This is a genomic window from Parvimonas sp. D9 (assembly GCF_035282565.1).
Lineage (GTDB): Bacteria > Bacillota > Clostridia > Tissierellales > Peptoniphilaceae > Parvimonas > Parvimonas micra.
The window spans coordinates 403,701-461,371 of sequence record NZ_JAYKBM010000001.1; the positions used below are offsets into that span (position 1 = coordinate 403,701).

49 protein-coding genes (2 of these 49 cut by a window edge) are annotated in these 57,671 nt (G+C 27.1%); 7 read left to right on the forward strand and 42 right to left on the reverse strand.

Going from position 1 to position 57,671, the window contains the following annotated elements:
- From VJI94_RS01965 to VJI94_RS02035, 15 genes are all read right to left on the reverse strand, one after another.
- Positions 1-836, reverse strand: the 5' portion of a protein-coding gene (locus tag VJI94_RS01965) for a ribose-phosphate diphosphokinase (RefSeq protein ID WP_248109571.1). 127 nt of this gene lie to the left of the window's left edge; 836 of the gene's 963 nt are visible here — the first part of the coding sequence; the start codon lies at positions 834-836; the stop codon falls past the left edge of the window.
- 24 nt (positions 837-860) lie between these two features.
- Positions 861-2,237 (reverse strand): bifunctional UDP-N-acetylglucosamine diphosphorylase/glucosamine-1-phosphate N-acetyltransferase GlmU, encoded by a 1,377-nt coding sequence (gene glmU, locus VJI94_RS01970; RefSeq protein WP_324008113.1) that lies wholly within the window; start codon positions 2,235-2,237, stop codon positions 861-863.
- Between the two features lie 277 nt (positions 2,238-2,514).
- Positions 2,515-3,090: an MptD family putative ECF transporter S component gene (locus tag VJI94_RS01975; protein ID WP_324008114.1), complete on the reverse strand. Its 576-nt coding sequence runs from the start codon at positions 3,088-3,090 to the stop codon at positions 2,515-2,517.
- Positions 3,080-4,507, reverse strand: a complete 1,428-nt coding sequence (locus VJI94_RS01980) for an ABC transporter ATP-binding protein (RefSeq protein WP_324008115.1) — start codon at positions 4,505-4,507, stop codon at positions 3,080-3,082. Before VJI94_RS01980 ends, VJI94_RS01975 begins: the two co-directional genes overlap by 11 nt.
- A complete protein-coding gene (locus tag VJI94_RS01985) occupies positions 4,485-5,177 on the reverse strand; it encodes an energy-coupling factor transporter transmembrane component T (RefSeq protein ID WP_324008116.1) in 693 nt (230 codons plus the stop codon). The genes VJI94_RS01980 and VJI94_RS01985 overlap by 23 nt, the downstream gene beginning before the upstream one ends.
- A gap of 179 nt (positions 5,178-5,356) precedes the next feature.
- The gene (locus tag VJI94_RS01990) at positions 5,357-7,075 is read right to left on the reverse strand and encodes an ABC transporter ATP-binding protein (protein WP_324008167.1); all 1,719 of its coding nucleotides are present in this window, start codon (positions 7,073-7,075) and stop codon (positions 5,357-5,359) included.
- Positions 7,075-8,811: an ABC transporter ATP-binding protein gene (locus VJI94_RS01995; RefSeq protein ID WP_324008117.1), complete on the reverse strand. Its 1,737-nt coding sequence runs from the start codon at positions 8,809-8,811 to the stop codon at positions 7,075-7,077. Before VJI94_RS01995 ends, VJI94_RS01990 begins: the two co-directional genes overlap by 1 nt.
- Before the next feature lie 205 nt (positions 8,812-9,016).
- Positions 9,017-9,712 (reverse strand): 50S ribosomal protein L1, encoded by a 696-nt coding sequence (gene rplA, locus VJI94_RS02000; protein ID WP_324008118.1) that lies wholly within the window; start codon positions 9,710-9,712, stop codon positions 9,017-9,019.
- A 46-nt stretch (positions 9,713-9,758) separates the two neighbouring features.
- Complete coding sequence (gene rplK / locus VJI94_RS02005) at positions 9,759-10,184, reverse strand: 50S ribosomal protein L11 (RefSeq protein WP_004833221.1); 426 nt, start codon at positions 10,182-10,184, stop codon at positions 9,759-9,761.
- 100 nt (positions 10,185-10,284) lie between these two features.
- Complete coding sequence (gene nusG, locus VJI94_RS02010; protein WP_324008119.1) at positions 10,285-10,824, reverse strand: transcription termination/antitermination protein NusG; 540 nt, start codon at positions 10,822-10,824, stop codon at positions 10,285-10,287.
- A gap of 33 nt (positions 10,825-10,857) precedes the next feature.
- On the reverse strand, positions 10,858-11,064 hold the full coding sequence (secE, locus tag VJI94_RS02015; RefSeq protein ID WP_004833219.1) for a preprotein translocase subunit SecE: 207 nt from the start codon (positions 11,062-11,064) through the stop codon (positions 10,858-10,860).
- Between the two features lie 22 nt (positions 11,065-11,086).
- The gene (rpmG, locus tag VJI94_RS02020; RefSeq protein ID WP_009372623.1) at positions 11,087-11,236 is read right to left on the reverse strand and encodes a 50S ribosomal protein L33; all 150 of its coding nucleotides are present in this window, start codon (positions 11,234-11,236) and stop codon (positions 11,087-11,089) included.
- Between the two features lie 151 nt (positions 11,237-11,387).
- Positions 11,388-12,167 carry a uridine phosphorylase gene (gene udp / locus VJI94_RS02025; protein WP_324008120.1) on the reverse strand — a complete coding sequence of 260 codons (780 nt, stop codon included), beginning with the start codon at positions 12,165-12,167 and terminating at the stop codon, positions 11,388-11,390.
- Entirely contained in the window at positions 12,168-13,007 is an 840-nt protein-coding gene (gene rsmI / locus VJI94_RS02030) for a 16S rRNA (cytidine(1402)-2'-O)-methyltransferase (protein WP_324008121.1), read from the reverse strand.
- Positions 12,991-13,710, reverse strand: coding sequence for a tRNA1(Val) (adenine(37)-N6)-methyltransferase (locus VJI94_RS02035; RefSeq protein WP_324008122.1), 720 nt, complete (start codon positions 13,708-13,710; stop codon positions 12,991-12,993). Before VJI94_RS02035 ends, rsmI begins: the two co-directional genes overlap by 17 nt.
- 82 nt (positions 13,711-13,792) lie before the next feature.
- Between VJI94_RS02035 and VJI94_RS02040 the strand changes: the two genes are divergently transcribed.
- Positions 13,793-15,640 (forward strand): ATP-dependent helicase, encoded by a 1,848-nt coding sequence (locus tag VJI94_RS02040; RefSeq protein WP_324008123.1) that lies wholly within the window; start codon positions 13,793-13,795, stop codon positions 15,638-15,640.
- A 32-nt stretch (positions 15,641-15,672) separates the two neighbouring features.
- Here the strand turns inward: VJI94_RS02040 and VJI94_RS02045 are convergent, their stop codons facing one another.
- From VJI94_RS02045 to VJI94_RS02055, 3 genes are all read right to left on the reverse strand, one after another.
- On the reverse strand, positions 15,673-17,412 hold the full coding sequence (locus VJI94_RS02045; protein WP_324008124.1) for a flavocytochrome c: 1,740 nt from the start codon (positions 17,410-17,412) through the stop codon (positions 15,673-15,675).
- A 66-nt stretch (positions 17,413-17,478) separates the two neighbouring features.
- Positions 17,479-18,429 (reverse strand): tRNA dihydrouridine synthase DusB, encoded by a 951-nt coding sequence (dusB, locus tag VJI94_RS02050; protein WP_324008125.1) that lies wholly within the window; start codon positions 18,427-18,429, stop codon positions 17,479-17,481.
- A 1-nt stretch (position 18,430) separates the two neighbouring features.
- The gene (locus tag VJI94_RS02055) at positions 18,431-19,210 is read right to left on the reverse strand and encodes a type III pantothenate kinase (protein ID WP_324008126.1); all 780 of its coding nucleotides are present in this window, start codon (positions 19,208-19,210) and stop codon (positions 18,431-18,433) included.
- Between the two features lie 560 nt (positions 19,211-19,770).
- Between VJI94_RS02055 and VJI94_RS02060 the strand changes: the two genes are divergently transcribed.
- Positions 19,771-19,929 (forward strand): IS3 family transposase, encoded by a 159-nt coding sequence (locus VJI94_RS02060; RefSeq protein WP_324008169.1) that lies wholly within the window; start codon positions 19,771-19,773, stop codon positions 19,927-19,929.
- A 67-nt stretch (positions 19,930-19,996) separates the two neighbouring features.
- Here the strand turns inward: VJI94_RS02060 and VJI94_RS02065 are convergent, their stop codons facing one another.
- From VJI94_RS02065 to VJI94_RS02100, 8 genes are all read right to left on the reverse strand, one after another.
- Positions 19,997-23,182: a hypothetical protein gene (locus VJI94_RS02065; protein WP_324008127.1), complete on the reverse strand. Its 3,186-nt coding sequence runs from the start codon at positions 23,180-23,182 to the stop codon at positions 19,997-19,999.
- A gap of 275 nt (positions 23,183-23,457) precedes the next feature.
- Positions 23,458-23,922 (reverse strand): hypothetical protein, encoded by a 465-nt coding sequence (locus VJI94_RS02070; protein ID WP_041954105.1) that lies wholly within the window; start codon positions 23,920-23,922, stop codon positions 23,458-23,460.
- A gap of 197 nt (positions 23,923-24,119) precedes the next feature.
- A complete protein-coding gene (locus VJI94_RS02075; protein ID WP_004833209.1) occupies positions 24,120-25,724 on the reverse strand; it encodes a CTP synthase in 1,605 nt (534 codons plus the stop codon).
- A 9-nt stretch (positions 25,725-25,733) separates the two neighbouring features.
- The gene (locus VJI94_RS02080; protein WP_324008128.1) at positions 25,734-27,809 is read right to left on the reverse strand and encodes a glutamine synthetase III; all 2,076 of its coding nucleotides are present in this window, start codon (positions 27,807-27,809) and stop codon (positions 25,734-25,736) included.
- 170 nt (positions 27,810-27,979) lie between these two features.
- Positions 27,980-29,239: a Glu/Leu/Phe/Val dehydrogenase gene (locus VJI94_RS02085; RefSeq protein WP_324008129.1), complete on the reverse strand. Its 1,260-nt coding sequence runs from the start codon at positions 29,237-29,239 to the stop codon at positions 27,980-27,982.
- A gap of 9 nt (positions 29,240-29,248) precedes the next feature.
- The gene (locus VJI94_RS02090; RefSeq protein ID WP_324008130.1) at positions 29,249-31,144 is read right to left on the reverse strand and encodes an ABC-F family ATP-binding cassette domain-containing protein; all 1,896 of its coding nucleotides are present in this window, start codon (positions 31,142-31,144) and stop codon (positions 29,249-29,251) included.
- A gap of 11 nt (positions 31,145-31,155) precedes the next feature.
- Positions 31,156-32,343: an O-antigen ligase family protein gene (locus VJI94_RS02095; RefSeq protein WP_041954109.1), complete on the reverse strand. Its 1,188-nt coding sequence runs from the start codon at positions 32,341-32,343 to the stop codon at positions 31,156-31,158.
- Positions 32,344-32,557: 214 nt separating this feature from the next.
- On the reverse strand, positions 32,558-33,205 hold the full coding sequence (locus VJI94_RS02100) for a redox-sensing transcriptional repressor Rex (protein WP_004833204.1): 648 nt from the start codon (positions 33,203-33,205) through the stop codon (positions 32,558-32,560).
- A gap of 269 nt (positions 33,206-33,474) precedes the next feature.
- On the opposite strand from VJI94_RS02100, the gene VJI94_RS02105 reads away from it, so the two are divergent.
- The 4 genes from VJI94_RS02105 (at position 33,475) to VJI94_RS02120 (ending at position 37,982) form a co-directional block, all read left to right on the forward strand.
- Positions 33,475-34,116 (forward strand): Crp/Fnr family transcriptional regulator, encoded by a 642-nt coding sequence (locus tag VJI94_RS02105; RefSeq protein WP_118058905.1) that lies wholly within the window; start codon positions 33,475-33,477, stop codon positions 34,114-34,116.
- A gap of 124 nt (positions 34,117-34,240) precedes the next feature.
- Entirely contained in the window at positions 34,241-36,904 is a 2,664-nt protein-coding gene (locus VJI94_RS02110; protein WP_324008131.1) for a leucine-rich repeat domain-containing protein, read from the forward strand.
- Between the two features lie 27 nt (positions 36,905-36,931).
- On the forward strand, positions 36,932-37,333 hold the full coding sequence (locus tag VJI94_RS02115) for a hypothetical protein (RefSeq protein WP_324008132.1): 402 nt from the start codon (positions 36,932-36,934) through the stop codon (positions 37,331-37,333).
- 229 nt (positions 37,334-37,562) lie between these two features.
- On the forward strand, positions 37,563-37,982 hold the full coding sequence (locus VJI94_RS02120) for a nuclear transport factor 2 family protein (RefSeq protein WP_029950574.1): 420 nt from the start codon (positions 37,563-37,565) through the stop codon (positions 37,980-37,982).
- A gap of 148 nt (positions 37,983-38,130) precedes the next feature.
- On the opposite strand, the gene VJI94_RS02125 is transcribed toward VJI94_RS02120, so the two are convergent.
- From VJI94_RS02125 to VJI94_RS02185, 13 genes are all read right to left on the reverse strand, one after another.
- Positions 38,131-38,592, reverse strand: a complete 462-nt coding sequence (locus VJI94_RS02125; RefSeq protein WP_118058907.1) for a flavodoxin — start codon at positions 38,590-38,592, stop codon at positions 38,131-38,133.
- A 148-nt stretch (positions 38,593-38,740) separates the two neighbouring features.
- The gene (locus tag VJI94_RS02130; RefSeq protein WP_029950577.1) at positions 38,741-39,721 is read right to left on the reverse strand and encodes an acyltransferase family protein; all 981 of its coding nucleotides are present in this window, start codon (positions 39,719-39,721) and stop codon (positions 38,741-38,743) included.
- A gap of 24 nt (positions 39,722-39,745) precedes the next feature.
- Positions 39,746-40,957 carry a diaminopropionate ammonia-lyase gene (locus VJI94_RS02135; protein WP_324008133.1) on the reverse strand — a complete coding sequence of 404 codons (1,212 nt, stop codon included), beginning with the start codon at positions 40,955-40,957 and terminating at the stop codon, positions 39,746-39,748.
- Position 40,958: 1 nt separating this feature from the next.
- Entirely contained in the window at positions 40,959-41,588 is a 630-nt protein-coding gene (locus tag VJI94_RS02140) for a GNAT family N-acetyltransferase (protein ID WP_324008134.1), read from the reverse strand.
- A gap of 48 nt (positions 41,589-41,636) precedes the next feature.
- Positions 41,637-42,950, reverse strand: a complete 1,314-nt coding sequence (gene rlmD, locus VJI94_RS02145) for a 23S rRNA (uracil(1939)-C(5))-methyltransferase RlmD (protein ID WP_324008136.1) — start codon at positions 42,948-42,950, stop codon at positions 41,637-41,639.
- Entirely contained in the window at positions 42,950-44,029 is a 1,080-nt protein-coding gene (locus VJI94_RS02150) for a ribonuclease E/G (protein WP_324008137.1), read from the reverse strand. The genes rlmD and VJI94_RS02150 overlap by 1 nt, the downstream gene beginning before the upstream one ends.
- 9 nt (positions 44,030-44,038) lie before the next feature.
- On the reverse strand, positions 44,039-44,302 hold the full coding sequence (locus tag VJI94_RS02155) for a hypothetical protein (protein WP_324008138.1): 264 nt from the start codon (positions 44,300-44,302) through the stop codon (positions 44,039-44,041).
- Between the two features lie 75 nt (positions 44,303-44,377).
- Positions 44,378-46,009 carry a chaperonin GroEL gene (gene groL, locus VJI94_RS02160; protein ID WP_009372257.1) on the reverse strand — a complete coding sequence of 544 codons (1,632 nt, stop codon included), beginning with the start codon at positions 46,007-46,009 and terminating at the stop codon, positions 44,378-44,380.
- 11 nt (positions 46,010-46,020) lie between these two features.
- Positions 46,021-46,305, reverse strand: a complete 285-nt coding sequence (locus VJI94_RS02165; RefSeq protein WP_004833192.1) for a co-chaperone GroES — start codon at positions 46,303-46,305, stop codon at positions 46,021-46,023.
- 536 nt (positions 46,306-46,841) lie between these two features.
- A complete protein-coding gene (locus VJI94_RS02170) occupies positions 46,842-48,764 on the reverse strand; it encodes a hypothetical protein (RefSeq protein ID WP_324008139.1) in 1,923 nt (640 codons plus the stop codon).
- Between the two features lie 9 nt (positions 48,765-48,773).
- Entirely contained in the window at positions 48,774-49,754 is a 981-nt protein-coding gene (locus VJI94_RS02175; protein ID WP_324008140.1) for a metal ABC transporter solute-binding protein, Zn/Mn family, read from the reverse strand.
- A 146-nt stretch (positions 49,755-49,900) separates the two neighbouring features.
- Positions 49,901-50,950: a ribonucleotide-diphosphate reductase subunit beta gene (locus VJI94_RS02180; RefSeq protein WP_324008141.1), complete on the reverse strand. Its 1,050-nt coding sequence runs from the start codon at positions 50,948-50,950 to the stop codon at positions 49,901-49,903.
- A 12-nt stretch (positions 50,951-50,962) separates the two neighbouring features.
- The gene (locus VJI94_RS02185) at positions 50,963-53,488 is read right to left on the reverse strand and encodes a ribonucleoside-diphosphate reductase subunit alpha (RefSeq protein WP_324008171.1); all 2,526 of its coding nucleotides are present in this window, start codon (positions 53,486-53,488) and stop codon (positions 50,963-50,965) included.
- A gap of 236 nt (positions 53,489-53,724) precedes the next feature.
- Between VJI94_RS02185 and trmB the strand changes: the two genes are divergently transcribed.
- Positions 53,725-54,360, forward strand: a complete 636-nt coding sequence (trmB, locus tag VJI94_RS02190) for a tRNA (guanosine(46)-N7)-methyltransferase TrmB (protein WP_324008142.1) — start codon at positions 53,725-53,727, stop codon at positions 54,358-54,360.
- A 314-nt stretch (positions 54,361-54,674) separates the two neighbouring features.
- On the opposite strand, the gene VJI94_RS02195 is transcribed toward trmB, so the two are convergent.
- The 3 genes from VJI94_RS02195 to VJI94_RS02205 form a co-directional block, all read right to left on the reverse strand.
- Positions 54,675-55,376: an HAD family hydrolase gene (locus tag VJI94_RS02195; RefSeq protein ID WP_324008143.1), complete on the reverse strand. Its 702-nt coding sequence runs from the start codon at positions 55,374-55,376 to the stop codon at positions 54,675-54,677.
- A 355-nt stretch (positions 55,377-55,731) separates the two neighbouring features.
- The gene (locus tag VJI94_RS02200; RefSeq protein WP_324008144.1) at positions 55,732-56,124 is read right to left on the reverse strand and encodes a Panacea domain-containing protein; all 393 of its coding nucleotides are present in this window, start codon (positions 56,122-56,124) and stop codon (positions 55,732-55,734) included.
- 664 nt (positions 56,125-56,788) lie between these two features.
- Positions 56,789-57,671, reverse strand: the 3' portion of a protein-coding gene (locus tag VJI94_RS02205) for a Cna B-type domain-containing protein (protein WP_324008146.1). 4,154 nt of this gene lie beyond the right edge of the window; the window shows 883 of its 5,037 coding nt (coding positions 4,155-5,037); its start codon lies beyond the right edge, outside the window; it ends in the stop codon at positions 56,789-56,791.

Sequence of the window (57,671 nt, forward strand, 5' to 3'; positions counted from 1 at the left end):
TCCGTTACAACACATTTCTCAACTTTTGAATTAGCAATATTTTCTATCGCTTTTCCTGAAAATACCCCATGAGTTGCAGTAATATAAACTTTTTTTGCTCCCTTTGCTATTAAAGCATTTGCAGCATTTGTAATAGTTCCAGCTGTATCTATAATATCATCTACAATTATACAAGTTTTCCCCTCAATATCCCCTATAACATTCATCACTTCAGAAACATTTGGACGAGGTCTCCTCTTTTCTAAGATAGCAATAGGCAAATCCAAATAATTAGAGAAATTTCTAGCTCTAGTAACTCCACCTAAATCAGGAGAAACTACAACCATATCTTTTTTGTCTTCATCTTTTAACTCATCCTTGAAGAAATCAGCAAGAGGTTTAATAGCGGATAGATGATCTACAGGAATATCAAAATATCCTTGAATTTGTCCGGCGTGTAAATCCATAGTTATAACTCTATCAGCCCCTGATTTTTCAATCAAATTAGCAACTAATTTTGCTGTAATTGGTTCTCTAGCTTTTGTTTTTCTGTCTTGCCTTGCATATCCATAATATGGAATAACTACATTAATTCTTCCCGCAGAAGCTCTCTTGAAAGCATCAACCATAATTAATACTTCCATTAGATTATCATTAGTTGGATTGCAAGTTGGTTGAATGATGTAAACATCATAACCTCTTACAGTTTCCTCAACTGAAAGATTAATTTCACCATCACTAAATTTCCCGATATTAATTTCCCCCAATGGCATATCAAGACATTTACAAATATCTTCTGCAAACTTTCTATTTGCAGTTCCTGAAAAAATTTTCATAGGTCCAGTATAAGCTAACATAATTCCTCCTAAAATATTACTTTTTTATTTTAAATTCTTTTTATAAACCCAATTTTCTTTTTCAAAAGTTTCACTACGTCCAATTATTAAAGAACCTTCATTTTCCACATCTGAAACAACAGTAGTTCCAGCGGCAATAAAAGTATCATTTGCAATTTTTACTGGAGAAACTATATTAGAATTACTACCTACAAGACAGCCATCTCCGATTTCAGAAATGTGTTTATTTTTTCCATCGTAATTTACTAAAATAGAACCACAACCCATATTTACATCTTTTCCTACAATTGCATCTCCAATATAGGATAAATGACCAGCTTTAGTATTTTCTCCAACTGTTGAATTTTTAACTTCAACAAAATTTCCTATATGAACTTTATTTTTTAAAATACTCTTTGGTCTAAGATGAGCAAAAGGTCCCATAGTTACAGAATCTCCAATAGTACTATTCTCTATGTAAGAACTTCTAATTACAACATCATTTCCTATAACAGAATTTTCTATAAAAGAATCTCCTGTTATATATACATTTTCTCCTATACTGGTATTTCCAAAAATTCTGGCACCACTTCCAATAAATGTATCTATTCCTATACTTATTCCTTTTTCAATAACAGTGTTTTCCGGATTTTCCATTATAACGCCATTTTTCATATATTCAGAATTTATTCTATAACGCATAATTTTTTCAGCTTCAAATAGTTGAAGTTTAGAATTTATACCATAAATTTCTTCAATATCATCAAGTTTATATGTTGAAACATGCTCTCCATCTTGAACTAAAACTTTAATTGCATCTGTAAGATATAACTCATTTTGAACATTATTTTGATCAATTTTTGTTATTGAATTTTTTAATGCTCTCCCATTAAAAACATAAATTCCTGAATTTATTTCTTTGACTCTCTTTTCTTCAATAGTAGCATCCTTATCTTCGACTATTTTTAAAAATTTACCATTATTGTCCTTTATAATATGACCATATCCTGTAGTATCATTGATAAATGCCGTAAGAACAGTTGCTTTTGAATTCATGGCAATATGTTCTTCTAACAACTTTTGCAAAGTTTCCCCTTTTATTAAAGGAGTATCTCCACTCAAAATTAAAACATTATCGTCATCATTGATCTCATCTACAGCAAGTTGAACTGCATAACCCGTTCCATAAGGATATTCTTTACCGATTTTTTGTTCTTTATATAGCACTTTATCTTTAAACTTTTCTTCAACTTCAACTTTATTTTTTCCAACAATAATTATAGTTTTATCACTACCTGCATCACAACTAGCGTCATAAACATAATCAACCAAAGTTCGATTAACAATTTTATGTAAAACCTTTGATTTCCTACTTTTCATTCTAGTTCCTTCACCTGCGGCCAATATTATTGTAATATTCATATTTCAACTCCTAACTATAACAAATCTATATCACAAATTATAATATTCAATTAAGTAAGTATCTTTTTTATAATTAATATATCATATTTTCCATTTTTAGACATTTTCTTATTGTAAAATACGATGAAATTTTATTTTAATTCTATTCAGAATTACAAATAAAATTATAGTTTTATCACAAGGCATAAAACTATATTAATTATAACACATATACTCAAAAAAAACAAAAGAGATATACGCAAAATATATCTCTTAAAATCTTTATTTTTCCAAATTTTTAAATTTTTTTAAAATGTTTTTTCAAAATTTTATTTCCGATTACAACTCCAAGTCCTCCTAGTATAAATACAATCAAAAGGTTAATTAATCCATATGTTCCAGTTGAAAATTTTATCATCTCATTTATAGCACTCTCTGTAACTCCATTTTTTCCTACCCAAGTTTTCTTAAATGATTCTAAGAAGAAATTTACCGGTATTATTTGTCCACATTCACTTCCTACTTGAATCAATCCAAAAGCTATAAATTGAGCAATTTTATTTTGATAACCCATATATGAAAGTATAACTTCTCCTATAATAAAGGAAACCGTATATGAAATAATCCACGGAAGGTAAAATCCAACACCAGCCATTGCAATCAAATAAACACCTGAAAACAGCAAAAAACTCCCCTTTTTCCCAACTTTATTACACATAAATACAAAAACTGTACCTGTAAACAATCCTGCAATTCCCGGACTTATACAATGAGCATATGGTCCCAATGGGAATAATGCAAATGTTACAATCATTGAAACAACTAAATTTAACGCTCCTAAAATAGCAACTAAAACTAAATCTTTAATTTTCATTTTCTTTTCCTCCTTTTATTTTTTGAAAAATATTAGTTAGTTGATTTTTTTCTTTTAAAATAAAGTCTTCTGTGATTTTTCCATTTTCAAGAAATATCACTCTATCTACAACTCTTGACAACAATTCATAGTCATGAGAAATTAATATTATTGCTTTATCTTTTGCTAATTTTTTTATAATATCAGAAATAATAATCATATTGTTAAAATCTAAACCGCTAGTCGGCTCATCTAAAATTAAAATATCAGAATCACTTTTTGCACAAATTCCCATAAGCAATCTTTGTTTTTCTCCACCAGAAAGCGAAAATGGATGACAATTTCTTTTTTCATATAGATTAATAACTTTTAATATTTCCAAAACTTCATCATCAGTCAAGTCTTTCTTTGATAAGAAAAATTCTGAAAACACGCTTTCTGAAAATAATTGGTAATCTACATCCTGCATCAAGACAAATGGTAAACTTTTACTTGAAATTTTTCCTGAAGTTTTATTATATATTCCAGAAATCAACTTAGAAATTGTAGATTTTCCAACGCCGTTTTTCCCTACAAGTCCAACTATTTCACCTCTATAAACATCAAAAGAAATATCTTTAATAATGTCTTTAAATTTAAGATTTCTTATTTCTAATATTTTTTCTTCTCTTTTTACTTCTCTCATATCAGTTAATTCATTATCGAAAGGATTTAAACTTCTCAAATCTTCTGCACTATAATTTAAAGCATCTTTTCTATCTAAATTTACAATAAGTTTCCCTTTATTTATATGAATTAACCTATCAAAAATTTCTTTTAAATAAAAAATTCTATGTTCAACAACGACAATCGTATATCCATTTTTCTTTAATTTTAAAAAAATTTCTTTCAACAGCTCAATTCCTAAGTAATCCAAATTTGCAGAAGGCTCATCAAATATTAAAGTTTTTGCATCTAATATTGAAACGCATGCAATAGAGATTTTTTGCTTTTCGCCACCAGAAATTTCTAAAACATTTTTATTTAAAATATTTGAAATACCGAAGAAATTCGAAATATTTTCTATTTTTTTTACAATTTCTTTAACTTCATATCCCAAATTTTCCAAAGTAAATGCCAATTCAGAAGTGGTATTATCAGTAAAAAATTGTCCTCTCGGATTTTGAGAAACCGAACCTATTATTTTGCACAGCTCATAATTCTCACAATCCTTCGTATTTTTATCATCAATAAAAATATTTCCTAAAAGTTCACCGTCATAAATATGTGGAATTAGTCCATTTATACATTTGTATATCGTAGATTTACCGGAACCAGAAGCTCCTGTTATTAACACCAACTCTCCTTTATTTATTTCAAAACTTATATCTTCTAAGGCTTTTTTATTAGAATCTTCATAAGTAAAACTTACATTTTCAAATTTTATCAATAAATCCACCTCCCCAAGAAGCAACTAGTAAAATCAACATAACAATAAGAATAAAATCTACTATATCAAACTTTTTATAGTATATTGAATTCATATTATCAGTACACATCGCACATCTTGTATATGCTGACTCCGTCATTTCACTTGCAATATTTGATGCTCTAAAAAGAGTCGGTACAATATAATATTCAAATCGTTTAATAGGTTTAGTAAATGAAACATCTATTCCTCTAAGTTTTAAAGCATTTTTTATAATTCTTTTTTCTGCAAAATAAATAGGAATAAATTTTAAAGTAATCGTACATGCAAATCTGATTTTTTTACCAAATCCCAATTTTCCTAAAACATAAATCAATTCACTTGTTCTTATATCTAAAACAATAAAACTCGCTATCATGTATGTTGGACACATCTTTACATTTGAATAACTGATAAAACCTATGAAGGAGAAAAATGAATCATCAGGCAACTTTATATAAAAAACTATATATAAACAAATAAGATAAAAAATTAAAAATTTTATAAATCTTTTGGTTTTTCCACTATAAATTAAAATTAAAGAACAAATACAAAAATAAATCATATCTAATTTGAAATTATTCCACACTAAAATCAACGTTCCAAAAATCAAATTCATAAAAATTAAGACAAATAAATTTATTCTACGTTGCTCTATCAAATAAATTCCCCCAATCGATTAAAAATTAATAAGAACCCCACCCTTCCTCGATGCTTCGCATCGGGTGGATACCCGGGAACCTTGTTGTTTCACAATAACAACCCCACCCTTCCTCGATGCTTCGCATCGGGTGGGTACGTTGTTTCATAATATAAAGTGCTGTAAAAACAGCACTCATATTAATAACTATAATTTTCAGCTAAATTAGAATTTTTAACCATTGTATTGTAAACCTTAGATTTTTCTAAAAGCTCATTGTGATTTCCTTGAGATTCTATTTTTCCATTTTCCATTACTATTATTTTATTTGCATTTTCAATAGACTTCATTCTATGTGAAATTACTAATACAGTTTTATTTTTAATAAGTTTATTTAAACTTTCTTGTATTTTCATTTCATTTTCAACATCAAGACTTGCACTAATTTCGTCAAGTAAAATTATTGGAGCATTCTTTAAAAATGCACGTGCAATTGAAATTCTCTGTCTTTCTCCTCCTGATAACTTACTTCCATTTTCTCCAATTAAGGTATTATATTTCTCAGGTAATTTTTCAATAAATTCTTCACAATTAGCAAGTCTTGCAGCTTCTTTAACTTGTTCATCAGTTGCATTTTTATTTCCAAATCTGATATTCTCTAAAATTGAAGTATTAAACAATGTAACTTCTTGAAAAACTATTGAAATATTTTCAAAAAGACTCTCTGTTTCAATACCCTTTATATCATTTCCATCTATAATTATCTTTCCGTTATCATAGTCATACAATCTTGACATCAATCTCAGAACTGTTGTTTTTCCACAACCTGAAGGCCCAACTAATGCGGTAACTTCACCTTGTTTTGCAATAAATGAAATATCATTAATTACTTTATTTTCTCCATATCCAAACTCAACATTTTTGAATTCTATATCGAAATTATGAAGTTCCTTAGCTTCTCCGGTTTGAATTTTAGTACTTTTTAATTCTCTAATTCTTTGTAAATTTCCATCCAAATACATGAGTTCTGCAAAATTTGAAAGCATTCCATTTACAGCGTCAATAATCTTTGAAGCACACATTATATAACCTATTAGATAAAGAATAGACGCCTCACCCTTTAAATATAAAGCTGTTCCAAATAATATTGTAGCTCCTAAAGTTAAATTTTGTATATTTGTTGAAATACTCAATGGAAGCACCATTTTTCCTTCAGCACTTATATGAATTTTTTCTGAATAGTCAATATCATCATATATTTTTTTAGTAATTTTATCTACTTGTCCATAACTTTTTATCTCTTGTTGTAATTCAATTGATTCTTGGAAATCTTCTGAAATACCTCTCATAACATTATAATATTTTTTATTTCCGTTAACTTGTATTCTTTTTGTAATTAATATGAACCCAGTTGCCAAAATAATAGGAATTAAAATACAAAGAGCAAGTTTGAAATTATAAATTAATAACATTATTACTATTATTATTAAATAAAATATAAGTCCTATAGCCTTTGGAATAGCATGACTTATTGCATGTTCAATAACTGAAACATCTTTCATAATTGTTTGAGACAAATCTGAAACATCATGCTTTGAAAAAAAAGAAAGTGGTAATTTTCTTAAAATCTCTGCTATTTCTATTCTAATATTTGCACTTTCTTTATATGTTTCGTTATACAAACAGTCGTATTCTATTGACATAAGAATATACATTATAAGTAGCATAATTAATATTCCTATTACAAAGAAAGAAATAGTATTTTCTTTCCCTTCAATAACATTTTGAATAAAAAACATGAGTAAAATCATTGGAATCATTAAACTACAATATGAAAAGAATGATGCTATTGATGCCTTTATGATTCCGGCGGTTCCCTTATCAGTTAATTGAAACATTCTTTTAAGCATTTTCATAATTATATCCTCCATTCATTTGCTTGAGAGAATAAATCTTGTAAAAATTTATATCTTCCATCAATTTCCATAAGCTCTTTATCTGTTCCTCTTTCAATAATTTTTCCATTATCAACAACCAATATTTCATCAACATTTCTAATTGAACTCAATCTATGCGCAATCATAATTACAGTTTTATCTTTCATTAAATTAGAAAAAGCTAATTGTATTTCATGTTCATTTTCCGGATCAGATGCTGCTGAAGCCTCATCTAAAATTATAATCTTCGCATCTTTTAAAATTGCTCTAGCAATTGCAATTCTCTGAATTTCTCCACCTGAAAGATGAACTCCCTTTGATCCTATTACAGTATTTTCTCGAGTTTCAAATTTATCTAAAATATCTCCACATCTTGCTAATTTTAAAGCATTCATGACTTCTTCATAACTAGCATTTTCATTTCCAATCTTTACATTTTCAAAAATTGTCGTCTTAAAAAGTTTTGAATTTTGAAAAACAAATGAGATATTATTCATAAGAGCTTCCCTTGAATAAGTAGAAATATTTTTCCCTCCAATTAAAATTGCTCCCTCATCAATATTATAAAAACCGGAAATTAATTTTGCGATGGTTGACTTACCACCACCTGATGAACCAACCAAAGCATAAGTTTTGTTTTCTTCAAGTCTAAAACTTAAATTTTCCAAAATATTAGCAGTATCATATTTAAAACTAACATTTCTAAATTCTATATCATAACCAGAAAACTCTTTATTATTTCCAAACTTAATATCATTTGCTTCCATTTCTGTAAAAAGATTTTCTAATTTTTCTACTGCTTGCGTTGCCATATATTGATGCATTCCAACATACATAATTCTCATAAGACAACTAAACAAAGTTCCAATAAAACATGTGAAAAAAATTAATTTAATCATTATTACTACATTATTTTCTGTACCCTTTGAAAACATGATTGCAAATGGAATTACAAAAGCAGCTGCGCCAAGTAAAACAATTTGAAATATAACATAAGGCTGTTTACAGCTTTTACTATACTCATAAGCAGTTTTAGAGTAGTCAACGATAGAATCATAAAATGATTTAAAAGAAAATATTGAAGCTTTAAATATCTTTAAAACTTGCATACCTCTAACATATTCAACTGCCTCACTATTAACTCTTTCAAGTGCTTTATTATATTTTTCCATAAACTTAATATCTCCATACATAAGTTTGGTAAAAATAGCAGATAAAATAGTTAAAATAACAGTAGCTATACCTAAATAAATATCTACAGAAAACATTATTACAAATAAAAGTATAGGCGTTACTACCGCAACAGTAATATCAGGAATTAAATGTGCAACTATCATATGAGTATCACTGGCATTATCATCTATTATTTTTCTGATTCTCCCTGATTCATTGACATCAAAAAAAGAAAAAGAAGCTTTCATTAAATGACTTATTCCTGCTTTTCTAAGATTTGTTTCCAATCTAAAAGCAAATAAATGAGTAAATCCTACTGAAATAAAATAAATTAAAGATTGTACTATCATAATAATAAAAATAGTAATCGCATAGTTTTTAGCTTGAGTAAAATCTTTTTTTAACAAAAATTCATTCAAAAATTTATACAAATACCAATACGGTAAAATTGAAAGTGCTGAAGAAATAATACTCATAAAAATAGCTATATATACGAGAAATTTTTTATCAGGCACATATTTGAATAATTTCTTATAAATATCCATTAAATCCTCCTATTTTATTTGATATTTAAAATATCAATTTGATTAAAAATATTTTCAAACGACGTTCTCGTCGTTTAAAAATATTATAACACTTTTAATATTGCTTTTCAATATCTTTAATACTACTTTTTATTTTAATTTATAAATTAAAATAAAAATATACAAAAAAAAAAAGACACCTCTACGGTGTCCAAAAATTTGTTAATTATTCTCCCAATTTAGTAGAAGCTAATTTAATTCCAGGTCCCATTGTAGTTGCAATAGAAACTGATCTTAAATACTTCCCTTTGGCTGCTGATGGTTTAGCTTTTATAATAGCAGAAATTATAGTTCTTAAATTTTCTTCTATTTTTTCAGCTCCAAAAGAAACTTTTCCTACTGGACAGTGAACGATGTTAGCTTTATCAACTCTGTATTCAACCTTACCAGCTTTAATTTCTTTAACGGCATTAGCTATATCAAATGTAACTGTTCCTGATTTAGGGTTTGGCATTAAACCTTTAGGTCCCAAAATTTTACCAATTCTACCAACAACAACCATCATATCAGGAGTTGCAACTATTACATCAAAATCAAACCAGTTTTCATTTTGGATTTTTTGAATGTAATCATCTGCTCCAACATAATCTGCTCCGGCATCTTTTGCTTCTTGAACTTTGTTTTCTTTACATAAAACTAAAACTCTTAAAGTTTTACCAGTTCCATGAGGTAATACTACTGTACCTCTAACTTGTTGATCAGCGTGTCTTGAGTCAACCCCTAATTTAACATGTAGTTCTACTGTTTCATCAAATTTTGCAGTTGAAGTTTTTACGGCTAACTCACATGCTTCTTTTAAATCATATAAGTTTGTTTTATCTATTAATTTTAAACTTTCTAAATATTTTTTACCTTTTTTCATTTATATCCTCCTTGTGGTGTTCGCTAATTTTTGCTCCCACTTAATATTACTCTTCTACAGTTATTCCCATACTTCTGGCAGTACCTTTAACCATACTTATAGCCGCTTCAATAGTAGCAGCATTTAAGTCAGGCATTTTAACTTCTGCAATTTCTCTAACTTGTTCTTTAGTTAAATTACCAACTTTAGTCTTATTTGGTACTTTTGATCCTGATTCGATACCTAATTTTTTCTTAATTAATACTGGTACCGGTGGAGTCTTTGTAATGAATGTAAATGATCTATCTTGGTAAACAGTCAATACAACCGGAATAATTAATCCAGCTTGATCAGCTGTCTTTGCGTTAAATTCTTTTGTAAATTGCATTATATTTACACCATGAGGTCCAAGTGCAGTACCTACTGGTGGAGCAGGAGTCGCCTTTCCTGCTGGAATTTGTAATTTTACTAATGCTTGTACTTTTTTAGCCATTTTATAGTTCCTCCTTAAAAACTAATGTGGTTTTCGGGTGCTAAACCCCTCCCACTCTCGTATATCTCTGTTTTGAATATTTTTCAAATTATTTTCAAATTTAATTTTTTATTACGTCACTAAAATCTAATTCAGCAAGCGTATCTCTTCCAAATAAAGAAACGAAAGCTTTTAATTTACCATTTTCTCGAGATACCTCTATTACTTTAGCAGTCAAATCTTTAAATGCTCCATCTATAATTGTAATAGAATCTCCTTCGTGTATATCCACATTATCATATGGTTTTGCTGAAACACCTAATGCTTCAACTTCTTTTTCTGATAGAGGTACAGGTTTATTACCTGAGCCTACAAATCCAGTTACTCCTCTAGTATTTCTAACTAAATACCAAGAAATATCTGTAATTATCATTTTAACTAAAACATATCCGGGAAATAATTGTCTTTCTTTAATTTTTCCGGTTTCTGTTTCTTCTTTAACCGTTGGAACAACAACCTCAAATATATCAATGTCATTTCCACGATTAACAACTAACTTTTCAATATTAGCCTTAACTTTGTTTTCGTGCCCTGAATATGTATGTACTACATACCATTTGGCTTCTTTTTCTTTAATATCCTTTAATTCTTCTGTTGTCATACAAACGGACTAAAGTCCTTCCCTCCTTAATAATTAATGGATAATTAAACCTAACAATCTTTTTAAAATATTATCCAATCCCCAAATCATAGTTGAACTAATTATAGAAATTGTAACTACTGCAAGACTGTAATAAAAAACACTTTTTTTAGAAGGCCATACTATCTTTTTGAATTCATGACGTACTCCACGCATAAAGCTAGTTTTCTTTTGTTTTTGATCAGTAGTTTTTGTTGCCATACTACTCTCCTCCAATCTCTAACTATTTTGTTTCTCTGTGAAGAGTGTGTTTTTTACAAAACTTACAATACTTATTCAATTCAATTCTGTTAGTTGTAACTTTTTTGTTCTTTTTAGTATTGTAGTTTCTATTTTTACATTCTGTACATGCCAACACAACTTTATCTCTCATAGAAACACCTCCTTGAAAGCTAAATTTGAACATAATTATACATTATATTACTCATAAAATAATAACATAAAGAAAAATAATTGTCAAGCAATTTAAGTCATTTATTATAAACTTTATTTTACAAAAAATTCTGTTTTTAAAATTAATAAATTTATCTGTTTTCTCTATCTTTTTTTATAAGATTTCTAAGTGCGAGTATTGCAGTTTTAATAGCCCTATCAGTATCTTCTATTACATTATTTGAAAGATTTTGTTTTACTCTTTCTTGATTATTTACAACTAAAAATATTGAACCAGCTCTTGTATTTAAATAACTTGATACTATAAAAAGTGCTGCCGATTCCATTTCACTTGCCTTTGTATGAAGTCTTTTCCACGCTTCCCATTTGTTTAATAATTCATAGCTTACAGGTTTAGTTTCAGGTTGATGTTGTCCATAGAATGCATCTTTACATTGAACAACTCCAACATGATATTTTTGTTTAGTTTCAATGCAGGCGTTTGTAAGCTCATTTACGATATTAAAATCAGCAACTGCAGGAAATTCTATTGGTGCATATTCTTTTGAAGTTCCTTCCATTCTGATAGCTCCTGTAGCAACTACCAAATCTCCCGCTTCAACATCTAATTCAATTCCACCACAAGTACCAACTCTTATAAATGTATCTGCACCGATTTTATGCAATTCTTCAACTGCTATTGATGTACTTGCTCCACCAATTCCTGTACTTGTTACAGAAACTTTTTCTCCTTCTAAATAACCTGTATATGTTACATATTCCCTATTATCAGCTACCAAAACCGCATCATCAAAATATTTTGCAATTAGTTTACATCTTTTTGGATCTCCGGGTAAAATTACATATCTTCCAACATCTCCCGCTTTCATATCAATATGATATTGTTTTTCTTTTAATAATTGTTGTGACATTTATTTTTCCTCCTCATTTTTAAAATTCAATACTAATTCATAAGCTTCATTTTTTGAAATATTAAAATTATTTTTTAGCATTTTTACAATATCCTTATTACTGTACCCATCGTCTTTTAAATTTAATATCTCTTTTTCAATATCAATATCTTCTTTTTCTTCTGATATTTTTTCTACTATAAGAACTATCTCTCCTTTTACCCCTTTTTCAGAATAATATGAAATAATTTCTTCTAAATTTCCTCTTTTATACTCTTCAAATAGTTTTGTAAGTTCTCTACATACGCACACATTTATATTTCCAAATAAGAAATATAAAAATTTTAATGTTTTTAAAAGTCTATGTGGACTTTCATAAAATATTCCTGTAACATTCATATTTTTAAAACTTTGAAAATATTTTTTACGTTCTGAATCCGTTTTAGGAACAAATCCCATATATACAAAACTTGTCGCATCAAATCCGCTACCGCAAATTCCATTTATTAATGCACAAGCTCCGGGTAAGATTTCATAGGGTATATCTCTTTTTATAACTTCCTGCAAAATCACAAAACCCGGATCATTAATTATCGGCATTCCTGCATCAGAAATTACAGAAACAATTTTTCCATCTTCAATATTGCTGATTATTTCTTCAACTCTCTCACTCTCATTAAATTTATGGTAAGAAACTAATTTTGTATTTATATTATGAAATTTTAATAAGTTAAGACTATTTCTAGTGTCTTCACAGTAGATTATATCACTTTTTTCTAAAACTTCCAATGCTCTAATTGTGATATCTTTCATATTTCCTATAGGCGTTGGAACAAAATAAATATTAGAAATTCTCTCCATAATATATCTCCTTAATCTTATCAGTATATTCTCCATTTTTATCATAAATATAAATATTATCTTCAACTAATAGATTACTATTACCGTTTTTAACCAACTCAACCATAAATAAATGTGGCTTTTTGTCAATATTTGTAGAAATAAATTGAATCCTTTTAGGTTCTAATCTGAATTTTCTGGACTCGCTTAAAACATCAACTAAACGTTCCATACTGTATATTAAAAAAACTTTTCCGCCGGATTTTAGCTTTTTATGTGAAAAATCTAAAATATCTTCAAGTTTAAGTGAATATTCATATCTTGAAATCAAAAAATTTTCATCTTCATTTAATATTCCCGTATTCATTTTCTTATATGGAGGATTTGACACAATATAATCAACTGATGAATTTTCAAACTCGTTATAACATTCTTTTAAATCTTTATTTAAAAGAACAACATTATTCAGTTTATTTTCAACAATACTATGCTCAATAAGTTCAGCATTTTCATTTTGTATTTCTATAAGATATACAGTTTTTAAATTATTTAAAAAATTAATTCTAAAGCCTATTATTCCGGTTCCTGCTCCAATATCAATTAATATCTTATCTTTTTTAACTTTTGAGAAATAGGATAGCAAAATTGAATCAATGCTAAAAGAAAATTTATTCTTATTTGCAAATATAACACCTTGGGTGTTAGGAATATAATGTTTATCCATGTAATAACCTCCGACCTATATTTTACCATAAATACGCTTTAAAAGGAATTATTTTTATGATAGAATATACTAAGGTGATGATATGAATTTTACAAATCAACAATTTGATGCCATTAAACATTTTGAAGGCCCTGCTCTGATTTTGGCAGTACCGGGTTCAGGCAAAACAACTGTATTATTAAATAGAATTTTAAATTTAATTAAAAATCATAATATAGATCCAAGTGAAATAATTTCAATAACTTTCAGTAAATCTCAAGGAATTGATATGGAAAGACGATTTTTAGCTCAAAACTCTGAATTTAGAGGAAAAATAACTTTTAAAACAATTCACGCTTTTTGTTATGAAATTGTTAGAAATTATATGAAATTAAAAAACATCAAAAAAACTTTGATAGAAGGAAATAAAGAATTCAATAGAATTTTAATTTTAAAAAGAGTATATTATCAAAAAAATTATAAAAAACTATCTGATGAAGAAATCAATGATTTCTTTTCAATTTACGATTTTACAAAAAATAAAATGTATGATTTTGAAGGATATATAAGAAAAAATCATTTTATTTCTAATCGTTCTTTAATGTTAAAACTGTATAATTTGTATGATGAAATAAAAATTCAAAATAATTTTATGGATTTTAATGATTTGCTCATTTTAGCAAATGAATATATTTCAGCAGATAAAAAACTATTAAAGGCTTTGAAAAATAGATATAAGTTTTTCCAAATTGATGAAGGGCAGGATACTTCTACTTTGCAATTTGAAATAATTAGAAAAATAGTATTTCCTGAAAATAATGTATTTATAGTAGCCGATGATGATCAGTCAATTTATAGTTTTAGAGGTGCAAGCCCTGAAAACTTATTAAATTTCAAAAATATTTATCCAAATTCTAAAATATTTTTTATGGATAAAAATTTTCGTTCCACTAAAAATATAATAAAAATAAGTAATAAAATAATTCAAGGAAATAAAATAAGATATGAAAAGTCTTCAAAGCATACAACTGAAGAAAGTTCACAGATAATGCTATTTAAAGTTAAAAACTCCATTATTCAAGCGAGAGAATTGGTGAAAAGAATTTTTGAAATAAACCCTAATGAAACTATTGGAGTTTTATATCGAAATAATATATCTTCATTATATGTTGCGGACATATTAAAAAATAATAGTATAGAATTTTTTATAAAAGAGAATAAATTCGACTTTTATTCAAACCGAATATTAAATGATGTAAAAAATATCCTTTTATTTTCTGAGGATACAACTGATTTAGAAGTTTTTAAAAGAATTTATTTTAAACTTAATGCCTATATAAAAAAGGACTTCATTGCTAAATTGGAATACAAACCCTATAATCAATGTGTACTAGAAAGTTTACTAGATTTGGACGAATTAAATGATTTTTATCTAAATAAATTTACATCTTTAAGGAATGACTTTAAAAGATTAAAAAGGATGAAAATGGAAGATAAAATTGATTGTATTCTCTATGAGCTAGGATATGGAGATTATTTGGATAATTTTAATGACTTTTCCAATCTAAATTATAATCTAATCTTTGACTTGATAAAATATTTATCCAAAGATTTAAAAACTTTTGATGAATTTATAGAAAAATTGGACAATTTAAAGGAATTACTTAAAAATGCATCAAATTCAAATTCAAATATATCAATTTCAACAATACATTCTGCAAAAGGTTTAGAATATGATAATGTATTTATAATGGACCTAATTGATGGAGAATTTCCACAAAAGAGTATATTAAATTCTTTTGATAAAAAATTATTGGAAGAAGAAAGAAGATTGTTCTATGTTGCAATGACAAGAGCGAAAAAAAGATTGTTCCTATTTACAATAAAAGAAAGAAATAATCTACCTGTTGAACCTTCAATTTTCTACAATGAATTAAAAAACAAATATTAAAAAAGGAGCAAAGCTCCTTTTTTGTATATAAATTATTTATTTTTTGCCGCATTAGTTCCTGCTATAATTCCAAAAACTGTTATATCAGTAATTGAAACTGATCCAAGTCTGTTATTACCATGAATACCGCCTGTTGTTTCTCCTGCAGCATATAATCCCTTTATTATTTTTCCATTTTTATCCAATACATTTGCATCTTTGTTTATCTTAAGTCCACCCATTGTATGATGAACAGCGGGAACAGCTTTTAAACAGTAGAAAGGTGCTTTATCTATTTTAAAACCTAATCTTCTAAGATTGAATAATGTATCTTTTCCATTTTTTGAATCTTCATTAAATTTATTGATTGTTGCTTTTAAATTTTCCTTATCTATTCCGAAAAAGTCTGCCATTTCATCAATTGAATTTACCTTACAAAGTTTTTTACCTTCTATCAAATTATTATATTCGACTTCATGAGTAGGTAAAATATTTGATTTTTTCATTGACTCTTCGTCCCAAATTTGATATGCAACACTATCCGTTTGATCCTTAATTCCCATTGAAATTTCTCTTCTAGTAGCCAACTCTTCAACAAATCTTTTTCCTTCTTTGTTTACAAGTATTGCTCCACCAACAAGTCTTGTATCTCCAGTATATAAAAGTTTACCTGTCTCAACATCACAAACAGGATATAACTGAATTTTATCTAAATCTACAACATCAGCTCCAATAGCTTGTGCCATTTTTATTCCATCACCTGTTGAACCTGCAGAATTTGTTGAAAGAATTTTATCATCAATTTCTTTATCATTATCATAAAGCATTTTTTTGTTTGCTCCAAAACCACCTGTTGTTAAAACAACGGATTTCGCATTAACTATCAATTCTCCAGTCTTTATTTTAGCCTTAACTCCAGTAACTACATTATCTTTCGTGATAAGTTCATAAGCATTAGTCTCTGTTAATATTTCTATTCCCAATTCCTCAGCTTTAGCATGTAATTTGTTTATCAATTCTTTTCCAGATTGCCCTTTAGGAATTAAAGATCTCTTAACTGAATGACCTCCAAAAAACATAAGTTCGTCTGTCCACTCAACATTAACATCATCTCTTAACCATTTTGCACCATCAAGTGCATTATTAGCTAAGACATCTATAAGTTCTTTATCTCCTCCTGCTTTTTCAACATCTTTTTTAAATAAGTCGATACTGTCCTTTATATTTTCTTTTTCTTGTAACCAATTCATCGGAGCAGCATATTCAGCACCTGAAATTAAAGTATTTCCCCCTATTATTGGTAACTTTTCCAAAATTACAACATTAGCTCCAGCTTGTTTAGCTTTTATTGCCGCAATTAATCCTGCTCCACCTGACCCGACAACAACTACATCAACATTCATTTCTTTAGTTTCAAACTTTTCATTCATAGTAGGATTGTTTTTGAGTATTTTTTTATAATCAAGTCCAGATTTGTTTATAGCATCTGCAAGAGCATTTATAAAAGCCTTTGAAGAATAGGTTGCGCCTGTTACTTCATCTAAATTGAAATCTCCTGAATTCACTTTTTCAATCAATTTTTCAATAGCAAGTTTTCCTACATCTTCAGTTTCAACACTTTCCTTTAATGACACTTTTTTTATTTTATTATTTTCGAAACTTACATCAACAATGACATCTCCATTATGTCCTCTAGCTTTTCCCTCGTATGTTCCATTTACTGCAGATTTACAAGAAGTTAAAAATAATACAAAAACAAGTAAAAATGATAAGACTTTAAATAATTTTTTCATAATATCCTCCAAAACTTATAAAAGCAATTATAGTGAAATTAATTTTTCTTTATGTATATTATAATTTTAATTAAAACTTTTTTTATATTCATTTAACACATCAAAAATTTCATCAATATCAGTTAAAGTATTTATAGTATTTTTCACCTTATTAGAATCTTTAAAACCTTTTAAATACCATAAAATATTTTTTCTCATTTCTCTTATTGCTATTCTTTCCGGTTTAAATTCCAGCTCCAGTTTATAATGCCTTTTTATAGTGTCTATAACCTCTTCCAAAGTTGGAGAAGAGTATTTTTTTGTTAAATTATAATCCTTAATTTGTTTAAAAATAAATGGATTTCCTAGAGAATGTCTTCCAATCGCAACTGCATCTGCTCCTGTTTCTTCTTTCATTCTTACATAATCTTCAACGCTACAAACATCTCCATTTCCAACAACTTTTATAGGAACATGATTTTTCAAAGTTTTTATAGCATTCCAGTCAGCCTTTCCTGAATAAAACATTTCTCTTGTTCTTGCATGTAATGTAATCATATAAGCTCCAGCTTCAACAATGGCATCAGCAACTTCTAAAAAGTTTTTATTTTTTTCATCAAACCCCAATCTAATTTTAACACTTACGGGAACTTTAGAATTTTTCACCATAGTTGAAACAATACTTTTAACCTTTTTAGGATTTTTCATCAAGTAACTTCCCTCATGATTTTTAACAATTTTTGGAGCAGGACACCCTAAATTCAAATCAAGTTGATAAATATCATCTCTTTTATTAAATCTATTTTGGATTATTTCCGCCATAATATTTTCATCACTTCCAAATACTTGTAATCCAACAGGTCCTTCTCTTTTGTCAATATAAGTTATAATTGAAGTTTTGTCATTATCATAATATAATCCTTTTATGGAAACCATCTCAGTAAAAGTTAAACTCGCTCCCATTTCAATAGCTAAAATTCTATATGCAACATCGCTAACTCCCGCAAGTGGAGCTAAAAAAATATCTCCATCAAGCATATTATAACCCCTTTTTCATCTTATAGATTTCAAGCATTCCATCAAGAGTAAGTTTTTTATCTATAATATTAATTTTGTCTATATCTTTAGAAATTAAGCTGGAATATCCACCTGTTGCGACAATTTTCAATTTTGAAACATCAAAATTCATCTCTTTTACTATCTCATCAATCAACTTTTCAATAAGTCCTATATATCCAATTACCATACCAACTCTAATATTATCCATTGTGTTTTTAGCAACAATTCTTTCAGGTTTAAAAAGCTCAACTCTTGGAAGTTTGGCAGTTTTTAAAAATAATGCTTCTGATGAAATTCCAATACCTGGAATGATAGCTCCCCCTTGATAAACTGAATTTTCATCAACTACATCAAAAGTAATTGCAGTTCCAATATCAATAATTATTAAAGGCACTCCATATTTTTTAATTCCAGCAACTGAATTTACAATTCTATCTGCCCCTATAGTTTTAGGATTATCATGATTTATTTTAATTCCCAAAGCACAATTATCATCTATAATTATAGGCTTTAAATTAAAATATTTTTTTATAGCATTTTCAATTGAATGCATTACATCAGGAACAACCGATGCAACAATAACATCTTCAATTTCTGATTTTTTAATATCGTTAGCATGTAATATCTCTGTAATTGACATTGCATACTCATCACTTGTTTTATTTTTTATAGTATTAAGTCTAAAATCACAAATCAATGAATATCCTTCATAAACTCCTAAAACGATATTTGTATTTCCAACATCTATAACTAATAACATATATTTCTCCAATTCATTAATAAATTTTATCAAATTATAATTCTATCTAATTTTAACATTTTTTAAAAAATTATACAATTATAATATAAAAAAATAAAATAATTTGATATGAAGCTCTAAATCCCGGCAAATGAATTATGGGTGTATGTCAAAATATGATATAAATTTAAAAATAAAAGTTATACCAGTAATTTTAAGTATTTGTATTACAATATAGAAAAACTGATAAATCGAATAAATTATAGCTAACAGATATAACAGAATTTAAAATAGGAAATAATGCAAAAAAGATATATTCATCACATATTCTAGATACTTTTAACGAAAAAATTATATCATATTCAATATGCTTTAGTCCTACAATAAACTTTAACAAATAAGTCATTAAAAAAGTTTTAAAAACTATTATAAACAAAGAAAAAATAAACAATTCATACAAATCAAGGCTTTTATTACCAACATTGTAGTTTTATAAGGACATTAGAAAATAACAATATTAGACAAAATATGTCTAGAAAAGGAAACTGTCTATACAATGAACCAATAGAGAATTTTTTGGAATATTAAAACAAGAAATGTTTTATGAACAAAATTATTCTTCATATAAAAAATTAATAGAAAATATAAAAGAGTATATTAAATGGTATAATACGAAAAGAATTAAGGAGAATTTAAAAGGAATGTCTCCTATTGATTATAGATTACATTCCTTTAAATAATTTATTTAACCTTTCGTATTTTTTTGAGTTTGGCTCATTTCCTAGTCTTTTAATAAAATTTTAAAATTTATTCATCATCTTTTTTCTTATAACCAATAGCTGAAGCTACTCCTAAAGCTAAAATTGCTGTTAAAGCATAGTTTGCATTAATTATATTTGTTCTTGGAAGTTTATTTGTTTTTTTATTCTTTTTAGAATTATCTTCCGATCTAACATCTTGACCCGGTTTTTTATTATCATTGCCCGGCTTATTGTTATCATTTCCAGGTTTGTTGTTATCGTCTTGTTTATCTCCATAAACTACTGCATAAACGCTGAAATGATTAGTTTTAAATGTTACTTCTCCATTTTCGTAAGTGAATGGAATTTCTGATAATCCACCATCTATATGATATAATTTTTCTACTTTTGCTTTTACTTTAATTGTAACAGTAACTTCACCTTTTGGTTGAGCTTCTCCGTTATTTGCATCTTTTAAACTTATATCATAAGCATCATATTCTTTTCCTGCCAATTCTTGAGGATTAACAGCATTTGTTAAGACTTTCCAGTTTTTGTCTAAAGTATTAGTATCTCCTTTTACAACTATTGAACCATTCTCATTTTTAAGTTCTACTTTTTCAACATCAGGTTCTTGTGGCTTATCTTGTAGTGCATTTATTGCATCTGTTAAATCTTTTTTCGCCTTGTTAACTTCTTCTTGTGTTGCATCTTCTTTTGCTAAAACTTCTTCCGCTTTTGCCAATGCTTTTTTCATCAATTCTATAGACTCGTCAGTTTTACCCTTTGTTGTTTCAGGATTTTTTGCCTTATCTATTGCTTGTTGCAATGCTTCTTTATTAACTTCAGGAGCTTGTGGCTTATCAACTAGTGCATTTATTGCATCTGTCAAGTCTTTTTCTGCCTTGTTTACTTCTTCCTGTGTTGCGTCTTCTTTTGCTAAAACTTCTTCTGCTTTTTTTAATGCTTTATTCATAGCTTCTATAGACTCGTCAGTTTTACCCTTTGTTGTTTCAGGATTTTTCGCTTTATCAATAGCTTTTTGAAGTGAATCTTTATTAATTTCCTCTTCATATACTATTACAGTATCATAAATTGATAAAGTTTTTGTATCAATATCAACAACATTTCCATTTTGTTTAAAGACAAGTTCTGTTAAACTTCCATCTTTTTCAACTTGATATACTTTTTTAGCTATTTTACCATCTTTAATAGTTCTGTGAATAACAAAATTTCCATCTGCCATTTTTGAAACTTCACATCTTTTAACATTTATCAACTTAAATCTAAACAAATCGAAGTCTTTTCCTTCTAAACCCTTAACTAAAGATTTATCCGGTCTTATTGTTTGTAATTTTAAGTCTTTAAAATTCATTCCTGAAACTGTTGTATTTCCATTTGAACAAGTTATACTTGTATTATTTTTATTTTCTGAACCTTTTTCTACCAATTCTAAGAAAGTTGCATTTCTACAGCATGAATGGTCAAATACATATTTACCATCTCCCCATTTTTTAGGGTGATTTGGTCCTCTTTCTGATTTATCAACAAGTGTAAAAGGAAAGTTTTCAATTGCAAACTTATTATCCGGATCTTCAATTCTAACTGAATATTGAACATTTTCATATAATTCAATTGGAGTTAAAGGAACTCCCCACTCATCTTCTGGTAATGTTGTTGCAACAACTGTATCATACTCACTTGTAAAAATTACTTTTACTTTACTATAATCTTTAGGATTTGATTTATCTTGTTTTATTCTTACATAATTAATCTTATATTTTTCATTAATTTTTTCATAAGATTCTAAAGGTCTAACAACTATTCTTTCTATGTTAAGATGTGCTCCGGTTGCATAAGGGTTTTTTGTTTTATGTCTTATTGGTAAATTTCCTTCTCCATTAGCTCTAAAGTAAAGTTCACTAACTTCTTTTATAAATGGAGCATCTGCCATTATAAAGTCTTTATTTTTACCACTTGTAAAAAGTATATAATCATCTTTTTCATAAACTTCTAAAGGTGGAAGTTTACCATTAACAGTTTTTATTTCTGCAACTCTTTCTTGTTTTGTAGCATTATATAAATTAAATGTTACTTCCTCATTAGTTTTTAAATCTCTTTCCATATCATCTTGAAGAACTTTTATAGGTATTTCTGACATTGTAATTTTCTTATCTGAAAATTCACATAAATCTTCTACACAATTTCCTGTAGATTTTTTCTTCATTACAAATTCTGTTAAGACTGTACCGTCTTCTTTGTAAACTTTAAGATCTCCATTAGATTTTTTTACATTAATCTTAATATCTGATAATTCATATTCAACATCTTCTAATAATTTAACAGTATATTCTTCATTTTCAACTAATTTAAATTTAACTATACCGGAATTTGATTTATATGTTACTTTGTTATTATCTTTTCCTATAACTTCAAAACTTAATTCTTTTGCAATTGAAGTGTTACCACAAGATCCACAAAGCACATCAAATGTAAATTCTTTTTCAACAGGTTGAACCGGTGGTTGTACTTCCTTATTTTTCAATAATAAACTTGTTATTTCGTTATTTCCATTCATTAACCTATAAATAGGTGTTCCAAAATCAGAAACTCCTTTTATACAAGTAAATGTAACATCTTCCATTTCATATTTGTCATTAGAAATTAATTTTATAGTATATGTTTTGTTTTCTTCAACTCCAAAATTAATTGCACTATTATTATCCGGTTTTACAACTTTAGTTTTTCCATCACTTATAACTTCAAATGATACATCCTTTATGCTTGATCCTTTTTCATCTGTTACCAATAATGCTTTACTAATTTCATCTTCCGGATTAGATGGATTAGGAGTAGGAATTACAACCCCTTTCTTTTTTTCAACTGTAATAGTATCTTCATCATCTTCTCCATCAAAAGAATATTCACCATTTTCAACAGTTAAAAATATATCATTTGCTTGATAATAATCATTTTCTTCCAGAACAATACTGTAAACACCATCTTCCAATTTAGGCATTTGAGCAATTCCATCTTTAGAAGTAAATTCTCCAACTTTTTTTAGAGGATAACCAGCCTTAATTGTAAATTTTAATTCTCCAACAGTATCTTCATTTTTCTTATTCTTCTTATCCCAAGTAACAACATTTACTTGATGTGTTTCTTCAGCTTTTGTAAAAATATTTGAACTAATAATAGTTGTAAATACAATAATCAAAGCCAAAATACCCGACAAAATTTTCTTGATTTTCATTTTTTTACTTCCTCTCTATAAAAATATACAATATGTTTTAAACTAATAAACATATAATACTATTATATATTTATATATATCAAAGTCAACACAGAAAAGCATTTCATTAAAAAATTTAATATTTATACTTTAAAAATAAGATAATCTTATTAAAAAACAATTTAAAACTTCCGAAATATTTATCAATCGATTTAAGAACATAAACATAATTTTTCAACAAAAAAACGATTAAGAAGAAATCTTAATCGTCAAAATCTTATAAAATAAATATTAAATTACAATCCACGTTTGAAGAATTTACGGAATTCAGAAACTTCAGCAACACTTTGTGAAATTGATACTTTATATTTTGCACCGTTTACAAATCCTGGCTCAAATGTTATAGGTTCAAATTGATAATGTACATTTTCTTTATCAGCAACACAATAACCTACAAATGTTTTTATTGTTGCTCCATTTTCTTTATTAAAGAATTCTGGTTCTCCATATTCTGATAATGTAGCATTTACATCAATTATAACAACTTCTCCCTCTTTATATCCTACAATAAAATTACTATGTTTTGTAACTTTTACAACAACAGCATTAGTCTCATTTTGCATATGACAGTAAATTAACTTATATTCGTCGCCGTTTTCTACACAAGAATTGAAAATTTCACGCATCCTTGCCTTATTTTTTCTGTTATCTTCATCATTTGCTCCTGTTATAGCTTTTTTAACAATATCAAATAATCCCACTATTATTTCCTCCTATATTAATATCATTATTAAAAATTTTTTCACTAAAATTATATCATTTTACAAAACACATGTCTATATCAGCATATAAATAAGAACCCCACCCTTCCACGATGCTTTGCATCGGGTGGGTTCCCGGGAACCTTGTTATTTCACAATAAAGTAAGAAACAAATAGTATGTTTCTTACCATTGATTCTATTCATTTTTATTTTTTATAGATGCCTTTATAAAACCATCAAATAGTGGATGGACTTTATTTGGTCTTGATTTGAATTCAGGATGGAATTGACAAGCAACAAAATAATCACTGCCAGTATATTCTATAATTTCTACTAAATCAAGTTCAGGATTTATCCCAGAGAAAATAACCCCAGCCTTTTCTAGTTCTTCTCTGTATTTATTATTAAATTCATATCTATGTCTATGTCTTTCTTGAATAATTTCAGAATTATAAAGTTCTCTAGCTTTAGTATTTTTTAAAAGTTTACAATCATAATTCCCAAGTCTTAAAGTTCCACCAATATTTTCAACATCAAATTGATTTTCCATCAAATCTATAACAGGATATTTTGTAGTATCATCTTTTTCAGTTGAATCTGCTCCTTCAAGATTTGCAACATTTCTAGCTATATCTATAATAGCGATTTGCATTCCAAGACAAATACCAAAATAAGGAATATTATTTTCTCTTGCATATTTACTTGTTGCAATCATTCCTTCAATACCTCTTCCTCCAAATCCACCTGGAACAATAATTCCATCAAGCCCTTTAAATACTTCTTTGGCATTTTCTTCAGTAACTTCTTCAGAATTTATCCAATGAATATTAATCTTATGAGCATTTTTATATCCTGCATCTATTAACGCTTGAGAGACTGAAAGATAAGCATCATGAAGTTGAACATATTTGCCAACAAGTCCAATTTCTAATTCAGTTTTTACATTTTTATAAGAATCAATCATTTCTTTCCAATTATTCTTTATTATTGGATTTCCTTCAAGGCAAAGTTTATGCAAAACATAATCATCTAAACCTTGTTCATGTAATCTAACAGGAACTTCATAAATAAAATCAACATTTTCAGATTGAACAATTGCACTCTTTGGAACATCACAAAAAAGACTGATTTTATTTTTTATTTCATCAGAAATTTTTTCAGGACTTCTAACAACTATTATATTTGTCTTAATTCCTTGACTCATAAGCTCCTTAAAAGAATGTTGAGTTGGCTTAGTTTTTAATTCATCTGATCCTGGTATAGTAGGTACCAAAGTAGTATGAATAAATAAAACATCTTCTTTTTTATTTTCCGCATGAATTTGTCTAATTGCTTCAATGAAAGGTAATGATTCAATATCTCCGACTGTACCACCAATTTCAGTTATTATTATATCAGCTTTACTTTCCTCAGCAGCCTTATAAACATATCCCTTTATTCTATCAGTAATATGTGGAATAACTTGAACAGTTGCCCCGTTATAATCTCCTCTACGTTCCTTTTGAATTACTTCACTATAAATTCTTCCAGTAGTAACATTACTTCTTTGAGTAAGCTCTTCATCAATAAATCTTTCATAATGTCCTAAATCCAAATCTGTTTCAGCTCCATCTTTTGTTACAAAAACCTCTCCATGTTGATAAGGACTCATAGTACCCGGGTCAACATTAATATAAGGATCAAATTTTTGCATAAAAACACTAAAACCTCTGTCCTTTAAAAGTCTTCCCAAACTTGCCCCACAGATTCCTTTACCAATCCCTGAAACTACTCCTCCGGTAATAAAAATAAATTTACTCATTACATCCTCCTAATTTAATACTCTAAACATTTCTTCATAAGTTGGTATATTCCAATTTTCTCTTGAAACATTTGATTCAATTTCATCACTTATTTTCCTAATTTCTTCTATTTTTCTAGGAACGAATTTATGTAAACTAATTACTTCTTCAATTCCTTTTTTACTTCTAATTGTTTTTTCAAACTCTTTAAATTCTTCAAGTTTTACAAATAATCCTTCAAGTAAATTATTGAGTTTATTTACTCTTTCATTAAGCTTTGCATTTTTTATTTTATCATTTAAAATCATTTCAAAATTAAGTTCTTTTATACAAGATGGGATAACATCTTTATTAATCATATTAACCAATGTTTTCATCTCTAACATATAGGTATTTTTGATGTCTTCAATACAAACATCATAAACGGCACTCAATTCTAAATCGTTTAAAATATCATTTTTCAAAAGAACTTCATATTCCTTACTTTCTTTAGCACATAACAAAGCTTCTAAATATGTTCTATTATTTTTAAGTCCTCTTCTTTCTGCCTCTTCAACCCATTCTTTTGAGTAATTATCGCCAGAAAATAAAATTCTTTCACTTTCAATAAAGATTTCTTTTAGAATATTTTTGCAAGCCACAATTCTTTCAGACTTATCATTAATATTTTCAACTCTTTGTAAAATATTTTTAAGCTCTGAGGCAACTATTGTATTTAAAATTATGTTACAATCTGCTGCACTTTGCATTGAACCTAACATTCTAAACTCAAATTTTCCATCAGTATAAGCAAAAGGTGATGTTCTATTTCTATCATCAGTATCTCTTGGTGCAAATTCCAAATTACTAATATTAAAATCATTTAATTTAATAGAATTTTTAACTTCCAAGTCTAAAATATCATCTAAAATATTTTCTATCTCATTTCCTAAATATACAGATACTATTGAAGGTGGAGCTTCATCTCCACCAAGCCTTAAGTCATTTCTAACACTGGAAGATGAAACTCTAAGCAGTGAAGAATATTTATTTACAGCAGAAACGGTAGAAACCATAAAAATCGCAAAAATTAACCTATCGATTTCATTATCCTTTTTTGGTAATTTTAACAAATTTTTCCCATAATTCGTAACCAAAGACCAATTATTATGTTTTCCACTTCCATTTACATTTTTAAATGGCTTTTCATGTAATAAACAGACAAGATCATGCTCATAAGCTGTTTTTCTTAAAACTTCCATAACAATTTGATTATTATCAACAGAAACATTTACTGTATCATATAAAATTGCAACTTCAAACTGTCCGGGAGCTACTTCATTATGTTCGGTTTTAGAATTAATACCTAAATCCTCTAATTTTTTATTTATACTATTATAGTAATTCATAACTCTTTTAGGAATTGAACCAAAATAATGCTGTAATAACTCTTGATCTTTTGGAGGCATTTCACCAATTAATGTTCTTCCCGTATTTATAAGATCAACTCTCTGTTCATAAAATTTTCTATCAATTAAGAAAAATTCCTGTTCTAAACCAACCTTAATTCTAACTCTAAAAATCTTTTCATCTGAAAATAAATTATATAAAGCTGTAGCTTGTTTTGATAAAAAGTCCATACTTTTTAAAAGCGGGGCTTTTTTATCCAAACTTATTCCATCAAAAGAAACAAAAATCGAAGGAATATATAAAATATTATCCATTATAAAAGCATTTGCGGTACAATCCCAATATGTATAACCTCTCGCCTCAAATGTTGATCTCATTCCTCCATTTGGAAAAGATGAAGCATCAGGTTCACTCTTTAAAAGTTCTTCTCCAGAAAATCTAACTATAGGTAAATTTTCATTTGATTTACTTATAAAACTCTCATGTTTTTTTGCGGTATTACCATTCAAAGGTTGAAACCAATGACAATAATGCGTCGCACCCTTTTCAATTGCCCACTCCTTCATTGCATGTGCAATTATATCAGCACTGTCTTTATCCAACAATTCTTCTTTTCTAATTGCATTTTTCCACTTTAGATATATCGGATACGGCAGTTTTCTTTTCATTGCACTTTTGTCAAAAGTAAATTTTCCAAAGTCTTCAATTCTGCTCATAATTTCCTCCTATAAAAAAATTGGTTTTCTTTTTACCTCTAAATAGAGAAAAAAAAAACCAATTTACTAAATTTTTTATTTATTCACTTATATTTTTGTTCGACCTACATTAATATAATAGAATATTTTTTCAATTATGTCAAGACTTAAAATAAAAATATTTTTTAAAACTAAATTCTTGATCTTAGTTTTAATATTTTATAAAGTCTTAATACTGAATAGATATAAGATGCAATTCTCATAGTTACATCGTATTTATTTTGTATTTTCATTATTTCGTTATAAGCAAGTAACATTTTATATTCTACTTTATTCAAAACATCATCTTCAGTCATATCAATACCTGAAATATTTTGCACCCATTCAAAATATGAAGCTATAACTCCTCCGGAATTTGCCAATATATCCGGAATGACTACAACATTTTTTTGTCTTAAAATTCTATCAGCAAGATAATCAACAGGGCCGTTAGCTCCTTCAACGATTAATTTTGCCCTAATCTTTTGGGCTTCATCTTCAGTAATAGAATTTTCCAAAGCGCATGGAATGATTACATCTACGTCTAAAGAGTAGAATTGATCAATTGAAATATGTTTTGCATTTTTATAATTATATAATGTATTATATTTTTCAAAATGAGAAATTAGTTCTGAAATATTAAACCCGTTTTCATTGTAGATTGTATAAACGCCTTTTTCCTTATCATATTCTGAGATTGATAAAATATTTCCACTCATTCTCTCTAAATGTTTTGCAGTGTTAGAGCCGACATTTCCAAAACCTTGAATAGCAATTCGCGAATTTCTTATATCTATTCCTAACTTATTTAGAGCCTCTCTTGTCATAACTGCAACTCCAACTCCTGTTGCCTCTTTTCTTCCATAAGAACCACCAAAACCTAATGCTTTTCCGGTAAAAGTTGCAAGAGTATTGTTTCCTGTCAATTTTATATATTCATCCAACATCCAAGCCATAACTTTTTCATTTGTATTTACATCCGGAGCCGGAATATCAAATCTATCTCCAATATATTTATACAATTCTTTTACATATCCTCTTGAAAGTCTTTCAAGTTCATTTTCGGATAATTCATTTACATCTACAATTATTCCTCCTTTTCCTCCACCAAAAGGAAGATGAGTCGCAGAACATTTTAAACTCATCCAAATGGATAGAGCCTTAACTTCATCAATATTTACACTTGGATGAAATCTTATTCCACCTTTATAAGGTCCCATAACGTCGCAATGTTGTGAACGAAACCCTTTAAAAATTCTAACCTTCCCGTTATCCATCTTAACGGGGATATTTATTTCTATTGTCCTTTCCGGTTCTTTTAAAAGGTCATATAAACTATCATCTAAATTTAATAATTCACAAGATTTCTTTAAAATCATTTGAACATTTTCTAACGGATTAATATTATTCATACAATTCTCCTATAAGTAATTTTCCCACTCTAAATATAATTTTTCTTTTTCTTTTATCAATCTCGATAAATCTTCACCAATCTGTAAAAATTTATCTTTATCATTAAAAATTTCAGGATTTTGAATATCTTTATTACAAATTTCAATTTTCTCTTCAATTTCAAAAATTTTATTTTCAATTTCCTTCAATTTTTGTTTTTTTGCTCTTTCTTCTTTTTCTTTTTCCTTTTTTTTCTTTTTTTCTTTCTCAATTTTAGTTTTTGAAATTATTTTTTCTTCCGCTTCGTTTTTTTCGTTTAATTTTTCCAAAAAATAATCATAATTTCCATAAAACTCAGTAATTTTTCCATCTTCTAGATACCAAATCTTATTGACAACCTTATTTAAAAAATATCTATCATGAGAAATGATAAGTACGGTGCCTGAATAATCTACAATTGCATTTTCTAAAACCTCTTTACTTTCAATATCTAAATGATTAGTCGGTTCATCTAAAAGCAAAAAATTAGATTTCGACAACATTAGTTTTAAAAGTTCAAGCCTTGCTCTTTCTCCACCACTTAATTCTCCAACAGATTTAAATAAATCTTCATCAAAGAAGTTGAACTTTGCAAGATGACTTCTAACTTCAAAATTATTCATTTTTGGATAGGCATCCCAAAATTCATCCATAACTGTATTTTGATTGCTTAGAGTTTTTTGTTCCTGATCGTAATAACCAATTGATACTCTAGCACCTAAATCACATTTTCCTTTTATAGCCTCAAGATTATTACAAATTATTTTAAATAAAGTTGTCTTTCCTACTCCATTCTTTCCTACAAGACCGATTTTATCTCCCTTATAAACATTTAGATTTATATCATCAAATAAAATTTTATCATTAAAGCCCATTGATAAATCTGAAATAGTTAAAACATCTTTTCCGGATTCCACTTCCGGAACCAGTTTTAATTTCATGGAATTTTTATATATTTCAGGATTTTCAATCAAATCCATTTTATCAAGTAGTTTGCGTCTTGAACTTGCCTGCTTTATAAATCTATTGTTTCCATAATTTTCAAATCTTTGAATAATTTCTTTCTGTCTTGAAATCTCTTTTTGTTGTTTTTCATAAAGATGTCTATTAACTTCAAAGTCTTTTTCACGTCTTGAAATATATTCATCGTATCCGCAATTAAAACTTTTTAATTTTTTATTTTCTATTGAAAAAATCTTATTACAAACAGCATTTAAGAAATATCTATCATGAGAAATTATAAGACAGCTTCCTCTATATTCTCTAAGATAGCTTTCTAAAAACTGAATTGATTCTATATCTAAATGGTTTGTTGGTTCATCAAGTAAAATCAAATTTGACGGTTTAAGTAAAATTTTAGCTAAATGTAATCTACTCTTTTGTCCACCACTCAAATTATTAACTGATTTAGAAAAATCCTGCTCTAAAAAACCAAGTCCAAACAAAACTCCTCTAATTTTCGAATTATAAGAATATCCATTGTTCTCTTCAAAATAATGTCTTTTGCTTTCATAAATATCAAAAAGTTTGCGAATTTCTTCTTCACTTAAGTCCTTATTTCCCATTTCAATTTCTAATTCTCTAATCTCTTTTTCAAGTAAAATAATCTTTTCAAAAACTTCTAAGCACTCTTCATAAACTGATTTATCACTAGTATAAGAAATATTTTGTTTTAGAATAGATAGATTTATATTTTTTGCAAAATTAATGTCTCCACTATCTGCAGATAAATCTTTAATTAAAAGGTTAAATAATGTAGTTTTACCACTTCCATTATCTCCTACTATTCCAACTTTATCTCTATCAGAAATTGAAAAAGTCACATTTTCTAATATATTTTCACTTAAAAACGACTTAGTTAAGCCATTAACACTTAAAACAATCATAAAACACCTTTTTAGAAAATAAATTTAGATTCAAAGTTACTAACTTTTCCAACGGCAAGTAAAACACTAAAATAGATATACGCAGTTTGATGCCAAAGTATTGTAACATCCAACATTCCATGCAAAATAACTACAACAGTTAAAGCTATTATAAGTCTGAATAAATTTCTTTTTCTTATACTATATACTTTTTTGAATATTCCTATAAAAAGAGGAAAAATTATTATATTTCCAACGATACCAAAATTTATAAGCAAATCAAGCACAATATTATGTGCATGATTTGCCGGGTGACTTACCCAACTTGCATTTTGATAAGCCATCGGTCCACTCCCAAACAAAAAAGTTTTCTTAAATAATTTAATTGCATTTTCCCAAATTTCTTTTCTCGTCCCTAAAGAATTCCCTATAAATTCATATCTTGGAAAAATTCTATTTGAAAAAATCATAAGAATAACTATAACTATTGTAAAAATACCAAGAAATGTAAATACCTTCTTGTTGTTTTTTGTGAAAGAAAGTACTAAAGTTGCAATTAAAATTGTTGGCAAAGCAGTCCTGTTTTCAGTTAAAAACAAAACAATAAATGCAAGTGTACTTACACACAAAAAGTACAATCTATTATTTCTATTTTTGTTAGATAAAAAATAATACATTGCTATTATAATTATAAATTCACATATAGTCGCATAATAATTTGTATTAAAAAATGATGATATAGGTCTATGTAAAGCCATATATTCTATAAATTCATACATTTTTAAATTCATACTGAATTTACTATACAAAACTGAAAAAATTGTTAAAATAAAACAAAATATTGAAACAATCATATATAAATTTATAATCTTTGAAAACAGCTTTCTATTTATAATAGATCTATAGTACATAAAAAATATAGAAAATTCAAATATAATAATTGATACTCCTATACCGTATAAATTTTGTTTTAAAATAGATACAAAAAATATAAGTCCTGTAAATGCCAAAACATTCTTAACATAAGGTGTCTGTTTTAAAACTGGAATAATTTTCTCACTAACTAATAAATAGAAAAATAAAGCATTGAACGAAAAAACTAAAAAATAAAAAGGTAAAAATACTGTAAATGAAACAATTAAAATTAAAAGTTCATCTAAATTAAGCTCATATTTTTCTAAAATTTTATTAATATAATTCATATATCTTAAGCCTTTCATAAGCCATTTTATCAACATTGTTAAATTGTAATGCCTTTTACTTTATCCTGTCGATAAAAAAGTCACTACTTTTTAATAAAACCTATTCCAATTATAGCATAAAACAAAAAAAAATAAAACTCTTAAAAAAGAGTTTTATCAAATAATTGCAAAGCATCAAAGTTTTTATATATTCCTTTTTGATGCATAATCTCGTATCCTAGTCAGAATTTTATTATCTTACTCCCGGATAATCCTTTAAACTATTCATATAGTAAGTAAGAGTTAATAAACTTCCATCTAAATGAACATTTTCAAGTACAACATTTCTTGGTAATTTTAAATCAATCGGCGCAAAATTCCAAATCCCCTTTATACCACAAGCAACCAACTTATCTGTAATTTCTTGTGCAGGAATTGCAGGAATTGCTAAAATTGCAATATCTACCTTTTCTCTGGTTACAACTTCTTCTAGCTCAGAAACATCTTTTATAACCACATCATTTGCCTTATTTCCAATTATTTCAGGAGAGTTATCAAAAATGCCTACAACCTTGAAACCCTTCTTTTTAAAACCGCTATAATTTAACAATGCACTACCAATATTACCAAAACCGATAATGACTACATTATATGGCTTATCAACACCCATAATCTTTTCCAGCTCAATTTTTAATTCTTCAACATTGTAACCGTAACCTTGTTGCCCAAATGCACCAAAATGATTCAAATCTTGTCTTATTTGTGACGCAGTTAAACCCGTAATTTTACTTAATTCTTGAGAAGATACTCTGATTATACCCTTATCTCCAATAAGCTCAAGGTATCTGTAATATTTGGGTAAACGTTTTATAACCGCAACAGAAATTTTTGCATCCAACATGATAATATCCTCCTACCAATTCATTTTTTTCAATCAATTTTATTAATATGTAATTTTAAAGACACATATTCTTTTTAAGTATTATAACATCAATTTAAATTTATTGCAATATTTTTTACAATGTTTTTTACAATGTATAACTAATTTCTTTAAAATTTATCATTTTATATTTATTATAATAAATACTTTTTAATCAATTTCAAACAATATATCTTGAAAAATGTAAAAAAAAGTTCTAAAATATAATTAATAAATTTTAGGAGGTCAACTTGAATAACTTTGAAACAGTAAAGGAATGTACGATATTTAAAAATTTTTCAATAGATGAAATAATAGAAATATTTTCAGTAATATCTTTTTACGAAAAAGACTATAAAAAAAATGATATTATACTTGCAGAAAATACAAAAGTAGAATATTTTGGAATAATTACAAATGGGAAAATAGCTTTATCAAATTTTGACTACTTTGGAAATAGAAATATCTTAAATGTTTTTGAAAAAGGAGACTCTTTTGCTGAAGCTTTGGTTTCATTAGAAATTCAAATCCCCCATGAAGTAATTTCTCTAACAGATTCATCTATCGTATGGATTGAATATAAAAGTCTATCAAAATCTCTATATTACCAAAAAATTTTAAATAATCTTTTAAACATAATTTCTACAAAAAATTTAATTTTAAATAAAAAATTGCAAATATTATCAAAGAGAACTACAAGAGAAAAAATTTTAGAATATCTTTCTAATCAAAAAAAAGCATTATCCTTAGACAGTAACTTTGAAATAAATCTGAATAGAAATGAAATGGCAGACTACCTTGCACTAGACAGAAGTAATCTTTCAAGAGAACTTGGAAAATTAAAAAAAGAAGGAATCATAGATTTTAAAAAAAATAAATTTAAATTACTATAAACACATTGTATATTAATAAATTAAATAATTTTAACCTCATATATATATTGACTTTTTTACAAAAATATTATAATATTCTCTTTGTGATATTCATTATCGTAATGTAAAAATATATGGAGGTTTTATGAAAACAAAAAGAATTTTAAAAATATTTATGGTATTTTTATTTGTCTTTTCTCTATTAATACCAAAATTTTTGTCAATAAACAGTCATACTGTTACTGCAAATGATAACAGTATAAATGATGACTGGACAATTGACGATTTTATAATAGAAAATGACACTATTTACGGTTTTTCTAATAAAGGTGCTGAAAAACTTAAGAAGAATGGAAAAGTAATTTTACCTACAGAGAAAAACGGTATAAAAATAACAAAGGTAGCAAGTTTTGCTTTTCATCCAGATAAAAAGAAAGAAATTGAAGATTATATCGGTCGTGAAGGTAAGAATGGCGAAAAAAATAATAAAGATGTTGATGGAAATGAAATTCGTAATATAGGAGAATCGTTTAACAATACACTTATTAAATCTGTTACTATTCCTGATGGATATAAATACATCGGACAAGATGCCTTTGATTTTAATGAGAGTTTAAATGAACTTAAACTTGCATCTACTATAACAAGAATAAGTGATTATGCCTTTGCACATATAGCATTAGACAAAAGTTTGGAATTACCAAGTGAATTAAGAACTTTAGGCGACTCTGCATTTATGGAAAGTCAAATTACTGGGAATCTTATTCTACCAGAAAAGTTGGAAAGTTTGGGAGAAAGAACTTTTAAAAACAATAAAATTTCAAATATTGAGTTTAAAGGTAAAAAAATTACTGAACTTGGAGAAAAAGTTTTTGAAGATAATAGAATAGAAAGCATTAATATTCCAAACAGTATAAAAAAAATAGCATCAGATGCATTTAACGGCAATTATGGAAATGAAGAATATAACTATATAGTTACGCTTTGGACTGAACATAAAAATAATCCAAATAAATTATTCGGAGCTTCTTTTTATGTAGATCCATCTGATGATTTAAAAGTAAAAAAACCTGAAATAAATTATAAAGTTTGGGAAAATGCTGATTTTAAAATTAATAAAAATGTAATTGAAGGATTTTCTAATAGAGGTCTTTTGAAAGTTAAAAAGAATAAAAATTTAAAAATTCCAAGTGAACATAACGGAATAAAATTAACACAAATTGCAGATGATGCTTTTAGAAACATTAATTTTAAAAATGAAAGTCTAAAAAAATATGACTTGGAAAGTGTAACCTTACCTAATAGCATAGAAAAAATTGGAAATTTTGCCTTTCAGTCAAATTATATAATAGAATTAGATGTTCAAGAGTGTGAAAATTTAACTGAAATCGGAAAAGGTGCATTTATGAATAATAAAATAAGTACACTAAATTTGAATGACAATTTAAAACTTATTGATGATGCAGCTTTTCATATAAACAATTTAGAATTTGTATTTATTCCTAAAAATGTTGAGAAAATTGGAATTTCAGCATTTAGAAACAATAAAATAAATATGCTTTTGATGAATTCAGAAAAACTTTCAGAAATTGGAGAAATGGCATTTCTAGGAAATGCTATAGATAAAGTTGATTTAACTCAAACTCCAAATTTAAAAATCATAGGAGTTCAAGCATTTGCAGGTAATTTAATCACTTCAGTTAATTTACCTTATGGCATTGAAGAAATAAGAGAAGAAGCATTTAGGAAAAATTCAATAAAAGAAGTTATTTTCCCAAATTCACTAAAAAAAATAGCTTTTAATTCATTTGATGAAAATCCAGGAAATTTAGAATATAAAAAAGTTTTAGTTGAAATTACCAGTGGAAATATTAATAAAATTCCTGATGGAAATAATTTTATTGTAAATAAAAATACTTTGGCTAAAGATAGAACTGAACTAAAAAAAACTATTGAAAGAATTGATTCTTTAAAATTAGATGAATTTCAAGAAAAAACAAAAAAATTATTTTTGGATGTAAAAAAAGAAGGAGAACTTCTCTTAGAAAAAACTAATTTAAGAGAAGGAGAAATGCTTAAATATATTTTTGAAACTAATTTTTTAATTGATAGATCAGATATTGATATTTTATTAAAAAAAGCTAAAAAAAGTCTTTCAAATGGTAATGAAAAATCAAAAAAATTGTTAGAAGACAAAATTAATTATGCTGAAAAATCATATAATAACAGTGCATTGGATACTAGAAAATTAAAAAGACTTAAGAAAGAATTAAAATTTATTACAGACTTGGTAAATGGAGAAGGCGAAATATCAAAAACTGTTATGTTACAAGGTCATCATAAATTAAATAGTCCATTACCTATACCATCATATCATATAGGTGTTAATGTTTATTTTGACAAGAACGGTAAAATTTTATATGTTTTGGATATGAGCTACAATATAGGAAAAGGGACCTTAAATCAATATGGTACGGAAGTGGAAAATGTTGATGAGGATAACGAAGGATATCACAAGTTAGCATTGGATACTTTATCAGATTACGAAGGATTAGACTATAGAGAAATTTTGTCTGGAAATGTTGATTCAATTGGTAATATCCTAAAAGTTGAAAAAGCAAAATATCATAGAGAAGGCATGTTTGAAGCAATAAAAGATGCTTGTAAAGATTATAAAGAAAAAGTAATCCGAAACGAAGAATATGACATAACTGTAGTTTCGTTAGGAGAAACAAAATTTATAAATCTAAAATTGAGTGTTGAAAAAATAAATTCAGACAATATAAAAAATCTACAAAGTAATTTTTAAAATGCCTTTGACATACAGTTTAAAAATTTGAATGATAAAACAGTTGATATGACTGGTAAGTTTAAAGTAATTTTAAATAAAAAATTTAATGATGTTAAAGCCGTTTATCACCTTTCCGAATCCGGAGAATTAACTTCATGTAAATTTTCTCAAACTAAAGAAACTGTATCATTTGAAACGACACACTTTTCAAAATATATCATTGAATATAACAAAACAAAAGAAAAAAATTCTGAAGGCAATAACTCAAGTTTAGAAAATAACAGTAATAATAATATTTCTAGAAATGATACTAATACAAAAGCTAATACAAAAAATATGGGTAATAAACTACCACAAACTTCTATTGAAAAAGCATCAATATTGGTAGTAATCTTAAGTATAGTAGTTTCCATTTGTATTTTTGTAAAATCAAGAAAATATAATTAGTCATAAAGAAATTAAAACTGACCTCAAAATTAAAAACAATTTTTTGAAGGTCAGTTTTTAAATATAAAAATAATAGAAAAATTATTCTGTGAAAATATATAGGAAATAATGACTCTTATAAGTAAAAATGAATACTATAAAACTATATGTAAATGTGTTATAATGATAAAAACATTCTTTTAATTGTGTTTGTTTAATTGATTGAGAATTGCTTATATGGTGGTGTATGATGAATAAAAAAGAAAAAATAATTCAACTATGGTTTGATATGTGGATAAAACAAAAAGATTTAGGAATAGATGAAATTTTTACAGAAGATGTTATTTACACAGAAAGTTGGAGCCCCAAATATGAAAATCGTGAAACAGTAAAATTATGGTTTAATGAATGGAATAATCGTGGAATGGTAATAGATTGGACAATTAAACAATTTTTTCATAAAGGTAATCAAACTATTGTAGAATGGTATTTTAAAAATAAAATGAATAATGGAAGTATCGAAGATTTTGACGGAATTTCTCTTATTGTATGGACTGATGACAATAAAATAAAAGAATTAAAAGAATTCGGCTGTAATCGAAACAACTATAATCCTTATCAAAATGGAAAAATACCAAAATTTAGGGATGAAAAAACAAATTGGTTTTAATCATTTCCAACTCAAATAATTAAGAATAATTTAAAAGGAATGTCTCCTATTAATTGTGGATTACATTCCTTTAATAATTTCTGTATTTTTAAATCCAGTTCAATTAAATGACTGCTTTTTTTTATTTTAAGTATCAAAATCCTACATACTATAATTCTTTAACTTTTTCAATCCATTTGTTAAAGTTTGTTTTAAATAATATTGATTTATTGTATGGTAAACATAACTCTGCATTTCCAATAGCCTCTTTAAGAACATTTAACGTAGATTTGATATTAGTAGATCCGGATGTTGAAAAAGGAACTACTTTTTTATGATCTAAATTATATTTTTTTAAATAATCTAATACAATCATAGGAGGTTTGTGAAACCAAATAGGATATCCTACTAAAATAATATCAATATCAGAAATATCTACAACTGGTGCAATATATTTAGCAGTTACGTCTTTCTTTTTTTCGTCCATCACTCTCCCAATAGCTTTAAAATATGACCCGTAAGAAACTTCGGGTTCTATACTTATCATATCACAACCAAGATTTTCTTGGATTTTTGTTGCAACATCTTTAGTCTTACCACTATTTGAATAGTAGAAAATAATAGCTTTCATATTTTACCTCCTTATTTTCATTTTAACTTTAATTAATCATAGATATAATTTAAAAATTTCTATTTACTTTACTTATTTTTTAATACCTATTACTTTTATACCCTTTTTCTTATTTGCTTTAATCTCCATATTTTCAGTCGACACAAACTTAAGAAAAGCAATACCTTTTAATTTGTTTTATAGGAAATTCAAATATTCCTCTTTGTGATAACACAACACTTATGAATAATCCTACAAATAAAAATTCAATCTTTCCCATAACTCCTGCATAAAATAAGCTTGAAATACAAAATAGTTTTTCAAGTAAAATATAGAATTTCCAATGCCAAAAATAAACATTTATCGAGTTTTTACCCATATTGCTTATCCACTTAATTTTTTTATTTGGTATTAAGATTATAAAAGAGCAAAGTATCAATAACGACAATATGTAACAAGATAGTCTTGCCAAAGCTCCATATCTTACTATTGGTTCATAAAACGCGTTTCTTCCGGTAAATAAATATCGTAAAATATAAAATTTATCTATTTTATAAAAACACAAAAATCCCCATATCAATAAAATCAATATCGAAACTACATAAAGTCCTTTATATTTATTTTTAATACTTATTATATCCTCACTTTTAAGCATTGTCCCTAACAAATAAAAAGGAAAAAACACAATAGCTCTTGATGAATACAAAAAATCTCCAATAGACTTGTCATATCCAGTAAAACAAGCCAAAACTACTGAAAAAACTAAAATATATTTTTTATTTTCATCTTTTATAACATAAGATATTATCGTATAAATTGCAAGAACAAACATAAACCATGATATTCCCCCATCAGATAAAAGGTTGAAGCTAACATTGCTATTTCCGCTTAATCTGTCAAAAATTAAGGTTATTATTTTATACAAAAATCCAATACTACAATAAAAAATACACTTTTTTATAATATTTTTTTCGCTATGAAACAATCCTGAAATAAGAATAAATAGAGGCATATGAAAAGTATATATAAATAAAAATACACTTTTATACACATCTGATTTAGCTGTAAATTCATCAGCTAAATGTCCAATAACAACAAGTGTTATTAAAATAAATTTAAGATTATCCCATAGTACTATACGCTCTTTCATAATTCCTCCCAAAAAACAAACAATTTAATTGTTCCAATCTCCATTAATAATTTTTCTATAATTTTCCGGATTAGTATCTCCTTCTGTATTAATTAAAAGAATAACAGAATTTTCATCTATTTTCATTTTTTTCTTCATTTCTTCCATAGCCGGTTCTGTCAAAACTCCAAGTAATGCACCCATTGTTGAAGCACCTGATTCTCCAGAAATAATTTTTAAATCTTCCCCTTCATTAAAAGCATAGGCTCTAATTCCATCAACAGCCATATCATCAGAACCTGAAATATAAAAGTCAGTATAATTCCAAATAATTGGCCAGATAAGACTACAAACAGAACCACAATTCAATCCTGCCATAATGGTAGTTGGAGCTCCTCCTACAGAATAAGATTTCCCATCTCCTATCTCAGCAGAACGATAAATACAATCTGCAACATTTGACTCCACAATAGTAAATATAGGTTTATTATTTTTATAATGTTCTACAAAATATGCAATCATTCCTCCAGCCATTGAACCAACTCCTGCCTGTAAAAAAATATGTGTAGGAATTACATTTAATTTTTCTAATTCTTCAGTGATTTCATAAGCCATTGTAAGATAACCTTGAATAATCCATGTTGGAATTTTCTCATATCCATCCCAAGAAGTATCTTGAATTAATTTCCAACCATACTTTTTACTCATCTCTAAAGCATATTTTACTGTATCATCATAACTTAAATTTGTAATCTCTACCTCTGCAGGTCCAACTTTACGAATTGCTTCTGCACGAACTTCCGCTGTTCCATAAGGCATATATACATGAGCTTTACATCCAAATAATCCTGATGCCCAAGAGACACCTCTACCATGATTTCCGTCAGTACATGTTACAAATTCAATCTGTTCAAGTCTTTTTTTATACTTTTCAGATAACAAATCATTCAAACTTGTAGTATCTGGATTAAGATTTAATTCATCACATAAAATTCTAAACATCGCATAACTTCCACCAAGTCCTTTAAATGCATTTAGTGAAAAACGCTTTGACTCATCTTTTACATAAATTGCACCAACATTCCACTTTGAAGCTAAATTAGGAAGACAAACAAGTGGAGTTTTCTCGTATTCCTCAATTTGTTTATGAAATTTCAATACAGCCTTCGCCTGTTCATCACCATATAATTCTATATCTAAATCCTTCTTTGTATTTGAACTCTCAAGAACTTTTATCTTTTCAAATTTACTATCCATTTTAAAATATCTCCTTTTTTGTCAAAACATGCCATATTGTTTTGTTTTCAAAACCGCATTTTAAATATAAATTTTCAGGCTTGCTTTCATTTTTTAGTTTCCCAGAAATAGTAACAAAATCAGCCTTTTCCTTTAATCTAAACAATAATTCATTTACTATAACTGTTCCAAATCCTTTTTTTCTATAATCTTTTGAAACTTGAATCCACTCCAAATATCCCTCTTTTATTTCCTTATCAAATTCAGCAATTCCTGTAGCAACTATTTTTTTATTATATTTATCAAAAATACAAATCCATAATTCTTCATCATATACTATACGTTCTTTATAAGACTCTAATTCTTTTATTGTTATTCCCTCATCATCGTAACAACTATTTATATGAATGCCAAATTCTTCAATACTACATTTGTAAAAAATAAAATTCTCAGATAGGCTATGTAAAATAATATTATTTAAGTTGTGAACTAATTTAAAATAAATATCATCATTGAAATCTTTTAATAAATCTTTTGAGAAATACTTATCATTAACTATTTTCATATTATCAGGAACTTTGAAATTTTTACTTTTCCAGTATGACAAAGCTGAATATTCAGTTGGATTTTCTAAATATTTTTTCTTGCTCATTTTACCTCCAATAAAAATATTAAAGTATAAATGGTATTATTCCTATTCTTACATCATCTCAATCAAAACAACAACTTCACAATGTGCTGTTTTGCTGAACATATCACATAGTTTTACTTTCTTTAATTCAAATCCAGCGTCGATAAAATATTTTAAATCTCTTGTTAATGTTGCTCCGTTACAACTTACATATACAACTTTTTTGATATCACTTTTGATAATAGTATCTACAACTTTTTTATCGAGTCCTTTTCGTGGAGGATCTACGGATATTATATCTATATTATTATTTTTTAGTATTTCTTCTATTTTTTCTTCACTTTTTCCATATTTGAACTCAACATTTTTTACGTCATTTAGTTTTAAACTTTCTTTAGCGTCTTTTACTGCATCTTTTACAACTTCCACGCCAATTACCTTTTTAAAATTTTCTGAAAAATATATGCTTGTAGTTCCTATTCCTGAATATAAATCTAACAAATTCTTATCTTTGTTTTCTCCTAAAAAATCTTTAGCTATTTTATATAAATTTTCAGTTTGAAATCTATTTACTTGAAAAAAGCTCTTTGGAGAAATATTAAATTCATATTTTCCGATTTTATCTATAAAATTCTTCTTAGAAAATATTAATTTACTTTCTTGTCCCATAATTATACTTGCTTTTTTAGGGTTTATATTTATATATCCACTTACTAATTTTTCATATTCACTTAAACTTTTTACAAAATTGTGAGCTTCTACTATATCTTTTTTAACAACAACTGTAATCATAATTTCAGAATTGAAATTTGACCTTATGCTGATGTTTTTCAAAATTCCATCATCCGTATTTACATCATAGGACTTAATTTTAAATTCTTTTAATTTTGCTTGTAAAAATGGTAGAAATTTATTTATACTCTCATCACTTAATGGACAATTTTCAAGTTTTATTTTACTTTCCCCATTATCCACACAGTAGCAAAGTTCAAAATCTTCATTTGTCTTTAATTCAATTTTATTTCTATAATTTAAGTTATTTTTATTCTCTAAAATTTCAACATCTTCTAATTCTATGCCTGTATTTTTTCTAAGGCTGTCTAAAAACATCTTTTTCTTTAATTCAAGTTCTTTTTCATATTTTAGATTTATAAAATGATAGATATCTGTTAGTTTTTCATCGTATAGATTTTCTCTGTATTCACTATATTTCAGATATTTTTTTACATATCCATTAGAAAAATTTTTCTTTTTTTGAGTTATTTCAACATCGACAATATCTCCTACAAGTCCACCTTTTACAAAAACTATTCCCTCTTCACTTTTTGCAACTCCAAGTCCCTCATTGGTATTGTCAATTATTTCTAAATTTTTTAATTCCATTATTTTCCTCTTTGTCTTGTAATTTCATATAATCCAAGTTTTGTAAATCCATGAAAATTCCAAATCTTATTGTCAAAAATTTGTATTTCCTTAATTTTTTCTTCCAAAATTTCTTTTTCTTTTGTTTTCATATTTATAAAATCTACAATTATTATTCCCGAAATATCCCTAAAAGAAATCTGTCTTATAATTTCTTCAATTGCTATTAGATTTACAGATAATGCATTTTTACTTTTATTTGTTTCATTTGTTTTTTTCTTTGAATTTACATCTATTACTGTAAGTGCTTCTGTTTTTTCTATAACTATATTTATATCTTCAACTTCAACTATTTTTTTATTTAATCCCTCTAGATATACTCCGATATTATAATCATATTTTGGAGAATATTCTTCATCATACATCAATTCATTTTTCAAAAATTTATTATCTTTAAAACTCTTGTATAACTCTTTATCATTTAATATACAGCAATATTTTTCATTTTCAAATAAAAAGTCCTCCAAAAAATTCTCCTTTTTGTAGATTAATTTAGGAACCGGTAAATTATTTAAACTATCCACTATTTCTTGCATTTTTTCTACATTTTTTCTTATATCATTCAATAAAGTATCTTCATCACAATCAACACTTTTTGTTCTCAATTTTACTGAAAAATTTGATTTTATATTTTTTATTTTTACTAAATCAAAGTTATGTTCTTTTAATTTTTTTGAAATCAAAATATCTTCTCTATTTTTATAAGATATAACTGAAAACATTGAAGAAACTGAGAAATTCATTGAAACATTAGGTGCTTTTTCTCCTGCATTTATTTTGTAAATTTCAACAAATATTACATCTCCAACTTTTACTTCACCAATGGTATCTTTAAAGTCTAAAAATCCATTTTTTCCATTTTTAAGTTCTACAAAAAAGCATTGTAATGCATCAACTTTTTTTACAACTCTTACTCTGTATATATCTCCAATTTCAAAATCACTAAATGTTTTTACATAATAGGAGTTTAATTTTGAATTTAAAACTTTTCCATATTCTATTTTTTCTTCATTTTTGTATATAAATAAATAATCTTTCAAAACTTTCTCCTATTCAACATATTCAAAATTATTCTTTTTATATAGAATTTTTTTCATCAACCCACAAAAATACACACAAAAAATATAATTAAGCTGTGCAAGATTATAATTATACTCTAAAATTAAATTTCTATCTTCTCTTATATTTTTCTCTTCACTTAAAATCTTCAATTTTTTTAAAATCTTATTAAATTGATAATAATAAAAACTTTGATGTATCACTAAAATAGCGATACTAACTAGAAACATAATATTAAAAAATAATTTAATCATAAAAACTCCATAAAAAAGAACTTGGTTAATCCAAGTTCTATTTTACCATAAATTTAAATATAAGTTAACTACTTTCTACATATATCCCATTCCAGGATTCATTCCACCAGGCATTTGTCCCATTGGTTCATCCTTAGTTACATCAGCAACAGCAGCTTCTGTTGTTAAAACCATTGATGCGACACTTGATGCATTTTGAAGTGCTGATCTAGTAACTTTTGTAGGATCAACAATTCCATTTTCAAGCATATTTACATATTTTTCACTTAATGCATCAAAACCAATTCCAACTTCAGCATTCTTAACATTTTCAACGATAACTGAGCCTTCTAAACCTGCATTGATTGCAATTTGTCTAACCGGTTCTTCAAGTGCTTTAACAATTATATTAACACCTGTTCTTTCGTCTCCATTAGTTTCTTCAAGAAGTGCTTTAACTTTTGGAATTACATTTAACAATACAGTTCCACCGCCAGGAACAATACCTTCTTCTACCGCTGCTCTTGTAGCTGCAAGTGCATCTTCTATTCTTAACTTTCTTTCTTTAAGTTCTGTTTCAGTAGCTGCACCAACTTGAATTACTGCAACTCCTCCAGCAAGTTTAGCAAGTCTTTCTTGTAATTTATCTCTATCATATTCAGAATCGCTTATTTCTATTTGATTTCTAATTAAAGCAACTCTTTCTTCAATAGCTGATTGTTCACCTGCTCCATTTACGATAACAGTAAGTTCTTTTCCAACAGTTACCCTTCTTGCTTTACCTAACATTTCAATAGAAGTTTCTTTTAATTCATATCCTAAATCTTCTGAAATAACTGTACCACCTGTTAAAATTGCAATATCTTGTAGCATATCTTTTCTTCTATCACCAAAAGCAGGTGCTTTTACAGCTACACAGTTAAATGTTCCTCTTAATTTATTAACAACAAGTGTTGCCATAGCTTCGCCTTCTACATCGTCAGCAATAATTAAAAGTGGTTTTCCTTGTTGAACAATTTGTTCTAATACAGGTAAAACTTCTTGAATATTAGTGATCTTTTTATCAGTAATTAAAATATATGGATCTTCAAGTTCAGCTTCCATTTTTTCAGTATTAGTTACCATATATGGAGAAACATATCCTCTATCAAATTGCATACCTTCAACAACTTCTAAAGTTGTTCCCATACTTCTAGATTCTTCAACAGTGATAACACCATCTTTTCCAACTTTTTCCATTGCATCAGAAATTAATTTTCCAACTTCTTCATCAGCTGCAGAAATTGATGCTACTTGAGCAATACTTTCTTTTGTTTCAACCGGTTTTGAAAATTCTTTAATTCCTTCAACAGCTTTATCAACCGCTTTTTTAATTCCCTTTTGAATAATCATTGGATTTGCTCCTGCTGCAACATTCTTTAAGCCTTCTCTGATAATTGCTTGTGCTAAAAGTGTTGCTGTAGTTGTACCATCACCTGCAACATCATTAGTCTTAGTTGCAACTTCTTTAACAAGTTGAGCTCCCATATTTTCATAAGGATCTTCCAATTCAATTTCTCTTGCAATAGTAACACCGTCATTTGTAATAAGTGGTGAACCGAATTTTTTATCTAAAACTACATTTCTTCCCTTTGGTCCAAGAGTAACTTTAACTGTATTTGAAAGTTTATTAATACCAGCTTCCATTCCTTTTCTTGCTTCTTCATTAAATTTAATTTCTTTAGCCATTTAAAAACCTCCTAATCTTCAACAACTGCTAAAACATCAGCAATTTTTACAACAATATATTCTTTTTTATCAAGTTTAACTTCAGTTCCTGCATATTTTGAGAAAATTATTTTATCTCCAACTTTAATTAAATCTTTTTTATCTTCATCCTTTAAAATTTCATCACCAATTGCTAAAACTTTTGCTACACTTGGTGCTTCTTTAGCAGAAGTAGGAAGAACTATTCCAGAACTTGTCTTTTCTTCCACCTCAACCATTTCTATAACTAATTTATCTCCTATTGGTTTTAATTTCATAACATACCTCCTATTAAAGTTATTAGCAGTCTATTAACTTGAGTGCTAATTAATTACAAATATATTATACCACATAAAACATAATTTATAAACATATTTAATAAAAAAGTTTTTTAAAATATTTTATTATCTGATTTTATTTTTTTCTTTAATAACTAACCCAATAATTTTCCTCGCAATCTATGATAATTTTGATAACAACATCTAAAGAAATATCATCAATTTATTCACATATAATATTTAATATAACAGAAATCTTAACCCAATTAGTGTGAGATCTCCAGTACAATTATATCTAAAGATATAATTGTTCCGTCAGACCTACTATTGTTTACAAGTAAACAAAGTTAGGACTAGATTAGCTTCGGTCGAGATGACGTATTGTTGGATTTTCATTTCAAAGAAAAGTGACGTGAAATATTTTTTACATTCTAACTTGTAAACTATAAGCAACTTTTAGTATCAAAAAATCACTCAATACAGATTTTACTCTATTTGAGTGATTTTAAATTTAGAAGATTAATTAAATTGTAATATTATTTCTTCTCATTTTCCTTTTCTTCTGATTTTTTTTGATTTTCAGTTTTTGATTTTTCTTCTACTTTCTTTTCTTCAACTTTTTTATCTAAATTATTAAGCTCTTTATTTTCTACAATATCTTTATTTGAATCTTCCTTTATATTATTTTTTTCTTCTGATTTTAGAGATTTATCCTTATTTGAGTTTTTATCATCTTTATTTTCATCAGCTTTTTTATCTTCAAAATTAGGAATGTAATTATTATCTTCTTCATCTTCAAAATCTTCATCATCTGTTACAGCTTTTTTTGGTGCTTCCGGAAGTTTCTTTTTATATCTAATCTCTCCATTTACTTTTTCAAAATCAGCTAAACTAAATGTTAAAGTCTCATCATTTATATACACATATGCAATATCTCCAATAATATTTACATCTGTTTCATCTTCAAGATTATAAACTTTCATAAGATATTTCACTACTTCTTGTCTATCAACAGTTATTTTAGACTCAATTTCTGCATTAGGATTTTCAATTATATATTTTAGAGCAGATACTATTTCTTTTGCAGTACAATCTCCATATTGACCTGCTTTTGCATTTTGAATTATTTGTTTTATAGTTATTGCATGATAGTGATTGCCGTGTAACCAATAAAAAATTCCTTTTGTAACTCCATTTGAGCCGTAAACAGCTAATGTTGTATTTAAATCTCCATAATGTCTCATTGCTCTAAGATTACTGTCAAGATATGGAATTACTTTATCTTTTATTTCCGCTTTTACACTTTCATAAGTAAATAATTCATTTTCATCTACACCAATATCGGAATGGTCACTTCCTTCTTTGATATATTCTGCATCAGGATAATGACTTTTTGGGTTTTCGTGAACAACTCCAACTTCCTTATCTCCAATATATAAATGCCAATGATCTCCATGATCTACAATTTTTGTTACACCTTTCGGCCATTCAAATGGTTTTTTATTTTCATCTCCGTGATTACCTTGATATTCTCCAAATTCAGCTTCAGGATAAAGTGATTTTGGATTAGTATATGTGATTCCTTCATTCCCCTTTGAATCATAAATATGATAATGGTCTCCGTGTTTTAAAATCTTTACTATATCATATCTGTCAACAGGATTTTTTCCCAAAACATTTACTATATTTAATTTTTTTCTAGCTTCAAATAATTTTTCACTAGCACTTGGAACATTTGGTTTTTCATTTTCTGTATTATCTTGAGAATTTCCATGATTTCCATGATATTCCCCGACTTCTGCATTTGGATATTTTGAAGTAGGATCAGTATAACTAATATACTCTTTACCACTTTCAGTATAAATATGCCAATGATCTCCATGTCTTAAAATTTTTACAACTCTATCTTTTTTCTCTTCAATAATATTTGCATGTGAATAGTTATTTGAATTTCCTCTGTTTCTGTTTGAACTATGAGAGCCTACATAAGTTCCAACAGTAATATTAGGAAACATACTAGATGGATTTTCATAAGTTAAATATTCTTTTCCATCTGCTGTATAAACATGCCAATGGTCCCCGTGTTTTAAAATTGATGTTACATTTAATCCTCTTAACTTACTCTTTGAAACAACACTAACAAGAGAAAGTGAATTTCCATCACCTAATTTTGAAGGATCTGTATAAGTAATATGTTCTTTACCGTCTTTAGTAAAAACATGCCAATGGTCTCCGTGCTTATATGACCTAACTATATCTTCTTTTTTTATTTCCGCATCAATTAAAACTTCTGTAGTTTCATCTTTTTTATAATTCGTTTCTTTTTCTACAAATTCAAATTTTTTAGTAGAAGATTTTTCCTTTTCTTCCTGTTTTTTTGAACAGCTTGTAAGTAAAATTGCACTACAAACTAAAATCAAATTCATTTTATAAATTTTATTCTTTAAATTTTTACTCATAATATCTCCCTATTCACTAAAAGATTTAACTAAAGCATTTAAATTTAATTCCATTAATTTTAAATATCCCATTTCAATTTCTTCATCTGTCAAATTTTCCATTGTATATAAAGTGTCTGTTTTTGTATTAGTATTTTTAGCAAGAGTTTCTGCTACTTTTGGAGTTGCTTTTCCTTCAAAGAAAATTGTATTTATATTATATTTCTTAACAAAGTCTGCAATTTTTTGAAGTTGCTTTGCTGATGGTTCATCTTCCGGTGATATACCTGTTACTGCAACTTGCTTTAATCCATAATCATTTGCTAAATAGTTGAAAGCAGCGTGACTTACAACAAAATATTTTTGTTTACTTGTAACTTTTGAAAGCTCTGTTTCAAATTTTTTGTCTAAAGCTCTAAATTCATCTTGTGCTTTTTTTAGATTTTCCTTGTAATAAGCTTCGTTTTTAGGATCTATAGAAGAAACTTTTTTATAAATAGTATCAAGTTGAATAATTGCATTTTTTACGCTAAGCCAAGTATGTGGATTTGTTTTATCATGCTCATGTTTATCTTCTTTTTCATCATCATGATCATGTTCTTCTTCCAATCCATCGCCACTTTCTAACAAAGTTAATCCTTGTGATAGATTTAAAAACTTATCTTTATTCTTAACCGTATCTTCAATCGCAGAAATAAAAGATTCCATATTAGCACCATTATAAATAATCAAATCTGCTTTTAAAATTTCTTGCATATCTCCCGCTTTAAGTTCAAAGGAATGAGGTTCTTGATTTCCTTTTATTATTGTTTTAACTTCCATTTTATCCCCGACAATTCTCTTTGTTAAATCAGTTACTGGGAAAAAAGTTGTATAAATAACTTTTTTGTTTCCTTTTTGTTCAGTGGTTTTTTGTTCTTTAGTTTGTTCATTTTTATTTGATGAACAAGCAACTAAAAACATACAACTAATCATTATAATTGAAATAATTTTTTTAAATTTTGTATTCATAAAAATCCCCTTTATTTTTTAATGCAAATAATTCTTATTTGTGTTAATATTATACTACTTATTTTTTATTTTTTCAATAGTTAAAATCAAAATTTTTACAAAAAAATACTACTTAATTGAAAAATCAATTAAGTAGTTTTTAAATTTTATAAATCATCTAAATCATCATCAATTACACTTGATTTTGAATATGCTGATGGTTTTGCTTCAAAGAAATCTGTCTTTATTGCATTTGGATCAGAATATTCACCAACCCACTTCATACTTTCAGGTTCTTCATCATAACCATCATAAAGTTTTCCGAAGTTTAAAGCTGTACTTCTTAAATTTCCAAGATATTTGATATAATCTTCAACCATTTGCATTGTAAGACCCGGAATATTTTCTCCTAAAACATATTTTCCCCAAGCTATTTCTTGTTCTACACCTGTTTTAATCATATCTTTATATACAGCAACTTTTTCTTCTGTAAATAATTCAGGTTCTTCGTTTTGTAATTCTAAAAGCATTTTTTTGAATAGCCAAAGATGAGTATTTTCATCTCTATTTATATACCTGATTTCTTGTACTGAACCAGGCATTTTTCCATTTCTTCCTAAATTATAGAAGAACATAAATCCTGAATAGAAGTAAACCCCTTCAAGAATATAATTTGCAACCATTGTTTTTACTAAACTGTATGGATCTTTATTTTCTTGAAACTCATTATATAAGTCTCCAATGAATTTATTTCTTGCAAGAAGATGTTCATCATCTCTCCATTGATATAAAATATTTGTTCTTTCTTCCGGAGAACATATACTATCTAACATATATCCATAACTTTGAGAATGGATAGCTTCTTGATAAGCTTGAATAGTAAGGCAAAGATTGATTTCATTTGCTGTAATATATTCTCCAATATATGGAAGATTAGCAGTTTGAATACTGTCTAAAAATATAAGAAAACTTAAAACTTTATCAAAAGCAGTTTTTTCATATTCATCTAATATTTTATAATCTTTTAAATCTTGGAATAAATTTATTTCTTCCGGAATCCAGAAATTATTCATGGCATTTCTATACCATTCAGTTGTCCAAGTATATTTTACATTGTTAAAATCATTCAAATTTGTAGTATTTCCATTTATCATTTTTCTTTTTGATAATTCTATATCTCCATTTTCATTAAATAGAGCCTTTTTATTTAATTCCATAATATCTCCTTCCTATGCAGAACAGCTATCGCATTCTTCAATATCTAAACTCTTACTTCTTATATAATAAATACTCTTTAAACCAACTTCACAAGATAAAATCAAAAGATTTAAAATTTGACTCATCTTATAATCTGTTGTGATATAAAGATTTAAACTTTGTCCTTGATCAATATGTCTTTGTCTAACTCCACCAGCTTTTATAGACCAAGTTTGATCTACTTCGTGAGCATTTTCATATAGCCAAAAAGTTTCAGGAGTTAAATCAGGAGCAACTCTCGGAATAATTGAACCTTTTTTCTCTTCAAGGAAATATCTCATCATAACAGGATCTACACCTGCTGTAGTACCTGCAATAATTGAAGTTGAACCTGTTGGAGCTACTGCTAAAAGATAAGCATTTCTTAATCCGTTTTTAGCAACTTTTTCTTTAAGTTCAATCCATTCTTTAGAATTATATTCTCTTTTTTCAAAATATTTTCCATTTTGCCATTCTGAACCTTCAAAATATTTATAACTTCCTTTTTCTTCTGCAATTTTTGAACTTTCTTTAATAGCAAAATAATTTATTTTTTCATAAACTTTATCCATAAATTCTAAATGTTCTTCTGTTTGCCACATGATTTTATTTTTTACAAGAGCATGATGATACCCACTTGTTCCAAGCCCAATTGCTCTGTATTTTGCATTAGTTATTTTTGCAAAAGGCGTTGGGTAGTAGTTTAAATCAATTACATTATCTAATGCTCTAATCATTGTAGAAACTACAAATTCCATTTCTTCGTCATTTTGTAAATCAATATTTCCAAGAACTAAACTCGCAAGATTACAAACTACAAAATCTCCAGCTTTAACATCAGTTACAACATGATCTTCTCCATCAATTTGTAAAATTTTATCTTCAACATCTAAAATTTCTTTCATATTTTGCATTATTTCAGTACAAAGATTTGAAGAGTAAATCATTCCCTTATGTGAATTTGGATTTGCATTATTTGCATTATCTCTATTAAAAATAAATGGAGTTCCAGTTTCAACTTGACTCTTTAGAATTAATTTAACTAAATCTTTTACAGTTAAAACTCTTTTATCAAGTCTTGGCTCTTTAATACAAAGTCTGTATTTTTCTTCCCACTCTTCTCCATAAAAATCTTCTAAACAAAAGCCCATTACTTCTTTTACTTCATGCGGACAGAATAAATACCAATTAGAATTGATATTTTCCTTTGCTAAACGCCAGAATAAATTAGGGAAACAAATTGCAGGGAAAACATCATGAGCCTTCATTCTGTCATCTCCATTATTTGTTCTAAGATTTAAGAACTCCGGAATATCTCTATGCCATACATCTAAATATACAGCACAAGAACCTTGTCTAACTCCTAGTTGATCAACTGCAACTGCTGTGTCATTAGCAAGTTTAATCCATCTAATAACACCACCTGCAACCCCTTTAAATCCACGAATATCTGAACCACTTGCACGAACTTTCCCAAAATATAGTCCCATTCCACCACCATGTTTAGAAACTTGAGCAAAATTGTCTATACTTCTGTAAATTCCTTTTAATGTATCAGGAACGGTATCTATGAAACAAGAAGAAAGTTGATGGAACGGCTTTCTTGCATTTGACATTGTAGGAGTTGCTACAGTTGCCTTTAAATTACTAAGCACGTCATAAACTTTTTTTGCAAAAGAAACTCTATCTTTTTCAGGAATTGCAAGATGCATCGCAATACCCATAAACATTTCCTGCATTGTTTCAATTACTTTTTTATGTGAATCACAAATTAAATATCTCTTATATACTAAATCTAAAGATGAATAAGTAAATAACTCATCTCTACTGTTATCTATATACTTTTCAAGCTCATCAATATCATTACTTGAATAATTTTCTAAAATATATTCCCCATATAAATTAGCTTTAGTTAAAACTTGAATTTTTGATTTGAAATCAACAATATGCCATTCTTTTTCATAATTTGAAATTTCTTTATGAATTTTATAAGCATAAATTCTGGCAGAAATATACTCCCAATTTGGATTTTCTTTTGAAGTTAATTCTGAAGATGCTTTTATCAAAAGCTCAACTTTTTCGTTCAAAGTTGAAATAGGCTTAACAAAAGATAAGAACTTTCTAAACAATCTGTCAAGCTCATAACCTTCTGTTGAAAAGTCTTTTTGAATTTTTGCAAGAACCTCAATTAAACTTTCATCTTCAATATATTCTCTAAAAGAATTTAATTCTTTTCTAAGTAAATTTCTCTTTTCTCTATATAAAATATAACTCTTCAAAGTTTCATAATGATTATTTTTAGTTAATGTTTTTTCAACATAATCTTGAATTTCTTCTACAGTTATATTTGAACTTTCATCTTTATCTTTAAGAATAATCTCTAAAACTTCTTCTGCCAATTTTTTTGAGAGAACTCTCTTATCTTCGTCCCCCACACTAATAAATGCTTTATAAATTGCATTTTCTATCTTTGAAATATCAAATGATACTTCAGATAAATCTCTCTTTATAATCCTCAACAAAATCACCTCCGCAAATTTATACCCATTATAAAACAAAATATATATAGAAATCAAGTTTTATTTTTAACTATATATAGTATGTTTTACAGTATTTTTAAAAATATTTTGGTGGATATAAAATTATCACTACAAGTAGTAAAAAATATTTTTTAATTTTTTCATAAAATAATAATAAAATAGAAAAATATGATATAATATTTGTAACGATAAAAATTTTTTATGAAAGGAAAATTATGAGACTTAGAAAAAAATGGTGGGCAGTTCCTGAAATGAAAGAAAATGCCCAAGTAATATTTAATGCAGAGAACTTAAAAGGAAAATGGAATGAAGAATTTAAAAATAATAATCCAATAAATCTTGAACTTGGTTGTGGAAAAGGAAAATTTATAAGTGAAATTGCTGATGTAAACAAAGATATTAATTACTGTATATTAGATTTAGATACAAATGCAATTGTTTATGCTACTAGAAAAATCAGAGATTTAGAATTATCAAATGTTCGTGCAATTCCCACAAATATTGAAAAAATTGATGAGTTTTTTAACGAAAATTCTATATCCAGAATTTACATAAATTTCTGTAACCCTTGGCCAAAGAAAAGACATCATAAAAGAAGACTAACTCATCCTAACTTTTTAGCAAAATACAATAAATTATTAGTAGAAGAAGGAGAAATACACTTTAAAACAGATGATGACGATCTTTTCGAAGCAAGTTTGGAATACTTTAACGAAAACGGATTTGAAGTAATACTAATTACATATGACTTAGCAAACTTTGACTATCCAAAAAATATAGAAACAGAATACGAAAATAAATTCAAATCCTTAGGAATAAAAATAAAATTCTTAATAGCAAAGAAGAAATAAGAACTTAATTTATAGAATGTCTCCCGACGCATCATCTATAGTAAGGTTGAACAATGTGAAAGTAAGTCAATCTAGCCCTAACTTTGTTTACTTGTAAACAATAGTAGGTCTGACGGGGAAATTGTATCTTTAGATACAATTGCTCTGGAGATCTCATAAAGCCCTATTTAGAATGATATTTCCTTGGTCTATATAAATAAAAAGTATTTTAATAACAGTAAATAACATTTAATTTTTATTAATTTTAAATAAGAACATCAAAAAAGACAGCAATTTAAACCAATTGTTGTCTTTTTAATTTACACCTATTTCAATTATAGAGTTTTTAACTTTTCAATTAAATCTTTAAAACTTCCTTTTTCACAATCTACTTCGCAGTCAGGATAAGAATTAAGATTATCAGTTACCAAATAACAATTCATGCCAACACTACTTGCAGCAAAAATATCTTCTCTTTCATCATTTCCAACCATTAAACAGTCCTTTGGTTCAACACCTAATTTTTTACATAAATCTAAAAAATACTTTGGATTAGGCTTTGAAAAAGAACTATTGCTATAATGACTAACATAATCAAAGTCATCAACATCAAGTCCTGTCCATTTTAATCTAACTAAAGCATCCTCAGGAAAAACCGGATTAGTAGCAAGAATAACTTTTCTTCCGTTTTTCTTTGCAAGTTCAACAGCAACCTTTGCCAAACTATTTTCAGTTGAAGACTTCTTAACCTTATTAAAAAATTGATTAGCATAAAAATCTGCTAGTAACCCCTTAACACTTGATACATCAGTATCTATACAGCTTTCAAACCTATCCCAAAATACTTCTTCATTCGTCTTCTTTCCATCATTCTTAATCATATCACCTGTCGCAGTCCAAATAGTTTCAACAAGTTTCTTACTATCAATATTATATTCAGAAAACACTTTTGCCAATTCTGTAAAATAAATATCAACAAATAATTTCTCATCCAAAGGAAGCAAAGTTCCATCCAAATCAAATAATATAGCTTTCATTTTTCCTCCTTAAATATTATTGATTACATAAACAATTATGTAAAAAATAACATTATTTTAAAACTTAAAATCTTTTAAGTAATACATATATTATAACGATTTGTATAAAATTTTGCAAATGATAAAAATAAATTTAATCCTTTTTAAAAATCTTTACGAAAAATGAATCTTATCTAATTTTTATTTTTCTGCTTTTTAATAAAACATTACAATATGTTTCTATTTAAACACAGAGATTATTGTGAAATCTGATAAAGTTGCTTCATTTACATTACAGTATGTTTCTATTTAAACTATAAGTTTGAAGATTTTATTTAATTCTTCATCTAATTCCTCTTTCGGCATATCTACTATTTTATTGGATTTGTGATTCATAATCAAACTCCTGCTTTATATCCTCATCCTCTAAACAATAGCTATTCTTATTTTTTGCTTTTTCCCAATCTGTTCCACTTAAATTGGTTAGCATAGACAAATATATGCCATCAAAATTTTTATAAATATTCCACATTTTTTCAAATGCCACATTAACATTCACATTTTTGCTTAAGTCAAGAGTTGTAAACGTGTTACCTGTATCCATATAATAGTCAGTAATTGATTTTGAGCCAAAACATCTAAAATATTCATAAACACTGGATAGTACAGGGCCATACTTCCATACTTCAAACTTTTCATTAAATAGCTTTTCATTATTCATCTGAAGATTTTCCTTATAAAAAATGTAAATCAATTTTTGTAATTTCATCGGTGAAATATCAATATTTTCTTTAAAAGCTCTTTGTAGAATAGTATTTGCTACATATAGTGGACTAATTATAACAACACCTCCTTAAACTGTTTATATTATGCCCAAAATGTTATTAAAAGTAAATATATAATAATTAAAAATAACCACTCATATTTTCTTATACTTAGTTATAAGTCTTTTTACATTTTCAATATACTTTCAGTTAAAACTTTTGAGAAACTTACTCCAAGTATTGATTCCTCATAATTTACCTATTTTAGAATAGATAAAGTTTTCTTTATTAAATTTGTATCCTTTAAATATTTATCCAAATCAATTTTTATTAATATAACGAACTCATCTTCTTCAAGTTTTACATCGCTAATTATGGTAGATTGTGGTAACTCAGTACCTTTTTCTATAAAATTCCTCCTTGCTTTTTATATTTTTGGTTGGGGAACCTTTTTTATTTTATCACAAGGAGGAATTTTCTTATAGCTTAAGCTTTTGTTTCCACCAGCATAGCTAGTGGTTTTTTTTATTTCTCGTTTTTACTAGAAATTCTCACTAAAATAAATAAAAAAAGTTGAGGAGTTCTTACTCCTCAACCTTAGTTACTGATTAAATATAATTTTCTATCATAGTAATACTACAATACTCAACCTTAAATATAAATTTAATTTTAATTATATTTTTTTCTAAGATAACCGATAATAATTGATACTGTTCCGAATATAACTAATATCACATTATACATTAATATATCCGCTATGATTCCTGTCTTCGGTAACTTTTTAGTGGTTGACGGTTTCGGATCTTTAGGTTTTTCAGATTCTTCATACTCATTTGTTATCTTAAAGCCCTCTTTCATACTTCCTTCAACTGTAACCTTGTACCAGTTTTCTGAAAGCTTTATATTTCCTGTTTCTCCCCCTACTTCTTTTACTGTATATTCATATTCTTTAGAGTTTATTACGGAGTCATATACCTTCAACTTTTCAAAGTTTGCTGTCCAGTTATTATCTTTGTTCAATTCCTTCTTGATTCCTGTAGCTGTTCCGTCTTTGTATAATTCAACTTCTATCTTTTCTACAGGAGCATCTAAAGCATTTCCCTTACCGTCTTTCCATTCCTTTTTAACTTTGATATCTCTTGTTGGTGGAATTAACGGTGTCAACGGTGGTAGCTTTTTATTTGTTATCTTAAAGCCCTCTTTCATGCTTCCTTCAATTACAATTTTATACCAACTTCCATCAATTTTTATACTTCCTGTTTCTCCCCCTACTTCTTTTACTGTATATTCATATTCTTTAGGGTTTATTACGGAGTCATATACCTTCAACTTTTCAAAGTTTGCTGTCCAGTTATTATCTTTGTTCAATTCCTTCTTGATTCCTGTAGCTGTTCCGTCTTTGTATAATTCAACTTCTATCTTTTCTACAGGAGCATCTAAAACATTTTCTTTACCGTCTTTCCATTCCTTTTTAACTTTGATATCTCTTGTTGGTGGAATTAACGGTGTCAACGGCGGTAGCTTTTTATTTGTTATCTTAAAGCCCTCTTTC

Excerpts from the sequence above, each read along its gene's own strand:
- glmU (WP_324008113.1), bottom strand. The coding sequence starts at position 2,237 with ATGAATATTACAATAATATTGGCCGCAGGTGAAGGAACTAGAATGAAA.
- VJI94_RS01975 (WP_324008114.1), bottom strand. The coding sequence starts at position 3,090 with ATGAAAATTAAAGATTTAGTTTTAGTTGCTATTTTAGGAGCGTTAAAT.
- VJI94_RS01995 (WP_324008117.1), bottom strand. The coding sequence starts at position 8,811 with ATGGATATTTATAAGAAATTATTCAAATATGTGCCTGATAAAAAATTT.
- rplA (WP_324008118.1), bottom strand. The coding sequence starts at position 9,712 with ATGAAAAAAGGTAAAAAATATTTAGAAAGTTTAAAATTAATAGATAAA.
- rplK (WP_004833221.1), bottom strand. The coding sequence starts at position 10,184 with ATGGCTAAAAAAGTACAAGCATTAGTAAAATTACAAATTCCAGCAGGA.
- nusG (WP_324008119.1), bottom strand. The coding sequence starts at position 10,824 with ATGACAACAGAAGAATTAAAGGATATTAAAGAAAAAGAAGCCAAATGG.
- secE (WP_004833219.1), bottom strand. The coding sequence starts at position 11,064 with ATGGCAACAAAAACTACTGATCAAAAACAAAAGAAAACTAGCTTTATG.
- rpmG (WP_009372623.1), bottom strand. The coding sequence starts at position 11,236 with ATGAGAGATAAAGTTGTGTTGGCATGTACAGAATGTAAAAATAGAAAC.
- udp (WP_324008120.1), bottom strand. The coding sequence starts at position 12,167 with ATGTCACAACAATTATTAAAAGAAAAACAATATCATATTGATATGAAA.
- rsmI (WP_324008121.1), bottom strand. The coding sequence starts at position 13,007 with ATGGAGAGAATTTCTAATATTTATTTTGTTCCAACGCCTATAGGAAAT.
- VJI94_RS02035 (WP_324008122.1), bottom strand. The coding sequence starts at position 13,710 with ATGGATAAACATTATATTCCTAACACCCAAGGTGTTATATTTGCAAAT.
- VJI94_RS02040 (WP_324008123.1), top strand. The coding sequence starts at position 13,793 with ATGAATTTTACAAATCAACAATTTGATGCCATTAAACATTTTGAAGGC.
- VJI94_RS02045 (WP_324008124.1), bottom strand. The coding sequence starts at position 17,412 with ATGAAAAAATTATTTAAAGTCTTATCATTTTTACTTGTTTTTGTATTA.
- dusB (WP_324008125.1), bottom strand. The coding sequence starts at position 18,429 with ATGCTTGATGGAGATATTTTTTTAGCTCCACTTGCGGGAGTTAGCGAT.
- VJI94_RS02055 (WP_324008126.1), bottom strand. The coding sequence starts at position 19,210 with ATGTTATTAGTTATAGATGTTGGAAATACAAATATCGTTTTAGGAGTT.
- VJI94_RS02065 (WP_324008127.1), bottom strand. The coding sequence starts at position 23,182 with ATGAAAATCAAGAAAATTTTGTCGGGTATTTTGGCTTTGATTATTGTA.
- VJI94_RS02075 (WP_004833209.1), bottom strand. The coding sequence starts at position 25,724 with ATGAGTAAATTTATTTTTATTACCGGAGGAGTAGTTTCAGGGATTGGT.
- VJI94_RS02080 (WP_324008128.1), bottom strand. The coding sequence starts at position 27,809 with ATGAGCAGAATTGAAGACTTTGGAAAATTTACTTTTGACAAAAGTGCA.
- VJI94_RS02085 (WP_324008129.1), bottom strand. The coding sequence starts at position 29,239 with ATGAATAATATTAATCCGTTAGAAAATGTTCAAATGATTTTAAAGAAA.
- VJI94_RS02090 (WP_324008130.1), bottom strand. The coding sequence starts at position 31,144 with ATGATTGTTTTAAGTGTTAATGGCTTAACTAAGTCGTTTTTAAGTGAA.
- VJI94_RS02095 (WP_041954109.1), bottom strand. The coding sequence starts at position 32,343 with ATGAAAGGCTTAAGATATATGAATTATATTAATAAAATTTTAGAAAAA.
- VJI94_RS02100 (WP_004833204.1), bottom strand. The coding sequence starts at position 33,205 with ATGTTGGATGCAAAAATTTCTGTTGCGGTTATAAAACGTTTACCCAAA.
- VJI94_RS02110 (WP_324008131.1), top strand. The coding sequence starts at position 34,241 with ATGAAAACAAAAAGAATTTTAAAAATATTTATGGTATTTTTATTTGTC.
- VJI94_RS02120 (WP_029950574.1), top strand. The coding sequence starts at position 37,563 with ATGAATAAAAAAGAAAAAATAATTCAACTATGGTTTGATATGTGGATA.
- VJI94_RS02125 (WP_118058907.1), bottom strand. The coding sequence starts at position 38,592 with ATGAAAGCTATTATTTTCTACTATTCAAATAGTGGTAAGACTAAAGAT.
- VJI94_RS02130 (WP_029950577.1), bottom strand. The coding sequence starts at position 39,721 with ATGAAAGAGCGTATAGTACTATGGGATAATCTTAAATTTATTTTAATA.
- VJI94_RS02135 (WP_324008133.1), bottom strand. The coding sequence starts at position 40,957 with ATGGATAGTAAATTTGAAAAGATAAAAGTTCTTGAGAGTTCAAATACA.
- VJI94_RS02140 (WP_324008134.1), bottom strand. The coding sequence starts at position 41,588 with ATGAGCAAGAAAAAATATTTAGAAAATCCAACTGAATATTCAGCTTTG.
- rlmD (WP_324008136.1), bottom strand. The coding sequence starts at position 42,950 with ATGGAATTAAAAAATTTAGAAATAATTGACAATACCAATGAGGGACTT.
- VJI94_RS02155 (WP_324008138.1), bottom strand. The coding sequence starts at position 44,302 with ATGATTAAATTATTTTTTAATATTATGTTTCTAGTTAGTATCGCTATT.
- groL (WP_009372257.1), bottom strand. The coding sequence starts at position 46,009 with ATGGCTAAAGAAATTAAATTTAATGAAGAAGCAAGAAAAGGAATGGAA.
- VJI94_RS02165 (WP_004833192.1), bottom strand. The coding sequence starts at position 46,305 with ATGAAATTAAAACCAATAGGAGATAAATTAGTTATAGAAATGGTTGAG.
- VJI94_RS02170 (WP_324008139.1), bottom strand. The coding sequence starts at position 48,764 with ATGAGTAAAAATTTAAAGAATAAAATTTATAAAATGAATTTGATTTTA.
- VJI94_RS02175 (WP_324008140.1), bottom strand. The coding sequence starts at position 49,754 with ATGAATACAAAATTTAAAAAAATTATTTCAATTATAATGATTAGTTGT.
- VJI94_RS02180 (WP_324008141.1), bottom strand. The coding sequence starts at position 50,950 with ATGGAATTAAATAAAAAGGCTCTATTTAATGAAAATGGAGATATAGAA.
- trmB (WP_324008142.1), top strand. The coding sequence starts at position 53,725 with ATGAGACTTAGAAAAAAATGGTGGGCAGTTCCTGAAATGAAAGAAAAT.
- VJI94_RS02195 (WP_324008143.1), bottom strand. The coding sequence starts at position 55,376 with ATGAAAGCTATATTATTTGATTTGGATGGAACTTTGCTTCCTTTGGAT.
- VJI94_RS02200 (WP_324008144.1), bottom strand. The coding sequence starts at position 56,124 with ATGAAATTACAAAAATTGATTTACATTTTTTATAAGGAAAATCTTCAG.